Annotated in this window: 45 protein-coding genes and 1 tRNA gene; 18 read left to right on the top strand and 28 right to left on the bottom strand. The window is 34.2% G+C overall.

All coding sequences use genetic code 11. The features are described from left to right. From C3L50_RS15450 to C3L50_RS15435, 4 genes are all read left to right on the top strand, one after another. On the top strand, positions 1 to 659 hold a 659-nt coding region (locus C3L50_RS15450), incomplete at its 5' end, for a T9SS type A sorting domain-containing protein (RefSeq protein ID WP_133158901.1). Between the two features lie 98 nt (positions 660 to 757). Beyond that, complete coding sequence (rmuC, locus tag C3L50_RS15445) at positions 758 to 2,116, top strand: DNA recombination protein RmuC (protein WP_103807084.1); 1,359 nt, start codon at positions 758 to 760, stop codon at positions 2,114 to 2,116. 12 nt (positions 2,117 to 2,128) lie between these two features. Then, complete coding sequence (locus C3L50_RS15440) at positions 2,129 to 2,494, top strand: 6-phosphogluconate dehydrogenase (RefSeq protein WP_103807083.1); 366 nt, start codon at positions 2,129 to 2,131, stop codon at positions 2,492 to 2,494. A 70-nt stretch (positions 2,495 to 2,564) separates the two neighbouring features. After that, positions 2,565 to 3,128, top strand: coding sequence for a YceI family protein (locus C3L50_RS15435; protein WP_103807082.1), 564 nt, complete (start codon positions 2,565 to 2,567; stop codon positions 3,126 to 3,128). Here C3L50_RS15435 and C3L50_RS15430 read toward each other — a convergent pair. Then, on the bottom strand, positions 3,106 to 4,020 hold the full coding sequence (locus C3L50_RS15430; protein WP_103807081.1) for a TIGR01777 family oxidoreductase: 915 nt from the start codon (positions 4,018 to 4,020) through the stop codon (positions 3,106 to 3,108). The two genes, C3L50_RS15435 and C3L50_RS15430, sit on opposite strands and share 23 nt — an antisense overlap. 121 nt (positions 4,021 to 4,141) lie before the next feature. Here C3L50_RS15430 and C3L50_RS15425 point away from each other — a divergent pair, with 121 nt between their 5' ends. The 5 genes from C3L50_RS15425 to folE are packed head-to-tail and all read left to right on the top strand — an operon-like array spanning position 4,142 to position 7,699. Further along, on the top strand, positions 4,142 to 4,801 hold the full coding sequence (locus tag C3L50_RS15425) for a TetR family transcriptional regulator C-terminal domain-containing protein (RefSeq protein ID WP_103807080.1): 660 nt from the start codon (positions 4,142 to 4,144) through the stop codon (positions 4,799 to 4,801). After that, a complete protein-coding gene (locus tag C3L50_RS15420; RefSeq protein ID WP_103807079.1) occupies positions 4,802 to 6,106 on the top strand; it encodes an ABC1 kinase family protein in 1,305 nt (434 codons plus the stop codon). Beyond that, on the top strand, positions 6,103 to 6,381 hold the full coding sequence (locus C3L50_RS15415; protein ID WP_262496710.1) for a TIGR03643 family protein: 279 nt from the start codon (positions 6,103 to 6,105) through the stop codon (positions 6,379 to 6,381). The genes C3L50_RS15420 and C3L50_RS15415 overlap by 4 nt, the downstream gene beginning before the upstream one ends. 3 nt (positions 6,382 to 6,384) lie before the next feature. After that, a complete protein-coding gene (locus C3L50_RS15410) occupies positions 6,385 to 7,068 on the top strand; it encodes an SDR family NAD(P)-dependent oxidoreductase (RefSeq protein ID WP_103807078.1) in 684 nt (227 codons plus the stop codon). 16 nt (positions 7,069 to 7,084) lie between these two features. Next, positions 7,085 to 7,699, top strand: a complete 615-nt coding sequence (gene folE, locus C3L50_RS15405; RefSeq protein ID WP_103807077.1) for a GTP cyclohydrolase I FolE — start codon at positions 7,085 to 7,087, stop codon at positions 7,697 to 7,699. Between the two features lie 46 nt (positions 7,700 to 7,745). On the opposite strand, the gene C3L50_RS15400 is transcribed toward folE, so the two are convergent. The 8 genes from C3L50_RS15400 to C3L50_RS15365 all read right to left on the bottom strand — a co-directional run bounded on the left by C3L50_RS15400 (position 7,746) and on the right by C3L50_RS15365 (position 15,037). Continuing rightward, a complete protein-coding gene (locus C3L50_RS15400; RefSeq protein ID WP_103807076.1) occupies positions 7,746 to 9,041 on the bottom strand; it encodes a cryptochrome/photolyase family protein in 1,296 nt (431 codons plus the stop codon). After that, entirely contained in the window at positions 9,041 to 9,502 is a 462-nt protein-coding gene (locus tag C3L50_RS15395; RefSeq protein ID WP_103807075.1) for an SRPBCC family protein, read from the bottom strand. The genes C3L50_RS15400 and C3L50_RS15395 overlap by 1 nt, the downstream gene beginning before the upstream one ends. A gap of 4 nt (positions 9,503 to 9,506) precedes the next feature. Next, positions 9,507 to 10,232 (bottom strand): lycopene cyclase domain-containing protein, encoded by a 726-nt coding sequence (locus C3L50_RS15390; protein ID WP_103807074.1) that lies wholly within the window; start codon positions 10,230 to 10,232, stop codon positions 9,507 to 9,509. 64 nt (positions 10,233 to 10,296) lie between these two features. Next, on the bottom strand, positions 10,297 to 10,737 hold the full coding sequence (locus C3L50_RS15385; protein ID WP_103807073.1) for a sterol desaturase family protein: 441 nt from the start codon (positions 10,735 to 10,737) through the stop codon (positions 10,297 to 10,299). 28 nt (positions 10,738 to 10,765) lie between these two features. Continuing rightward, positions 10,766 to 11,605 carry a phytoene/squalene synthase family protein gene (locus C3L50_RS15380; protein WP_103807072.1) on the bottom strand — a complete coding sequence of 280 codons (840 nt, stop codon included), beginning with the start codon at positions 11,603 to 11,605 and terminating at the stop codon, positions 10,766 to 10,768. An 11-nt stretch (positions 11,606 to 11,616) separates the two neighbouring features. Continuing rightward, positions 11,617 to 13,077 carry a phytoene desaturase family protein gene (locus C3L50_RS15375; RefSeq protein ID WP_103807071.1) on the bottom strand — a complete coding sequence of 487 codons (1,461 nt, stop codon included), beginning with the start codon at positions 13,075 to 13,077 and terminating at the stop codon, positions 11,617 to 11,619. Positions 13,078 to 13,132: 55 nt separating this feature from the next. Then, positions 13,133 to 14,032, bottom strand: a complete 900-nt coding sequence (locus C3L50_RS15370; protein WP_394338034.1) for a MerR family transcriptional regulator — start codon at positions 14,030 to 14,032, stop codon at positions 13,133 to 13,135. A gap of 45 nt (positions 14,033 to 14,077) precedes the next feature. Further along, positions 14,078 to 15,037, bottom strand: coding sequence for an ion channel (locus tag C3L50_RS15365; protein WP_103807070.1), 960 nt, complete (start codon positions 15,035 to 15,037; stop codon positions 14,078 to 14,080). Between the two features lie 154 nt (positions 15,038 to 15,191). Between C3L50_RS15365 and C3L50_RS15360 the strand changes: the two genes are divergently transcribed. Beyond that, a complete protein-coding gene (locus C3L50_RS15360; RefSeq protein WP_103807086.1) occupies positions 15,192 to 16,085 on the top strand; it encodes a dienelactone hydrolase family protein in 894 nt (297 codons plus the stop codon). A gap of 105 nt (positions 16,086 to 16,190) precedes the next feature. After that, positions 16,191 to 17,249, top strand: a complete 1,059-nt coding sequence (locus C3L50_RS15350; protein ID WP_133158900.1) for a hypothetical protein — start codon at positions 16,191 to 16,193, stop codon at positions 17,247 to 17,249. A gap of 60 nt (positions 17,250 to 17,309) precedes the next feature. Here C3L50_RS15350 and carB read toward each other — a convergent pair whose 3' ends face one another. After that, a complete protein-coding gene (gene carB / locus C3L50_RS15345) occupies positions 17,310 to 20,165 on the bottom strand; it encodes a carbamoyl-phosphate synthase large subunit (RefSeq protein WP_103807067.1) in 2,856 nt (951 codons plus the stop codon). 153 nt (positions 20,166 to 20,318) lie between these two features. Then, positions 20,319 to 20,480 (bottom strand): 50S ribosomal protein L34, encoded by a 162-nt coding sequence (gene rpmH, locus C3L50_RS15340; RefSeq protein WP_008464848.1) that lies wholly within the window; start codon positions 20,478 to 20,480, stop codon positions 20,319 to 20,321. 164 nt (positions 20,481 to 20,644) lie between these two features. Between rpmH and C3L50_RS15335 the strand changes: the two genes are divergently transcribed. Beyond that, positions 20,645 to 21,160 carry a hypothetical protein gene (locus C3L50_RS15335; RefSeq protein ID WP_103807085.1) on the top strand — a complete coding sequence of 172 codons (516 nt, stop codon included), beginning with the start codon at positions 20,645 to 20,647 and terminating at the stop codon, positions 21,158 to 21,160. A 69-nt stretch (positions 21,161 to 21,229) separates the two neighbouring features. Here the strand turns inward: C3L50_RS15335 and C3L50_RS15330 are convergent, their stop codons facing one another. Together C3L50_RS15330 and C3L50_RS15325 are read right to left on the bottom strand one after the other, a co-directional pair. Next, positions 21,230 to 21,886 (bottom strand): alpha/beta hydrolase, encoded by a 657-nt coding sequence (locus tag C3L50_RS15330; protein ID WP_103807066.1) that lies wholly within the window; start codon positions 21,884 to 21,886, stop codon positions 21,230 to 21,232. A 285-nt stretch (positions 21,887 to 22,171) separates the two neighbouring features. Beyond that, positions 22,172 to 23,332, bottom strand: coding sequence for a hypothetical protein (locus C3L50_RS15325; protein ID WP_103807065.1), 1,161 nt, complete (start codon positions 23,330 to 23,332; stop codon positions 22,172 to 22,174). A 270-nt stretch (positions 23,333 to 23,602) separates the two neighbouring features. On the opposite strand from C3L50_RS15325, the gene C3L50_RS15320 reads away from it, so the two are divergent. Continuing rightward, the gene (locus tag C3L50_RS15320; RefSeq protein ID WP_103807064.1) at positions 23,603 to 24,103 is read left to right on the top strand and encodes a YybH family protein; all 501 of its coding nucleotides are present in this window, start codon (positions 23,603 to 23,605) and stop codon (positions 24,101 to 24,103) included. Between the two features lie 81 nt (positions 24,104 to 24,184). On the opposite strand, the gene C3L50_RS15315 is transcribed toward C3L50_RS15320, so the two are convergent. From C3L50_RS15315 to C3L50_RS15255, 13 genes are all read right to left on the bottom strand, one after another. Beyond that, the gene (locus C3L50_RS15315) at positions 24,185 to 25,819 is read right to left on the bottom strand and encodes an ABC-F family ATP-binding cassette domain-containing protein (RefSeq protein ID WP_103807063.1); all 1,635 of its coding nucleotides are present in this window, start codon (positions 25,817 to 25,819) and stop codon (positions 24,185 to 24,187) included. 129 nt (positions 25,820 to 25,948) lie between these two features. Continuing rightward, positions 25,949 to 26,650 (bottom strand): alpha/beta hydrolase, encoded by a 702-nt coding sequence (locus C3L50_RS15310; RefSeq protein ID WP_243400399.1) that lies wholly within the window; start codon positions 26,648 to 26,650, stop codon positions 25,949 to 25,951. 111 nt (positions 26,651 to 26,761) lie between these two features. After that, positions 26,762 to 27,565, bottom strand: a complete 804-nt coding sequence (locus tag C3L50_RS15305) for a Cof-type HAD-IIB family hydrolase (protein WP_103807061.1) — start codon at positions 27,563 to 27,565, stop codon at positions 26,762 to 26,764. Between the two features lie 68 nt (positions 27,566 to 27,633). Then, a complete protein-coding gene (locus C3L50_RS15300; RefSeq protein ID WP_103807060.1) occupies positions 27,634 to 27,942 on the bottom strand; it encodes a type II toxin-antitoxin system RelE/ParE family toxin in 309 nt (102 codons plus the stop codon). Then, positions 27,942 to 28,157 (bottom strand): addiction module protein, encoded by a 216-nt coding sequence (locus C3L50_RS15295; protein ID WP_103807059.1) that lies wholly within the window; start codon positions 28,155 to 28,157, stop codon positions 27,942 to 27,944. The genes C3L50_RS15300 and C3L50_RS15295 overlap by 1 nt, the downstream gene beginning before the upstream one ends. A gap of 109 nt (positions 28,158 to 28,266) precedes the next feature. Continuing rightward, complete coding sequence (locus tag C3L50_RS15290) at positions 28,267 to 28,485, bottom strand: putative signal transducing protein (protein ID WP_103807058.1); 219 nt, start codon at positions 28,483 to 28,485, stop codon at positions 28,267 to 28,269. A 52-nt stretch (positions 28,486 to 28,537) separates the two neighbouring features. Then, the gene (locus C3L50_RS15285; protein ID WP_103807057.1) at positions 28,538 to 29,200 is read right to left on the bottom strand and encodes a DEAD/DEAH box helicase; all 663 of its coding nucleotides are present in this window, start codon (positions 29,198 to 29,200) and stop codon (positions 28,538 to 28,540) included. Between the two features lie 115 nt (positions 29,201 to 29,315). Next, entirely contained in the window at positions 29,316 to 30,479 is a 1,164-nt protein-coding gene (locus C3L50_RS15280; RefSeq protein WP_103807056.1) for a sigma-54-dependent transcriptional regulator, read from the bottom strand. A 114-nt stretch (positions 30,480 to 30,593) separates the two neighbouring features. Further along, the gene (locus C3L50_RS15275; RefSeq protein ID WP_103807055.1) at positions 30,594 to 31,910 is read right to left on the bottom strand and encodes an ABC transporter permease; all 1,317 of its coding nucleotides are present in this window, start codon (positions 31,908 to 31,910) and stop codon (positions 30,594 to 30,596) included. Positions 31,911 to 31,940: 30 nt separating this feature from the next. Further along, positions 31,941 to 32,873 (bottom strand): ABC transporter ATP-binding protein, encoded by a 933-nt coding sequence (locus C3L50_RS15270; protein ID WP_103807054.1) that lies wholly within the window; start codon positions 32,871 to 32,873, stop codon positions 31,941 to 31,943. 143 nt (positions 32,874 to 33,016) lie between these two features. Next, positions 33,017 to 34,129: a molecular chaperone DnaJ gene (gene dnaJ, locus C3L50_RS15265; protein ID WP_103807053.1), complete on the bottom strand. Its 1,113-nt coding sequence runs from the start codon at positions 34,127 to 34,129 to the stop codon at positions 33,017 to 33,019. A 75-nt stretch (positions 34,130 to 34,204) separates the two neighbouring features. Further along, complete coding sequence (locus C3L50_RS15260) at positions 34,205 to 34,804, bottom strand: nucleotide exchange factor GrpE (protein WP_103807052.1); 600 nt, start codon at positions 34,802 to 34,804, stop codon at positions 34,205 to 34,207. 316 nt (positions 34,805 to 35,120) lie between these two features. Continuing rightward, positions 35,121 to 35,573: a DUF4442 domain-containing protein gene (locus C3L50_RS15255; protein ID WP_103807051.1), complete on the bottom strand. Its 453-nt coding sequence runs from the start codon at positions 35,571 to 35,573 to the stop codon at positions 35,121 to 35,123. A 234-nt stretch (positions 35,574 to 35,807) separates the two neighbouring features. Here C3L50_RS15255 and C3L50_RS15250 point away from each other — a divergent pair, with 234 nt between their 5' ends. From C3L50_RS15250 to C3L50_RS15235, 4 genes are all read left to right on the top strand, one after another. Beyond that, positions 35,808 to 36,263 (top strand): DUF4870 domain-containing protein, encoded by a 456-nt coding sequence (locus C3L50_RS15250; protein ID WP_103807050.1) that lies wholly within the window; start codon positions 35,808 to 35,810, stop codon positions 36,261 to 36,263. A gap of 61 nt (positions 36,264 to 36,324) precedes the next feature. Continuing rightward, positions 36,325 to 36,657, top strand: coding sequence for a PadR family transcriptional regulator (locus C3L50_RS15245; RefSeq protein ID WP_103807049.1), 333 nt, complete (start codon positions 36,325 to 36,327; stop codon positions 36,655 to 36,657). Between the two features lie 2 nt (positions 36,658 to 36,659). Continuing rightward, on the top strand, positions 36,660 to 38,384 hold the full coding sequence (locus tag C3L50_RS15240) for a PspC domain-containing protein (RefSeq protein ID WP_103807048.1): 1,725 nt from the start codon (positions 36,660 to 36,662) through the stop codon (positions 38,382 to 38,384). A gap of 2 nt (positions 38,385 to 38,386) precedes the next feature. Further along, on the top strand, positions 38,387 to 39,124 hold the full coding sequence (locus tag C3L50_RS15235) for a head GIN domain-containing protein (protein WP_103807047.1): 738 nt from the start codon (positions 38,387 to 38,389) through the stop codon (positions 39,122 to 39,124). A gap of 228 nt (positions 39,125 to 39,352) precedes the next feature. On the opposite strand, the gene trxB is transcribed toward C3L50_RS15235, so the two are convergent. Both trxB and C3L50_RS15225 read right to left on the bottom strand, forming a co-directional pair. Next, the gene (gene trxB / locus C3L50_RS15230; protein WP_103807046.1) at positions 39,353 to 40,300 is read right to left on the bottom strand and encodes a thioredoxin-disulfide reductase; all 948 of its coding nucleotides are present in this window, start codon (positions 40,298 to 40,300) and stop codon (positions 39,353 to 39,355) included. A 125-nt stretch (positions 40,301 to 40,425) separates the two neighbouring features. After that, positions 40,426 to 40,503, bottom strand: a tRNA-Pro gene (locus C3L50_RS15225). Positions 40,504 to 41,012: 509 nt separating this feature from the next. On the opposite strand from C3L50_RS15225, the gene C3L50_RS15220 reads away from it, so the two are divergent. Further along, positions 41,013 to 45,503, top strand: a complete 4,491-nt coding sequence (locus C3L50_RS15220; RefSeq protein ID WP_103807045.1) for a LamG domain-containing protein — start codon at positions 41,013 to 41,015, stop codon at positions 45,501 to 45,503. Positions 45,504 to 45,567: the final 64 nt, after the last annotated feature.

The following is a 45,567-nucleotide window of genomic DNA, read 5'->3' as shown; positions in this document are numbered from 1 at the left end:
CAGGAAATACTTTCACTTACAGTTTAGTAGCTGGAACAGGTAGTACAGATAATGCAGCTTTCAATATTTCTGGAAGTAGTTTAAGAATCACGGCTAGTCCTGATTTTGAAACTAAAAACTCTTATTCTATAAGAATAAGAACAACGGATCAGGGAGGATTATCTTTCGAAAAAGCAGTTACTATTACTGTCAATGATGTATGTGAATTAGTTGATACAGTGACACGGTCATCAGGTGTTTTAACAGCGGATCAGCCTGGCGCAACTTACCAATGGATTCAATGTCCTGCAACTATATTAATTGGTGAGAATGGGCAATCATTCACTCCAACAGCTGTTGGTTCTTATGCAGTTGTGGTAACCATCGGAACATGTAGTGTAATATCAACATGCATAAATGTAACTACATTAGGCAATCCCGATTTTGAACAAAAATCTAAGTTTGCAATCTATCCAAATCCAAGTAAAGGAACTATCAACATTGAGTCAGATTCAAATGGCGATTTTCAAATTATTAACCAATTGGGACAAACTGTAAAAATGTTTAATGCCAAAGCCAATGTTGTCAATTCTATAAATGTCGAAACCCTTACTGACGGTATTTATTTTGTAAAAGATTCTAATAAAAACAAATCGTACAAACTGATAATCAAGAAATAGATTTGAATGACAAAAATGAAAAACTGCCCAAGAAGTAATTTTGGGCAGTTTTTTTATTATAAAATAATTACTTTTACTTTCTAAAAAATCTCTTTTTTATGTCAGATATGCTCCCGTTTTTATTAGTATTTGTTGTAGCACTCGCTATTGGCATTTTCATTGGTAAACTTATTTTTTCTGCCAGATTTCAATCGGATAAAATAAGTTTGGAAGAAAAATTAATTGCTCTAAACACCCAATTAGATCAACATAAAGAACAATATTTGGTCGAAAAATCAGCTTTAGAAAAACAATTACACCAAGCCATTCAAGAAAAAGAAAGCATTCGCAACGAGAAAGAAGCCATCAACATTCAGCTAACAAAAAAAGAAGTAGATTTCGAAAATCTTTGGGAACGCAACAAAGAACAAAAAGAGGAAGTTGAAAAACTACAAGAAAAATTCACCAAAGAATTTGAGAATTTAGCCAATAAAATCTTAGACGAAAAGTCGAATAAATTTACAGAACAGAATAAAGAAAATATAAAAAACATCTTGTCACCTCTACAAGATAAAATTCAATTGTTCGAGAAGAAAGTCGAAGACACTCATAAAGAAAGCATTGATTATCACGCAGCTTTGCGCCAACAAATTCTAGGTTTAAAAGAAATGAACCTTCAAATGAGCAAAGAAACCTTGAACTTGACCAAAGCACTAAAAGGCGACAGCAAAATGCAAGGAAACTGGGGAGAACTCATTCTGGAAAGAGTTTTAGAAAAATCAGGATTAGAAAAAGACCGAGAATATTTTGTGCAACAATCCCACACCAATGCAGAAGGAAATAGAGTTTTTCCAGACGTTGTCATCAATCTTCCCGATGGCAAAAAGATGATTGTCGATTCGAAAGTTTCCTTAACCGCTTATGAAAAATATATCAACGAGGAAGACGATGACTTGAAAAATGGCTTTTTGAAAGAACACGTCAATTCGATCAAACGCCACGTTGAGCAATTGGGGGATAAAAATTATCAGGATTTATACCAAATAGAAAGTCCCGATTTCGTCTTGCTTTTTATCCCGATGGAGCCGGCTTTTGCTTTGGCATTGAATGAAGATACGACTTTATACAACAAGGCTTTCGAGAAAAATATTGTGATTGTAACGCCTTCTACCCTATTGGCAACTTTACGAACTATTGACAGTATGTGGACTAATCAAAAACAACAAGAAAATGCTTTTGAAATTGCCCGTCAAGCTGGTGCATTGTATGATAAATTTGAAGGGTTTGTGGCCGATTTAATCAAAATTGGAAAGAAGATTGACGAAAGCAAAGTCGAATACCAAGGTGCTATGAACAAATTGGTAGATGGCAGCGGAAACTTGATAAAAAGGGTTGAAAATTTAAAAAAAATGGGGGCTAAAACTCAAAAATCACTTCCAGCAAACATATTAACCAGAGCCGATAAAGACGAAATTTAAACCAAAAACAAAATGAAAAAAATTTTAATCATTATTACTGCTATTTTAACATTAGTACTAATTTGCTATTTTGCCTTTTTATACAATGCAACTTACAGCGAAGGTGTTCGTTCAGGCGAATTGATAAAATTTAGCAGCAAGGGAATCATTTTCAAAACCTATGAAGGTGAACTAAGCCAAGGAATTTCGGGAGCACAAATTTTTAGTTTTTCGGTGTTGGATAGCGAAGAAAAAGTAATTTCTGATTTGAAAGAACTGGAAGGTCATTACGTAAAACTGACTTACATTGAACGCTACAAAACTTTTCCTTGGTGGGGAGATTCAAAGTATTTTATCATCGGAGTTCAAAAAGAAGAATCCCCATTTAAAATAAAATAAAAAACTACACAATCTACATGAAATTGTCTGATTAATTTTGTAAATTTAGATAATTCTTTACACAGTCAAAATGAAAAAAATACTTTTCATAGTGTTTCTTTTTGTAGTTAAAAATTCTTTTGCTCAAAAAGAAATAGCAACCACTATGGGATTAGTTTATTTTGAGGCTTCTGTACCACTTTTCGAAGAAGTTGCTGCTACCAACAAAACGGTTTCTTGTGTTCTTAATCTAAAAACAGGTGAAATAACCAGTGTTGTTAAAATGAATGAATTCAGATTCAAACTTTCTTTGATGGAAGAGCATTTTAACCAAAAATATTTGGAAACAAATTACTTTCCAAATGCCACTTTAAAAGGTAAAATCGAAGGATTTAACATCAATATCATTGATGAAAATTCCAAAGAATTCAAGCTAAATGGAGTACTGAAAATTCACGGAAAATCAAAAAAAATAAGCATCTTAGTCAAGGTAAAAAATCTAAACAAAACAATTGAAATTAGCTCCAATTTCAACCTTTCTGTTAAAGATTTCGATATCAAAATACCTGAAATTTTAAGTATGAAAGTGGCAGAAGTAGCGAAAATACAAACACTTTTTGTGTTTGAAAAACCTATTTTAGCACACAATCCCTGAGTGCTTCTTCTAAAGAAGTATGTTGAAATTTGAAACCTGAACTTTCAATTTTATTTGAAGAAACTCTTTGTCCTGTCAATACAATTTGAGCCATTTCTCCCAAAATCAATTGCATTATAAAAGCAGGAACATTAGGCAACCACATCGAATAACCGAATAGTTTTGCTAAGGTTTTTGAGAAAACGGTGTTAGTTGTGTTATCCAAAACGGCTGCATTGTAAGCACCTTTAATTTCTGAATTGTTTAATGATTTGAGATAAATTCCACACAAATCGTCAATATGAATCCAAGGCATGTATTGCTTACCTGAACCTAAAGCCGAACCCAATTTCAATTTAAAAACAGGAACCAGTTGTTTCAAAAACCCTTCGTTTTTTCCTAAAACCAATCCAGTTCGAATTTTCACAGTTCGAATGCCTAAACTCGCAATGGTATCAGAAGCTGCTTCCCATTTTTGACAAGTCGTTCCCAAAAAATCATTGGCAAACGAACTGTTTTCTGTGCAAATTTCAGAACCATTTTTAGCTCCGTATATTCCAACTCCTGAAGCTGAAACGAAGGCTTCTGGTTTTTTATTATTATTTTTCAAAACGTTATAAATCAAATGAATAGATTTTTCTCGACTCTTGACAATTGCTTCTTTTCGTTTTGTTGTCCATCTTTTATCGGCAATACCTTCTCCAGCCAAATGAATGATATAATCAGCTTTCAATACCGCATTTTCATCTATGAAATTAGCATCAACATCCCATTGATAATAATTTACTTGTTCGGTATTTTGTTTCTGACTTCTACTTAAAATCGAAACCGAATAACCATTAGCAAGCAACAAATCAGTCAAATGTTTGCCTACAAAACCCGAACCTCCACTTATTAGTACGTTTTTTTTCATAACTGTACAAATCTAAACATTTTTATTTAAAAATAAACATTAACAAATATTTTTGTTTAACTTTAATTAAAAATAGTTAAACATTATGTATCTTTATACCCTAATTTAAAATTACAAAAAAATGGCTACTAAAAAATCAGAAATTACAAGAGACAAAATTGTTTCAATGTATATGAAACACAAATTGGAAAATGCTGAGAAGCCAAAATCAGTATATCAATTTGCAAAGGAAAATGACTTTGAAGAAAAACAATTCTATTCTTTTTTTGGAACCTTAGAAAGTATTGAAAAAGAAATTTATAAACTCTTTTTTGAAAATACGGTTCAGTTGATTCAAAAAGACGCCAACTACAATACGTATGATATGAAAAGTAAAATGTTGAGTTTTTACTTTACCTTTTTTGAAATTCTGTCTGCCAATAGAAGTTATGTTGTAATGAGTTTAAAGGAAGACAAAAACCAACTCAAAAATTTAATACAATTGTCAAGTCTTCGCAGTGAGTTTAAGAAATATGTTGCCGAGATTATTACAGATGAAGAGCGAATACAATTCGAAAAACTGCAAAATTTTCAAGAAAAAGCCATTCAGGAATCGGCTTGGATTCAATTGTTAGTAACCTTGAAGTTTTGGTTAGAAGATAAATCCCCTGCTTTCGAAAAGACAGATATTTTTATTGAAAAATCAGTAAAATTATCCTTCGAATTGATGAATACCACACCATTAGACAGCCTAATCGATTTTGGAAAATTCCTTTTCAAAGAAAAGACACAAAAAAACTAGATGAAAACTATAGACTATATACCGACCTCCAAAATAGAAAGAGCTACAAAATTGGTACAAACTGGTGCCAAAGTAGGCGTCAATTATTTGAAATATTACGGCGAAAAAATGGTCAATTCAGACTTAACTCGTGATAAATTGAACGAAGACAATGCCGAAGATATTTATGATGGATTGAAAAACCTCAAAGGAAGCGCGTTGAAAGTTGCTCAAATGTTGAGTATGGACAAAAGTTTTTTGCCACAGGCTTATGTCGAGAAATTTTCATTATCCCAATTCTCGGTTCCTCCTCTTTCTGCGCCTTTGGTCTTGAAAACATTTAAAAATAATTTTGGAAAAACTCCTCATGAAATTTTTGATGAATTCAATGCCAATTCTGTAAATGCAGCCAGTATTGGTCAGGTACATTTGGCTGTGAAAAATGGTAAAAAATTGGCGGTAAAAATTCAGTATCCGGGCGTTGCCAATAGCATTTCGACGGATTTGGCTTTGGTAAAACCCATTGCCATTCGAATGTTCAACCTTCAAGGGAAAGATTCCGATAAATATTTCAAAGAAGTAGAAGACAAATTGATTGAAGAAACCAATTATTTATTGGAATTGAAACAAAGTCAGGAAGTTGTAAAGGCTTGCTATAAAATAGAAAACTTAGTTTTTCCGAATTATTATCCTGACTATTCATCCGATAAAATCATCACGATGGACTGGATGACGGGCGTTCATTTGGCAGAATTCAAGAACACCAATCAGGAAGTTGCGGATAAAATTGGTCAAGCTTTGTGGGATTTCTATATGTATCAAATTCATATTTTGAAAAAAGTACACGCTGATCCGCATCCTGGGAATTTCTTAGTAAGTTCAAATAACCAATTGATTGCTCTGGATTTTGGTTGTATGAAGCAAATACCAAACGAATTTTATGTTCCTTATTTCGAATTGATTGATAAAAAAGTAATTGATAACAAACAGCTTTTTAGTGATAAATTATTCGAGTTGGAAATTCTTCGAACGGATGATTCAGCCGAAGAAATTGAATATTTCACGCAAATGTTTTATGATTTATTGTCACTTTTCACCCAACCTTTTCAATCAGAAACTTTCGATTTTTCGAACGAAGTGTTTTTTCAAAACATTGCTCAATTAGGCGAACGCTTTTCGAAAGATACCAATCTCAAAAAAATGAACGGCAATCGAGGTTCGAAACATTTTATTTATATGAACCGAACATTCTTTGGATTGTACAATTTGATGTTCGATTTGAAAGCAAAGATTGTGGTCAATGAATTTAAAAAATACCAAGATTGAAAAAAGAATTAACCGATTTAGACAAAGACCGAATCATAGAAATGGCTTGGGAAGACCGAACCACTTTTGACTCTATTCTATTGCAATTTGGATTGAAAGAACAAGAAGTGATCGAACTGATGCGTATGGAAATGAAACCTTCTAGCTTCAGAATGTGGCGCGAAAGAGTGCAGGGTCGAAAAACAAAACACGAAAAATTAAGAAGTTTTGAAAAAGGTAGATTCAAATGCAGCCGACAAAGACAAATCAACAACAACAAAATTTCTAAGAGATAATATATGAAAAACATTGTAATCATTGGCGGCAGCAAAGGAATTGGAAATGCCATTGTCCTGCAACAATTAGAAAAGAACAAAGTAATAAATATTAGCAGAAATGCACCCGAAATTTCGCATCCCAACCTAACACATTATTCGTTAAATGTTTTGCAAGATACGCTTCCAGACATCGAAAATATTGATATTTTGATTTATTGTCCGGGTTCAATTAATTTGAAACCCATTAGCAGTTTGAGCATCGATGATTTTAGAACCGATTTCGAAATTAATGTGATTGGGGCAGTAAAAGCGATTCAGAAATATTTACCAGTTTTGAAAAAAGGCAACAATCCATCCATCGTTTTATTCAGTACCGTAGCAGCGAAATTGGGAATGCCGTTTCACGCCAGTATCGCTACGGCAAAAGCGGGAGTCGAAGGTTTGGTAAAATCATTGGGAGCTGAATTGGCTTCTTCAATACGAATCAATGCCATAGCACCAACTATTACTGAAACTACGCTTGCAGCAGGAATTCTTCGCAACGATCGAATGAAAGAAAATATGATGGAACGCCATCCAATGAAAAATTATCTGAAACCCGAAGAAGTGGCCGAAATGGCGAATTACCTGATTTCAGACCACGCCAAATCTATTTCGGGACAGGTTTTTGAAATGGATTATGGAATTGTAACTTTTAAAATATAAACCAAACAGAAATAGAATGATAGCAAACAAAGTAAAAAGCTACGAAAAAATAGAAGAATACGATACCGAAATCACAGCCATTTTAGCCGAAAATTACCGTTCCATAATTGAGAATTTAGGCGAAGATATTAACCGAGAAGGTCTATTAAAAACACCCGAGAGAGCAGCAAAAGCAATGCAATATCTAACTCACGGTTACGGGTTGAATCCGCTTGAGATACTAAAATCAGCACTTTTTACCGAAGATCATAAACAGATGATTGTCGTAAAAGACATTGAAGTCTATTCGATGTGTGAACATCATATGTTGCCCTTTTTTGGAAAAGCACATATTGCGTATATTCCGAACGGAAAGATTGTGGGTTTGAGTAAAATTCCAAGGATTGTAGATGCTTTTGCCAGAAGAATGCAAGTTCAAGAACGACTGACTGACGAAATCAAAAATTGTATTCAGAGTGCGTTAAATCCATTGGGGGTTGCCGTCGTTATTGAAGCGCAGCATATGTGTATGTGTATGCGTGGCATTCAAAAACAAAATTCGGTTACGACAACATCTTCTTTTAATGGGGCGTTCGAAAAAAATAAAACCAGAAAAGAATTTATTAGTTTGATTACCAATAAATTATCATAGAGACGCGATGCATCGCGTCTCTACGAACAAACAAACAAAAACAATGTCATTTCAAAATTCCCGCCTTGTACGTGGCAATCGCCCGATCTCTGGCAAAGGCGTGTTCGACCATTGGTTCTCCATAGCCCAAATCGAATTCGGGAATCCATTTTCGAATGTAGATTCCTTTTTCGTCGAATTTTTTTAATTGAATTTCGGGATTGAAAACCCTAAAATAAGGCGCAGCATCACAACCTGTTCCTGCCGCCCATTGCCAGTTTCCGACATTGGCTGCCAATTCATAATCCAATAATTTTTGAGCAAAATAAGCTTCGCCCCATTGCCAAGGTAATAATAAATGTTTGCAGAGAAAACTCGCCACCACCATTCGAACTCGGTTGTGCATATAACCGGTTTGGTTCAATTCTCGCATTCCGGCATCAACCATTGGGTAACCTGTAGTTCCCGAACACCAACGCTTGAAATCTTCCTCGTCATTGCGCCATTGAATACCATCGTAAGCCGATTTGAAATTGTTGGTCACCACTTTGGGAAAACTGTACAGAATTTGCATAAAAAATTCTCTCCAAATCAATTCACTCAAAAAAACATCATTTTTTCGAACTGCCCAATTCACTAATTTTCGAATGCTAACGGTGCCAAAACGCAAATGTGGCGATAGATAAGTCGTCGTGTTCAAGGCCGGAAAATCTCGGGTTTCGTGGTAGGTGGCGACATTTTTTAGGTTGTGTGGAATTACCTTTATGGGGTTTTCTACAAATCCAATTTCGTTTAAAGATGGAAAAGCAAAATCATTTTTATGGAAATTAGAAAATTTATTCGTGGCATCATATTCAGGAACTGGTGCAATAGAATGGTATTTTTCCAACCATTTGTTTTTATAAGGTGTGTAAACTGTGTAAGGTAATCCGTCCGCTTTTGCGATTTCTTTTTCTTCAAAAATCACTTGATCTTTGAAAGAGTAATGACTTATTTTATTGTCCTGTAAAAACTTGCAAATTGTTGCATCTCGCTTGATAGCAAAAGGTTCGTAATCTTTATTGAAAAACACTTCCTTGACATCAAATTCTTGAATAAGCTGTTGCCAAACGTTTTGAGTCTTTCCTTTTTTGACCATAAGAGAACTCCCTATAGCTTCTAATTTCTGATTGATTTTCGAAAGTGATTCGTGAATAAAACTTACTCTGGCATCATTTTTTGGTAAACTATCCAAAATAGCTTCATCAAAAATAAATATTGGAATGACTGGATATTGTGATTGCAAAGCGTGACACAAACCCACATTATCTTCTAATCGCAAATCTCTGCGAAACCAAAAAAGAGTTACTTCTTGCTTAGCCATTATTTAGAATTGAAAATTTCATTCACGGCTTTCACTCGGTAATCAAAGATTTCTTTCAACTTATTTTTGACTACCAACGCATTCATAATTTGACCAATGAATCCCAAAGGCAAGGCATAATGAACGACATCGGTCATTTTTACACCGTTTTCTGTTGGTTCAAAAAAATGCTTGTGATGCCAAAGCGCATAAGGGCCAAAACGTTGTTCATCGATAAAATACTCTTTGTCTTTTACAATAGTAATTTCAGTCGTCCATCGCAATTTTAAACCCAAAAGTGGAGATACTTTGTATTGAATGATTTGTCCAGCATACATATTCTTTCCGTCAAAATCGGTGATGTTAAAACCCATTGTGTCGGGCGTAATTTTCTGCAAATTTCGTGGACTGGAGAAAAAAGCCCAACAATCGTCGATAGATGCATTGATGTACTGAACGGTTTCTTTTTTATATACTTTCATTTATTTATTTTTTTAATTCAACCCTGTCAGGGTTTAAAACCTTGATAGGGATAAAATTATTTTCTATTTTTTTAATCAAAACCAAACTCATCAACAGCATCGAAAAAGCATAGGCTACATCTTCAACAGGAATTGTCCCGATTCGGATGCAGAGGTTTTCGGAATTATTATAAATCACCACAGGTTCGTCAATAAAGCTACCCGTTAGAATTCCGTTTACAATCAAAAATGGAATTAGAATGATTAGAAATGTGATGAAAAAAGTATTCAGTACATTCGGTATTTTGAAAACGGTCAGAGTCAAAATGCCAATAAAAACACTATAATTTACGGCAGTGTACCATTTATCTAAATTGAAAAACAAGATAGGAATGGTAATCAACATCAATATCCAATAAATCAATTTTACGGTGCGGTCTGTCAAGGAAACTTTGGGACAAAAATGATGAAACGCAAAATGTATAAATAGACTTGCGTAAGGAATACAAATAAAAAACAACCATTCTTCGATGGGTAAATCAAAAAATTCGATTCCTGAATGATAACGAGGATTGAAACTCCAAATGCCTATTTTAGTAAAAAAAACATCCCAAATAATGAAGAAAGTAGCTGTGATTAAAATGGCCGAAAAAACAGCTTTCCACCGTTTGATATAGCGCATTTTATTCTCAAAACTGTATAGAAACGGAATTATAAAGGAAGCTATATTTAGGAATAAGTATAATGACATTTGTTTTTTCTTGTAGATTTAATCTTTGTCAAAGTTTAAAACTTTGACAAAGATTTCGAACGTATTAAATTTTGAAATATTTAAATGGAACGAACAACATCCCAAAACATTCGCCTTCTTCTTTTCCTAAATGTTTGTGGTGTACTTTATGACCTTTTCTAAGGGCAATTAAATATTTATTTTTGGTGTTTTTAAACAACTTCAAACGTTGATGAATAATTATGTCGTGGACAATAAAATAGCTCAATCCATAAGCAAAAATTCCCAAGCCAATGAAGAATCGGTAATCAAAACCGGCATCAGCTCCGAAGTAAAACAAAAGAATACTCGGAATGGCAAAAATCACAAAAAACAAATCATTACATTCGAAAATATGGGCATATTTGGGTTGGTGGTGATCTTCGTGCAAATACCATAAAAAACCGTGCATTACATATTTGTGCGTGAGCCAAGTCACACATTCCATCAACAAATAAGTGGTCAAAAAAATAAAAAAAGACATCATTCTCGAAAGTTTTAAAAGGTAAAAATAGTTAAACCAAATTCAATTTGTAAGATACGAAAGAATTAGCAAACAACAGTCCTTTAGTGTAATTGGAAACTCGAATTCTTTCGGTTCCAATTTTGTGGCTCGGTGTTTTTTCTAGCTTTCGCAACAATTTTTTATAGTAAACATAAGCAGTATAAACCCCGAATTTGGCTTCCAAAGGCAATTTTTTGATTCCTTGTAAAGCCACTCGAAAATCTTCTTCAATTTCGTTGACAATCATAATTTTTGATTTTTCATCAAAAGAATTTAAATCGACTCCCGGAAAATAATTTCGATTTAAAACCAAATTATCATCTTTTAAATCCCGCAAGAAATTCACTTTTTGGAAAGCCGAACCCAAACGCATCGCTTCGTCTTTGAGTTCTTCATATTTTTGGTTATCGCCTTTCACGAAAACCTTCAAACACATCAAACCCACTACATCAGCCGAGCCATAAATGTATTCGTCATATTCTTGCTTGGTGTGGTAATCTGATTTGACCAAATCCATTTTCATACTTTTCAGAAACGATTGCACCAAATCATCATGAATGTTGTACTTTTTTACCGTTTGCTGAAACGAGTTGAGAATAGGATTCAAACTAATGCCCATTTTCTGAGTTTTATAATATTCGATTTCAAAGTCGTTAATCAAAGTTTCTTTATCGTAACCGTGAAAAGAATCGACAATTTCGTCAGCAAAACGAACGAAACCATAAATACTATAAATCGCTTCTCGAATACTTGGCGCCAACATTTTAACAGCCAAAGAAAATGAGGTGCTGTAACTTTTGGTCACCAACACGCTACATTTAAACGATACTTCGTCAAATAAATTCTTCATATTTTTGGGTATTAAAATTGTTTTTTAATTAAATCAGATACTATTTTTCCAGAAATAATAGATGGTGGAACTCCTGGTCCTGGAACAGTTAATTGTCCTGTGAAAAATAAATTTTTGACTTTTTTGCTAATGATTTTAGGTCTTAAAAAAGCGGTTTGAGTTAGAATATTCGCCAATCCATAAGCATTTCCTTTGTATGAATTGTAATCTTTGACAAAATCTTTGACACAAAAACTTTCTTTAAAGATAATGTTTTCTGAAATAGTTTGATTAGTCAATTGCTCAAAACGTTCGATAATGCTTTTGAAATAGTGTTCTCTAATTTCGGGAGTATCTTCAATTCCGGGCGCAATTGGAATCAAAAATATTCCAGCTTCATTTCCGTTTGGCGCAACCGTTTCGTCTGTTTTACTGGGAAAACTGGCATAGAAAAGGGGTTTTTCGGGCCATTTTGGAGTGTCATAAATATCCTTGGCGTGGACATCAAATTCGGTATCAAAGAACAAAGTATGATGCGAAACATTCTCAATTTTCTTGTCGAAACCTACGTAAAACAATAAGGAGGAAGGAGCAAAAACTTTGCTATCCCAATATTTTTCAGAATAACCTCTGTTTTTTTGGTCCAACAAGGTTTCGGTATGATGATAATCAGCTCCGCTTAAAACCACATCTGATTCGATTGTGATTCCGTTAGAAACCACGCTTTTTACCACGCCATTTTCGACATTGATTTTCTCAACATTTTGGTCGGTTTCAATTTTTACACCTAATTCTAGTGCCAAAGTAACCATTGCTTTGACCACTTCATACATTCCGCCTTTGGGATGCCAAGTACCCAAACCAAAATCGGCATAATTCATAAAACTATAAAAAGAAGGCGTATTGGATGGTTTGGCCCCGAGGAACAAAACTGGAAATTCCATTATTTGCTGTAGGCGATTGTTTTTGATTTTTTTGCGAACCGAAGTACGAATCGTGCTAAAAAACTGATTCACTTTTTTGATGGTAACAGGCGTAATCAATTCGGTTATGGAAATTCCAGGACGATAGACCAAATCTTTGATGGCTACATCATAATTGTGTTTAGCATTATCCAAAAATGATTCCAAATGCTTGGCACTTCCTTTTTCTTCCTTTTCGAAAATATTGAAAATATCAGGTAAATTATCTGGAATTTGCACCGAATCGGCTTTACCAAAATAGACTTCGTAAGCCGGATTGAGTTTATCTAAATGGTAATAATCCGAGGGGATTTTACCAAAATCAGCAAAAAATTTCTCGAACACATCGGGCATCCAATACCAAGTGGGACCAATATCAAAAGTAAAACCTTGTTTTGAAAGTTGACGAGCTCTGCCACCAACTGTGTTATTTTTTTCAAGAATAGTAACATCAAAACCATCCTTGGCCAAATAGCAAGAAGCCGCTAAAGCCGAAAATCCTGAACCGATTATTGTAATTGTTTTTCTCATTTGTTCAACAAAAGTAATAAAAGATTAAACAAAAACAAATCTTCTTAACAATAAATTACAATTCCTTAACCAAGTCAGGAATGGAATTAAAGACAGAAACCGCTTTTGGAAGTTTACTAAGATCAATACACTCGGTCATTCTGCCTAATAACCAAACTTGAGAATCGGCAGTCATTATTTCTGTAGCAATTTCTTGTAAATATGTATTCACTTCATCTTTGGTGGGCTGAACGGTCAGATAAGCAACATAAACAATGTTGTCATAATACTGCTTCATATCTTTTAAACTTTCGATAGGAACGCTTTCACCCAAATAAATGGTTTTATAGCCATTGAGCAAAATTTCATAATTAAGATACATCAAACCCAATTCGTGAATTTCGTTTTCTGGAAGGTATAAAACAAAAACTTTATCGTTTCGAGTAGGCTCTAAAACTTGAATTTTCTCGATATTGACCAACAATTTTTGCTTGATTAAATAGGATATAAAATGCTCTTGCGCAGGTGTTATGGTGCCTGATTGCCACAACAACCCAATTTCATTCATCAAAGGAATAAAGACTTCATAAAAAACCTCACGGAACGATTTTTCGGAAAGCAAATTGGAATAGGTTTTGAAAAACAACACTTGATCAAAATTCATCATTGCCATTTTAAAAGCATTGATAGCGTGGTTTTTGGTGCTTTTTTCTGAAATTATTTCTCGTACCAACAGTTCTATTTTCTCAGAGGAATGTTCTGCAATTCGAGAAATTTTATACCCGTAATTGTGCAACAAAACAATGTTGAGGAGTTTTTGTAGATTATGGGTATCGTAATTTCTTATATTGGTATTGGAACGCATCGGTTCGAGAATGTTGTATCTTTTTTCCCAAATTCGGATGGTGTGTGCTTTGATTCCCGAAAGGTTTTCGAGGTCTTTGATGCTGAAAACAGATTTTATATTGTTTATCATTTTATACAAATTAATAAACAAATATAATGAAATATTTTTTAATCTTTACAAAACAACTTCTTCATAATGATTTAATTTATCGAGATACAAAACCGTTTTGGTATTAGAACTATTTCGAGAATACATCGGCAGGAACTTGGCTCCATAAACCACTTCGTCAAAAGTATAAGAAGTTCGGATGGCAACCGTATTACTGAACATATCATCAAAAGTTTTGATGAATACCAAAATTTCGCCGTTGATGGTTTTAAAATCTTCTTTGGTAAAATGATACAAAGGACTATCCTCTGTAATGGGATGCACTAAAGTCCAACTCAAAGTTAGCGCATTGATTTTATCCAATTCAAGATCCAAGGAGTAGAATTTATTGCTCACAATACCCGCTTCTTCTACACTCATTCCTAACATTATTTTAGCTTCGGCATCGGTAAAATTGGTGTTTTTAAAAGGCGTTAATCGAAGCATCAATGCTGTTCCATCACGATAAGGAGCAATAATAGCGTTGTGAGAAAATTTTATAAACGCAACTGGTTTGCTGAAGCGACCGAAGAATAAACCCGTAGCAATGGCAAAACTCAACAAACCAATCAAGGCTTCTAAAGCCGAAACACTACTGGCTAAAAACCCAGAAGGACTCACGTGGCCATAACCTACTGTAGTAAAAGTTTGTGCGCTAAAAAAATAGGTCTCTCCAAACTTGACCCATTCTGATGCTGAAGTATCAATTCCATTTAGATATTCGATACCAATTGCAAAATAAATTAAAGCAAAAACAAGATTGATACCAACATAAAAAGACAAAAGAATGGACATAAATTTCCAAGCAGGCATCTCAATCATCGTGTGATACCAACTGATGCGATGCAGGAAATGCATTCCCTGTTTTTCGACATTGGCCTTCCCGTTTTTATTGAAAAAACGTCCTCCGTAACTACTTGTGTTGACCCCAAATCCCGAACTTAAATAGGATTTTGCCTTTTCGTTTATTCGTTTTAATAATGCCATTGTGGAGTTGTTTCGTGCAAGGTAAAATTAGTTAAAAAAAATGTTCTGATACAACTTACCAATCAAAGGCTTTCAAAAATGCAGAAACTGAATTGCAAAAAAAAATGAGGTAATTCGTTTTTTTACTAACTTGGTTGCTCCAAAAACTTTCATTATGAAAAAACTAACCAAAGAAGATATCAGTCAAGAAGTATTTGACCTATACGATGATTACGCACACAATAAAATCGAAAGAAGACAATTCATCGAAAAGCTGTCCATTTTTGCAGTAGGAAGCCTTACACTGCCGTCGTTGCTAAGTTTTATGACACCCAATTACGTGGACACCATCACCATTAAAGCGGACGATCCAAGGTTGAAATCAGAATTCATTACCTACGAATCACCCAAAGGCGGCGGAAGCATCAAAGGACTTCTTTCACAACCCACTGATACCAAAAAAAAACTCCCAGGAATTATTGTCGTTCACGAAAACCGTGGACTGAATCCCTATATTGAAGACGTGGGAAGAAGAGCAGCTGTAGAAGGTTTTATCACCTTAGCCCCTGATGCTTTGTCACCATTGGGCGGTTATCCCGGAAATGATGATGCAGGAAGAGAATTGCAAAAAAAGCGTACTCGCGAAGAAATGCTAGAAGACTTTATTGCCGCCTACGAATATCTAAAATCACACAAAGATTGCAATGGATATGTAGGCGTGGTAGGATTTTGTTTTGGTGGTTGGATTTCGAATATGATGGCGGTAAAAATCTCAACTTTGGCAGCCGCAGTTCCTTATTATGGAGGACAACCCACTGCCGAAGATGCCGAAAAAATCAAGACTCCTTTATTATTAAATTACGCCAGTTTAGATACCAGAGTTAACGAAGGCTGGCCTGCTTTTGAAAGCATCCTCAAAAAAAACAAAGTGGAACACACCGCTTATTTTTATGAAGGTGTGAATCACGGTTTTCACAACAATACCACTCCGCAATACGACGAAAAATCCGCAACTCTCTCTTGGACTAGGACTATTGATTTTTTTAAGGAGAAATTGAAGAAGAAATAGTTTTTAAAGAAAATACTGTGAAATAAAAAAATAAGTTATATTTGAATTGATAATTTTTTTTATATGAAACAGACAATAAATTAATTAAAACAAAGTCATAATTAAATGAAATTAAACATAATATTACTTTTTTTATTGTTTTCAAACCTTTGGCTTTATTCTCAAAAAAAACCAATTGAAAATAATAGCAATAGTAAAGAGTTTCTACCTATAGATTTTGATGGTTCCGTAAAAAGCATTGCGATAAAAAGTTATTCTTATAATAAAAAGAAAGAAACTATTGACACTACTGCTTTATACTATAAAATATTCTTCGCAAAAAATGGAAATATTACAAAACACATATATTTTGACAAATCATTTACTAATGAAAGGAAGATTATCGAATATGATGAATTAGAAAGAATTAAAACTATCAAAATCAATGATGATGGAAAAATATGGATAGCTTCAGAGCAATTTTTCAATAATTTCTCCAATTACCCTGATTCCACTAATATTTATTATTACGGAAACAAGTATAAAGAAAAATACATTAACCTGTTCGATAAAAAAAACCTCATCAAACAAGAATTTTACTCTCAAGACACCTTAAGACATTACAATACTTATATTTACGATAAAAAAAACAGATTAATAAAAGATTATTTTACTAACACACAAAATGGTTTTGGCATAACTTTAGGAAAAAGTATAACAGGAGATAAGGATGAAAAAACACTATGGCCAAACGATTCTACAATTTATGACTACAAAAAAATAAAAGACACTTTAATAACTATAAAACTTGAACAAAAAGGTTGGAAAGAGATTAAAAAAGAGTTAAAATCCAATATTTTCACATTAGAAAAATTAGAAAAATATAATCGTGATTTTTTAGAAAATTCTAGATATACATACAAATCGAAAGATTCGATTTTTGATTGCACGTATTATTATAATGAGAAAAGAGAAATTCGCAGTTTTTACAAAACAATTACAACTCCAAAAAGCATAGTTTCCAATTGGAAATCTGATGGATTTTATAACAATGAAGCAAGAACGGAAACAACTTATATCGAGATTGAATTTGATGCCTACAATAATTGGATAGAGAAGAAATATTCTAAAGACAATGCCACTATTTCTCTAATTACAAGAGAAATAGAATATTATTATCATTGACATTTTATGAAACCACAAAAAAAGCCCCAAACGGGGCTTTTTCAATATATAAAACTAAGTTTATTTACTCAAATACATTTTTCTTCGAGAATACAATTCGTAGAATTGGTCGTCTTTCAAATCGTCAATAAACAAGATGCTTTCTCCCGTCGATTTCATTTCTGGTCCTAATGCTTTGTTCACGTTTTGGAATTTGCTGAAAGAGAAAACCGGCTGCTTGATGGCATACCCATTCAATTGCGGGTTGAAATCAAAATCGGTAACTTTTTTCTCGCCCAACATTACTTTTGTAGCATAGTTTACGTAAGGTTCCCCGTAAGCTTTTGCAATAAACGGCACCGTACGAGAGGCTCTAGGATTGGCTTCGATGATGTAAACGATATCGTCTTTTATGGCAAACTGGATATTGATCAAGCCTACTGTTTTCAATGCTTTTGCAATTTTAAACGTATGGTCTTTGATTTGTTGCATTACAAATTCCCCTAAGTTAAATGGAGGTAAAGTAGCATTAGAATCCCCAGAGTGAACTCCACAAGGTTCGATATGCTCCATAATTCCTATGATGTACACATTACCGTCAGCATCGCAAATCGCATCGGCTTCGGCTTCGATTGCTCCTGCCAAATAATGATCTAACAACAATTTATTCCCAGGAATCGATTTTAATAAGTTGATAACGTGCTCTTCTAATTCTTTTTTGTTGATGACAATTTTCATTCCTTGACCACCCAACACATAAGAAGGACGAATCAATAAAGGAAAGTCTAACTTATCCGCCAAAGCAGAAGCTTCGTCAGCCGTTTCAGCAATTCCGAATTGCGGGAAAGGAATTTTCAAGTCGGTTAACAAATCAGAGAAACGTCCTCTGTCTTCGGCTAAATCTAAAGCATCAAAGCTAGTTCCAATGATTTTCACTCCGTACTTGGACAATTTTTCAGCCAATTTCAAGGCAGTTTGTCCACCCAATTGCACGATGACACCTTCTGGTTTTTCGTGTTGAATGATGTCGTAAATATGTTCCCAAAATACAGGCTCGAAATACAATTTATCGGCCGTGTCAAAATCAGTCGAAACCGTTTCAGGGTTACAGTTGATCATAATGGTTTCATAACCACATTCTTTGGCTGCCAAAACTCCGTGAACACAAGAATAATCAAACTCGATTCCTTGTCCAATTCTATTAGGTCCTGAACCTAAAACTACAATTTTCTTTTTATCGGTTACGATACTTTCGTTGTGAACGTAACGCTCTCCGTTTGCTTTTTCGATTTCAGCTTCGAAAGTCGAGTAATAGTAAGGTGTTTTTGCGGTAAACTCTGCCGCACAAGTATCTACTAATTTAAACACACGGTTGATGTTCATAGTCATACGCAAAGTATGCACTTCACTTTCTTTGCAATTCATCATATGCGCAATTTGTCTGTCGGCAAAACCTTTTTGTTTGGCTTCCAACAACAATTCTTTTGGCAAATTAGCAACAGTATAAGTAGAAATTTCTTTCTCTAAAATATAAAGTTGTTCGTATTGTTTCAAGAACCACATATCAATTTTAGTGATTTCGTGAATACGGCTCAATGGAATTCCCATTGCAATAGCATCATAAATCACGAAAACACGATCCCAACTCGCAAAAGTCAATTTCTCGATAATCTGCTCGTAATTGGTATATCCTTTTCCGTCAGCACCCAAACCATTTCTTTTGATTTCCAATGATTGAGTAGCTTTGTGCAAGGCTTCTTGGAACGAACGTCCAATTCCCATTACTTCCCCAACCGATTTCATTTGAAGTCCCAAAGTCCTGTCGGCTCCTTCAAATTTGTCGAAGTTCCAACGTGGTATTTTTACAATTACATAATCCAAAGTCGGCTCGAATAAAGCAGAAGTAGATTTTGTAATTTGGTTTTGCAATTCATCTAAATTGTATCCTAAAGCTAGTTTAGAAGCAATTTTTGCAATTGGATAACCTGTAGCTTTTGATGCCAAGGCTGAGGAACGAGACACACGAGGATTGATTTCAATCGCCACGATATCTTCTTTTTCGTCTGGCGAAACGGCGAATTGCACGTTACAACCCCCAGCAAAATTTCCGATGCTGCGCATCATCAAAATGGCCATATCTCTCAATTTTTGGAAAGTCGTGTCAGACAAAGTCATCGCTGGCGCAACAGTAATCGAATCTCCGGTATGAATTCCCATTGGATCCATATTTTCGATCGAACAGATAATCACAACGTTGTCGTTTTTATCTCTCAATAGCTCTAATTCGTATTCTTTCCAACCAATCAAAGCTTTGTCAATCAACACTTCGTGGATGGGTGACATTTCCAATCCGTAAGTCAGTTTTTCGTCAAATTCTTCTTTAGTATGTACAAAAGCCGCTCCAGTTCCTCCTAATGTAAATGAAGGACGAATTACTAACGGGAAACCAAATTCCTGTGCAATTTCTTTTCCTTCCAAGAAAGAAGTAGCTGTTTTTGCTGGTGCGGTAGGAACATTTATTTTTTGAAGCAATTGTTTAAACTGCTCTCTATCTTCAGTAATATTGATAGCATTTACATCAACACCTATCATTTTCACTCCGAAATCTTGCCAAATTCCTTTTTCATCTGCTTCCAAACACAAGTTCAAAGCCGTTTGTCCACCCATTGTTGGTAAAACCGCATCAATCTGTGGATGTGCTTTTAGGATTTCAATAATGGATTTGGTAGTCAAAGGTTTCAAATAAATATGATCGGCCATAGATGGGTCGGTCATAATTGTTGCAGGATTCGAGTTAATCAAGATCACCTCAATTCCTTCTTCACGAATAGAACGTGCCGATTGGGAACCTGCATAATCAAATTCGCAAGCTTGCCCAATTACGATTGGACCTGAACCTATAATTAAAACCGATTTTATGGAGTTGTCTTTTGGCATTGTGTTGTTTTTGGTGTTTATTTTTACATTAAAGTGTAGGATTTTAAGTCGGTTGAACTAGTAAAATCTTATACTTCAAACATTTTTAATGACAAGGTATAAAAAAAGGCGATACTAATAACAGTAACGCCTTTATGTATGTTTATAAAAACATTATTTTTTATGTCTAGGTTCGCTAGATACAGTCAATTTGTGTCTTCCTTTGGCTCTACGACGAGCTAGGACTTTTCTTCCATTAGCAGAAGCCATTCTGTCCATAAATCCGTGCTTATTTCTTCTTTTTCTTTTCGATGGTTGAAACGTTCTCTTGCTCATTGCTTTGTATCTTTAAAAAATGTATTTATGTGTCTTTGGTAGTTTTGAATTCCGTTATTCTAAAACCGAGTGCAAATATACAAAGACTTTTATTTCTGGCAAGTGGTTTTATAATTTTTTTTTTAATTCCTTTTGTTATCTTTGCTGATATAAATTTACACATTATGTTTCACAAAAATATCAAACTTATTATTACTGTACTTCTTGTAGTTACAGCCATTTGGCAATTTACAGAATCGAATATTGGAAACGGAATCTTCCTTATATTATTGACTGCATTTCCAATTTTTCTTTACTTCAAAAACGAATTTATCTTATTGGCCTTCCTAAAATTAAGAAAACAAGATTTCGAAGGCGCCAAAAAATGGTTAGACTACATCAAAAATCCCGAAGGAGCATTGGTTAGAAAACAACAAGGTTATTTTAATTATTTGCACGGAATAATGCTTTCACAAACCAACATCAATCAAGCTGAAAAATATTTCAAGAAAGCTATTGAGTTAGGTTTGTCGATGGATATGGATTTGGCTGTTGCCAAACTAAATTTGGCTGGAATTGCAATGTCAAGAAGAAGAAAACTCGAAGCAACCAACTTATTGAACGAAGCAAAAAAATTAGACAAACAAAATATGCTAACCGATCAGATAAAAATGATGAAAGAGCAAATGAAGAAACTATAATCCCTCACCCCAGCCCTCTGAGTTAAAAAGATAAAAAGGCGATTAGAACAAACTCTAATCGCTTTTTTTTTATTCCAATATTATTCGAGGCAAGTTTTCGTTCAGCCATTTGTACTTTGTTAATATCATAATATGGGTTCCTCCTTTGACCACTCTACAATTGTGAATATTTTTTATAGGAAAAACATCATCGGCATCGCCGTGAATATGAACCACATTTTCGTCAGCGATAGTTCTTTGCCACAAAATTATTTGCTCGATAGCCCAATCGAGATAACGCTTGTCGCGAACGCAAAGAAATTTTTCATACAATTTAAGTCGTTGATTTATTGTTTTTCCAAAAGAAAACGTCGACAAACTTTCGATATTGGCCACTAAAGTGGTTGGAATCAATTTATAGGCTTTAGCTGTTTTGGCCATTTTCATTCTTTTAGGGAATTCTATATTCGTTTTGACACTCGAAATGATGATTACTTTTCTTGTATCAGCATATTTTGCCATTTCCTGAACTAGAATACCTCCAAAAGAAACCCCAATCAATACTGGATTGGGATGCGTTATTTTCTGAGTAATTCGTTTGGCATAGTCCGCTAAAGATTCATTATCTAAAGGTATTTCCCATTCTAAAAGAATAGTTTCAAAAACGTCTTCTGGAAGTTTAATCCTTTCAAAGATGGAAGAACTTGCGGCCAAACCAGGCATAAAATAAACTGGAATTTTACTCATTATTATAGTTTAACTATATCCAAACCGTATTCCGATTTACAAATACATATTTTGCATAAAATTAATTCTTTTATTGAAAAATTTAAAGTTTACCTCAATTTTATCTTTGAAATAAAACCAATTCATAAATATGATTTTAGCTTCAACATTAAACCAATCGAAATGAATCTAAACTAATATTCCTGTTACTTCTACTCGGAATTCGATTATAAAAAAAGAGGCTATTTCGTTATAGAATAGCCTCTTTTTTTTAATTATTTTTTTAAACGAATTCTATTTATCACTCTATCTTCTAGCGCCACGCATTCCGCCACCGCTTCTTCCTCCTCCACCAAAGTTACTGCCACTACTTCGATTACTAGCTCCTCCTCTATTGAATGAGCTATTAGAAGTCGATGGTCGAGAAAAATTATTGGATGCTCCTGATTGACGAGTTGTTGGACTTGTAGGTCGCGTAGATGGTGATATTGATGGTCTGTTCGATGGACTTGTTGGTCTCACTGAAGGAGAAGTAGGTCTTATTGATGGACTTGTTGGTCTCGTAGATGGAGAGGTAGGTCTTGTTGATGGACTTGTTGGCCTAGTCGAAGGTCTATTCCCATTATTAGTTGAAGGCCTATTATTATTTATATTCCCTGTAGATCTATTGCCATTATTTTTATAGCGACCTTCTCTGTTGTAATTATTTACTGTATTTGATCTATTTCTAGTATTTCTATTATAATTATTATAATGATTTGAATTATTGATATTGATATTTACCGATCCGTGATACCCTCCATAATAACCTCCGTGATAATGATAATGATTTGACCAATAAACACCATACATTATTGGAACCCAAGGGCGGAAATAAGGCGGATAAAATCCGAAATAGAAAGGCGAATAATATGGCATATATGCAGGCGAATACACATATTGTACAATTGGTGGTGACTGAACTACAACCGTAGTAGTGGTAGTAGTTCCTGTTGGAAGATTCATTGTTTCTCCTCCTGAATATCCTGGATTCACAGTACTAGAAGACCCTGTTCCTTTAGGTTCGATCACATAATTTTTACCATATAAATCTTCATCACCCACAATTTGTATTGCAGCATTTTTTGAAACAAAAATAACCGCAACATCTTGATTCTCAGTTTTACTCACTGCAACCTGAAGGACGAAAGAAAATGAATCTCCATCTTTATCGGTGATTACTTTAATAAAATCGACTTTGTTATCATTATTCAAATCTAAATTATTAATACCCTCTTTATCCGCATTTAAAGTTTTTTCAAAATCTTCTATAGTTTTTGACTTTTGAAAAACTTCCATTACTGCGTAAAGATCAAGGTTGTCTCCTGGTAATCCTAACGACACTGGTTTGTCTTTTGTTTGTGAAAAAACAGGTAAGCTTAATAGACCTGCTAGCACTATCGCAATTGCTAAAAAACTATTTTTCATATTTTTGATTTAAAAATTTAAACAATATTAGTTCAATACTAACATGCTAAATTACAAATAAATATTTTTTACATCACAAATTTCTTAAAATTTTTATTTTTAAATACTTCACGAATTATTTTCATTTTTTCAAAAAACTAAAACATGTAGTAACCCTCACTATTCTTATACCAACTTTGAAAAAAAATTAAAAAAACTAATTATTAAATAATATTGGATTAAATTTGTTAAAATAAACGGATATTAAATAATTTTAAAATTACTATAATTATGAAAAACAAGATTTTAACTTTAGGATTAGTGACTGTTTTTGCCACTTTATCAATTTCTTGCAATAAAAAAACGGAAGAAGCTACTGTAACTCCAACAATTGATAAAGAACAAATAAAATTAGAAATTCAAGCCCTCGAAAATACTTTTGCAGAACATTTCAATTCAAAAAATGCGGATAGCATAACCTATTATGCTGACGATGCTAAAAGTTTTTTCATAGGACGAAATCCAATTACCAGCAAAGACTCAATAATCGAATTCTTAAAAAAAGATATAGCTAATTTAGAAAAAGGAGTTAAATTTTCATTTACTACCAATGAAGTCCATGTTTCAAATGATGGAATTAATGTTACAGAAATCGGAGAATTCAAATTAGTTGATTCTACTGGTGTAAAAATAGAAAGCGGAAACTATTTTAGTGTATTCGAAAAAAGGAACGGCAAATATGTTTGTATTAGAGACATTGCTGCTTCAAATATACCTCAAAAAGAGAAATAACACTAAATAATCATATACCAAAAAAACCGCCTTTTTATTAGTAAAAGGCGGTTTTTTTTAAATTTATTTACTGCAAATTTATTACTTCTCGATTTCTCTCAAATGCTCCATTTTTTTATGAGCCAAAAATCCGGCAATATCTTCAAAATGCTCTTTTACTCTTTTGTTTCCAAATTCGAATACTTTCGTGGCTAATCCATCCAAGAAATCCCTGTCGTGCGAAACTAGAATTAAGGTTCCGTCAAAATCACGCAACGCATCCTTGATAATATCTTTGGTTTTCATATCCAAATGGTTCGAAGGCTCATCGAGAATCAATAAATTAACAGGTTCCAATAATAATTTAATCATAGCCAAACGGGTTTTCTCACCACCCGAAAGTACTTTGACTTTCTTAGTAATATCGTCTCCGTGAAACATAAATGCACCTAAAATATTCTTGATTTGAGTTCTCACATCACCCACGGCAATACTGTCAATGGTTTCGAAAATAGTGGCATTTTCATCCAACAAAGCCGCTTGGTTTTGAGCAAAATATCCGATTTGTGCATTGTGACCCACTTCTACCGAACCACTATCAACGCCAATTTCTTTCATAATGGCTTTGATCATCGTCGATTTTCCTTCCCCGTTTTTACCCACAAAAGCTACTTTTTGTCCTCTTTCAATCACGATATTCGCATCTTTGAAAACCACGTGATCGCCATAAGATTTCGACATTTCTTTGACAATCACTGGATATTGTCCTGAACGAGCTGCTGGTGGAAATTTCAATTTCAAAGCTGATGTATCCACCTCATCTACTTCAACAATTTCCAATTTTTCAAGCATTTTCACGCGAGACTGAACGGCATCGGTTTTCGAAAAAGTACCTCGAAATCTATCAATAAATGCTTGATTGTCTGCAATGAATTTTTGTTGCTCATCATAAGCTTTTTGCTGGTGAACACGACGGTCTTTTCTGAGTTCCAAATAATGGGAATATTTGGCTTTGTAGTCATAAATTCGCCCCATCGTCACTTCGATAGTACGATTGGTAATATTATCGACAAAAGCTCTGTCGTGAGAAATCACCACAACGGCTTTGGCAGCATTAATCAAGAAATCCTCCAACCATTGAATACTTTCGATATCCATATGGTTCGTTGGTTCATCCAGCAAAATCAAGTCTGGTTTTCGCAAAAGGATTTTGGCCAATTCAATACGCATTCTCCAACCGCCTGAAAACTCAGAGGTTTGACGAGAGAAATCTTCACGCTCGAAACCCAAACCAGTCAAGATTTTCTCGACTTCGGCTTCGTAATTCACTTCTTCGATGGCATAAAATTTCTCGCTCAAGTCCGAAACTCTTTCGATTAATTTCATATAAGCATCGCTTTCATAATCCGTACGAACGGTCAGTTGCTCGTTGATTTCATCGATTTCGGCTTTCATTGCAAAGATTTCTCCAAAAGCTTTAGAAGCTTCTTCCATAACCGTTGCGCCATCGGTAGTCAATAAATGCTGGGGCAAATAAGCAATCACGGCTTCTTTTGGTGCCGAAATATTTCCTGTTGAGGGTTTGCTTTGCCCTGCAATAATCTTCAAAAGCGTTGATTTTCCCGCACCATTTTTACCCATAAGGGCAATTTTGTCATTTTCGTTGATAGCAAAAGAAACATCACTAAATAAAGTGGTTCCGCCAAATTGAACGGAGATATCGTTAACTGTAATCATTTTTCGAAGTTTGAAGTTGGGAGTTTGAAGTTTGAAGATTCAAAGTCCTAAAAATTAAAAGTGGCAAAGATAGCTTAAATAAGGAATTGGGCAATTTTTAGGAATGTAGAATTAATTTCAAAAAATTAATTACTCTAAAATCCTTTTCAATTCGTCTTGAAAATCAGAATTTTCATTTATGCCTAAATGGTCTTGATTGTCCAAAATAAAAACTTTATCAGTCGGCTTCAGAAGTTTTTGCAATCGAATGGAATTTTCACAAGAAATCACCTGATCTTTGTTTCCGTGAAAAATATAAATGGGGGATTTTACTTTTGCAATGTATTTGTCGGTTTCAAATTTAAACTTCTTCAAAAAATCTGGAACAAAAGGAACTCTGCCGCTTGAAAATTCAATAAAATTATAATAAGGAGCTTGTAGAATTAGTTTTTCAGGTTTTTCAACTGATGCTAAATAGGTTGCCAATCCAGTTCCGATGGAATATCCAATTATCACGACTTTATTCCTGTCATATTTCGTTATCAGCTTGTTATACGCAAAAGTTAAATCCTTGAAAACTTGGTCTTGGCTCTCGATTTCTCCTTCACTTTTCCCAAAACCTCTATAATCCAAAATAAAAATATCGTATCCTAAATCGGTATAATTCTCGGCGATACTTCCCCAAGTGTCGAGCGAACCTGCATTTCCGTGAAGATAAAACACTAATCCTTTTGGGTTTGGCGTTTTGAACAATAGTCCATTTAATTTTTTGTTATCAAATGAAGAAATATTCAATTCTTCGAAATCTTGCTTAAATTCAAACTTATAATCATTTGGCAATTTATTTGCCATAAAAATCAGTTCTCCCTGATTACAATAAACATAACCAACGTAAAGCAAATAAATCCCTCCGAAAAGAGTTAAAAGCGATAGAATTATAAACCGGACAGTTTGCATAATTTTTTAACCCAAAATAAATCTCCTCACCACTTCGGCAACTCCGTGGTCATTGTTGGAAGCCACGACAACATCACCAAATTCTCTTAATTCATCATCGACATTGTCAACCCAAACGCCCAATCCGGCATATTGCACCATAGTCAAATCGTTTCCAGCATTTCCTATGGCGATGATTTCACTTTGATGAATATTGAGTTTCTCGGCCAAAATTTGGATGGCAGCTCCTTTGTCAACGCCATTCGGTGCGGCTTCCAGAAAGAACGGTTTTGACATACAAACACTTAAATCGGGCATCGCTGTTTTAAGTAATGGCTCAACTGTTTTCAGATAACTGGGTTCTTCAAGCAACAAACATTTTACCGCAGAGGTGGTCACAAAATCTTTAAAACTTGGCACAATTATATGTTCTAAACCCGTAATGGTACTTTCGACATCAATATATTCTGAACTCGTTTCACTAATTATTTTTCCGTCTAAATACGTGATGATGTGTGTATTATTTTCTTGACTAAAATCGTAAATAGAATGAATTTGCTCTTTGGTCAAAGAGTGTTCAAAAAGAATTTTGTCTTCTTTTAAATCAGTGATAGTAGAACCGTTATAGGAAATCATATAGGAATTATTGACATCGCATTGCAATTCTTTGGCATATTCAATCATCGCCGATGTGGGTCTGCCCGAAGCCAAAATCACATAAACTCCCAATTCCTGTGCCTTGAGAAGCATTTCTTTATTTTCGTTTGATATTTCGTGATCGTCGGTCAACAAAGTGTCGTCCATATCTACCACTAGCATTTTGTATTTCATTTCTTGATTTTCTAAATTTACTTCAACACTATTTCAGCAAAAAACCGCTCTTTTGAAGCGGTCGTTTTCTATTCTTTTAATCGTTTTTTAATTCTGTCAAAACTTTGCTTTTGGGCTAAAACTCCCACTACAACAACTATTTTCAATTCTTCTTCAATTAAATAATAAATGGTATAAGGAAATCGCCCCACTATTGCTTGTCTTAATTCTTTGTACCTTTTTTGGTAATGCTTTGGATATTGCTTAATATAATCCAATTCTTCGTTTACTTTTAACTTAAAATCTTCGCCTAATGCTGCATTTATTTCTAAATACCATTTTTTTGCTTTTCTTAAATCTTGATAAACAATTGGCAATAATTTTAATTTGTATTTCATTACCAATCCTTCCTTATGTCATCCCAATCCAACAAATCTTGAGGATTTTCTTTATAAGATTCTAATCGGTTGTCCAACTCCTCTTTATGTTCCGAAGGCACACCAATTTTATTCAACTTTTCTTTTTTCAAAACCTTTTCCAGTTTCTCAAAAGTAGCCTCTTCTACCTTGAAAATCTCCTCAATAAAACTATATTTTCTAGCCGATAAATCCATAATACCGCTTTTTTTATTATACAAATATACGAATTCCCATTAATACTTTTGTTTTTATTATATGGAACAAGAATTGAACAAATACCACTTAAACCTTTATAATTCCGATTTATATACTCATCCTAAACTCCTCAATAACAGGATTCGCCTTTGCAAAATCGGTTTCTTGAATGAATAATTCAACGGCTTGATCGCTTGTCCCAAAACCTGCCATTTTAGCCGATTGGATGTTGTTTTTCAATACGGTATCGACTCCCACTTCTTCTATTTTTTCTTGCAAAGCCAAAGCCAAAATTTCGCTTCCCGAAAACACTTTCATTAATCCCATATTATTGTTTATTGTTTGTTGTTGATAGTTTATTGTTACTCATAAACAGTAATTATTCTTCTTCTGAATCGATTTCTTCGTCTTCAAAATCCTCATCGTCATATTCTTCGAAATCAAATTCAAAAGGTTCTATTAACATTTTGTATGCCAGAATTTCTATTCTTTCTGTGAGAGCATCTGTAAAAACAATGCGTTGTGTTTTGGCAATACCATCCGAAATACGCATAATTTTAGTTTCGTGGCGTAATTTCAAAATAGCATCGGCATCATCAACGATAAACATTTTTAGTCTATTTACGTTATATCCAGCTCCACTAAACATATCACTCAATTTTTTGGGTGTTCCTACCAAAATATCTACTCCTGTTGAAATGTAGTTTTTATCATAATCAGTATCTCCTTTGTCGTGAATTCCGTATATTTCAAGATTAGTCCCTTTGGCATATTTGTTAAACAAATCGACCATTTCAAGCACCTTTTCTTTAGTTTCTACAAATACCAAAGCGCGTGGCGATTCTTCAATTTGACCAACCAATTTCTGAATGACATTGATTACGATTGTCGTAGTTTTTCCGCTTCCTTTTGGAGCAATAACAATACAATCGGCACCACTTTTTAGGGTCGAAAAAGTTTCTGATTGCATTTCATTGGCCTCGGTTAAACCATTAGCAATTAGATTGTCTTGCAGAATTTTGTTTATTTTTTTTAGTTTCATTTTATTGTTTTTTACACAAAGATTCTCAAAGTAAAAAAGAAGATTCACGAAGGTTTAAATTAAAAAAACTTTGTGCTTCTTTGCGCCAACTTTGTGAATCTTTGTGAAATAGTATTTATTTTGATGCGAACAATTGTACATCCGTTTCCGAAATTTCGTTTCCGCCCAATATTATCAAGCGTTCCACTACATTTCGCAATTCTCGGATATTTCCTGTCCAATCGTATTCTTGCAATAATTTGACAGCTGCTGCTGAAAAATGCTTCACTGCATTTCCTTGTTCAGAAGCGATTTTTTCGGTGAAATGGGAAATCAATAACGGAATGTCATCTCGCCTATCATTTAACGATGGAACACTAATTAAAATCACTGCCAATCGATGGTACAAATCCTCACGGAAACGACCTTCAGCAATTTCTTTTTTCAAATCTTTATTCGTTGCAGCAATGACACGAACATCGACTTTGATGTCTTTGTCGGCTCCTACTCTGGTAATCATATTCTCTTGTAAAGCGCGTAATACTTTGGCTTGAGCTGAAAGACTCATGTCGCCAATTTCATCCAAAAAAATAGTTCCTTTGTCGGCTGCTTCAAATTTCCCTGCTCTATCTTTGACTGCTGATGTAAAAGCGCCTTTGACGTGACCAAACAATTCGCTTTCTATTAATTCGCTAGGAATTGCGGCACAATTGACTTCAATTAAAGGAAAACTGGCTCTTTGGCTTTTCTCGTGCAATTGATGGGCAACGAGTTCTTTTCCAGTCCCATTTGGTCCAGTAACTAAAACTCTAGCTTCGGTTTCTGCTACTTTTTCAATCATCAATTTGATGCGATTGATGGGTTCGCTTTCGCCGATCATTTCGTAGTTCTTGCTGACTTTTTTCTTCAGGATTTTATTCTCAACCACGAGTTGTTTTCTGTCTAAAGCATTTCGAACCGTGTTCAATAATCGGTTTAAATCGGGCGGTTTTGAAATATAATCAAAAGCGCCCAAACGCATCGTTTGAATAGCCGTTTCCATATCGCCGTGACCAGAAATCATCACCATCGGAATTTCGGGTTTTATTTTTTTAACCGCTTCCAAAACCTCAACGCCATCCATTTTGGGCATTTTGATGTCGCACAAAACGAGATCGTAGTCGTTGTTTTTTATTTTTTCCAAGCCTTGGATTCCATCTTCAGCATCTTCTACACTATAAGTATCGCTTTCTTCCGAAAGTATTTTGGTTAATACTCTTCGGATAGCGGCTTCGTCTTCTATGATTAGTATTTTACTCATTTTTTTAAGGTTCTGAGATTCTTAGATGCTAAGGTTCTAAGTTTAGTGTTTTCTTAAATCATCCGAAACTAAAAACTTAGTCTCTCAGAATCTTAGCAACTTAGGTACTCTAAATTAATATTTCAACCATTTATACATTTCTTTCCAAGTTGTTTTTTTACCGTACATTAAAATTCCTACTCGGTATATTTTTGCTGCAAACCAAACCACAAAAAAGAATGTTCCAAAAAGGATTGTTACTGAAATAGCGATTTGCCACCAAGGTACGCCAAACGGAATTCGCATCAACATTACGATGGGCGAAGTGAGCGGAATCATCGAAAATACAGTAGCGATTGTTCCGTGAGGATTATTGATTACGGTAAAAAAGCCAATATAAACTGCTAGAACCAAAGGCATAATAATGGGCAAAAGAAATTGTTGAGAGTCGGTTTCGCTATCTACCGCAGCGCCAATAGAAGCGTAAAAGGAACTGTACAAAAAGTAACCCCCAATGAAATAAATCACAAAACTAAACAGGATTGTAAAAATAGGTAAACCCCATAATTCCCGAACATACATTTGCGCCATTCCCCCAAATTCTTGGTGAACTTCTTTTATTACTGAAGGAGGTATTTTTGCTGTTGGACTAGCATCAATACCCAAAAAAGTCGAAGCAACAATCATTAATACAAATCCAAGAATGGCCCAAATAAAGAATTGCAGCAATCCTGCCAATGAAGTTCCTATTATTTTTCCCATCATCAATTGAAATGGTTTTACTGATGAGATAATAATTTCGACAATACGATTGGTTTTTTCTTCTATAACACTGCGCATCACCATATTACCATAAATAATAATAAACATCATAATAAGATATCCGAATGCACCTCCAATGGCTATTTTAATTTCATTAAGTCCTTTTACACTTTTTTCACCAGAAGCTTTGGCTAAATTAACCACTACTTTGGATTCAGCATTTTTTATGGCTAGAGTGTCTAAATGTGCCTTATTGAAATTTTCCTTAGTGAGTTTTCTTCCTATAATATCTTGAACATTTTCTATAAAAGACAAACTGGGACTTTCGTTGGAGATGAATTGAATTTTGTTTTCCAAATCCTTGTTATTAGACACTTTAGGAATATAAATCAAGCCTTCATAATTTTCTTTTGTGATGCTATCTTTTAGAAAATTGATATCGATTAAGGTTAAATCAGAATACCGATATTCGGTATCTTCTTTATTTAATGATAGAAATTCATTGGCAAACAAACCCGTTTCGTCGTGAATAGCTATTGGTTTAGTATCGGCCTTCATAGTACTTAAATATCCTACAAAAGCTGCTATACCTACAAAAAGCAAGGGGCTCAAAAAAGTCATTACTATGAATGATTTATTGCGCACTTTGGCAATGAATTCTCTTTTTATTATTAGCGATATAATACTCATTTCAAGATTTTTACTTTTAGAGTTATGATATTAAATTTTGGAATTTTCGGTAACAGACTGAATGAAAATATCAGCTACACTTGGAATTTTTTCCATAAAATGAGTTACTTGTCCTCTTTGAACCAAGACGTTTAGCAATTCATTTGGCGTGGCATTTCCAAGTTGGATTTCGAGTTTCAATTCGTTATTTAGGGATTTAAAATTGGTTTGTCCCACTTTGAATTTTTGGGTGATGTCATACATCAAACCTTCTACATTGTCTGATAGAATTCCAACTTCAAAACTATTAGTTCTAAACTGACGTTTTACATCGTCTAGTTTACCTTCAATTAATTTATTGGATTTGTGAATTAAAGCAATATGGTCGCACAATTCCTCCACGCTTTCCATTCGATGGGTCGAGAAAATGATAGTGGAACCATGTTTTTGCAATTCTAATATTTCATCTTTAATGACATTAGCATTTACGGGATCGAAACCTGAAAATGGCTCGTCAAAAATTAACAATTTGGGTTTGTGCAAAACACAGACTACAAACTGAACTTTTTGTGCCATTCCTTTTGAAAGTTCTTGAATTTTCTTGTTCCACCAACCTTGAATTCCTAATCTTTCGAACCAATATTCTAATTGTTCTTTGGCTTCGGCTTTCGAAAGTCCTTTCATTTGAGCTAAATACAAGCATTGCTCACCCACTTTCATCGTTTTATACAAACCACGTTCTTCGGGCAAATAGCCAATATTTTGAATGTGTTTTGGACTTAGTTTCTCGCCATCTAGTATAATTTCGCCACTATCAGGCATTGTAATTTGGTTAATAATCCGAATAAGTGATGTTTTACCAGCACCATTTGGTCCTAAAAGACCGTAAATACTTCCCTTGGGAACGGTTAAAGAAACTTCATTCAGGGCAACGAAATCGCCATATTTTTTAACAACTTTGTTTACTTCAAGTATAGTACTCATAAAGGTATTTTGATTATTTTAGCTATTTAACCCTTTGGCGTTGGGTGTGTAAAAGTAGAAAAATAGTGCTAATAAGGTGTTAAATAAAACAAAAAAACCCACCCTTGTCATACAAGGATGGGAAAAATTGACATAATTAAAAATTATGAAAACATATCTTTTACCTTTTCAAAAAAGGATTTATCACTTTTTTCAGGATTTGGAATAAAATTTTCATTTTCGAGATTGCTTTCAAAAAACTGTTTTTGTTCCTTATTGAGTGTTTTTGGCGTCCATACATTAACGTGAACTAACAAATCTCCTGAACCATAACCATTGATATTCGGGATTCCTTTTCCTTTCAATCGCAAGATTTTACCAGATTGAATGCCTTCGTCTAATTTTATTCTCACTTTTCCGTTTACAGCCGAAATATCTTTTGAAATTCCAAGAACTGCTTCTGAAAAACTGATATATAAATCAAAATGCAAATTCTCTCCTTCACGTTTTAGGAATTCGTGCTCAATTTCTTCGATTGCCACGATTAAATCTCCTGGAACGCTGTTTCCTGGTGCATCATTTCCTTTGTTTGAAACTTTTAGTTGCATGCCATCAACAACTCCAGCAGGAATTTTTATAGTAACCGTTTCGTCTTCAACAACCATTCCTTGAGAATCAGCTTCGGATGGTTTTTTGTCTAAAATTTGACCTGAACCACCACAAGTTGGGCAAGTAGATGCTGATTGCATTCTTCCCAAAATAGTGTTGGTCACACGCATTACTTGACCTTGACCGTTACAAGTAGAACAGGTTTTATAAGAAACTCCTTTTGCCTGAACTTTTCGTTTTACTTTTACTTTTTTCTCAACTCCGTTTGCAATTTCTTCAAGAGTTAGCTTTACTTTTATACGAAGGTTAGTTCCTTTTGCACGACGAACACCGCCTCCACCTCCGAAACCACCTCCGAAACCACCACCAAAAATATCTCCAAATTGACTGAAAATATCATCCATATTCATACTGCCGTGACCTCCGCCACCAAAACCTCCTGAGCCATCAAAAGCTTGATGACCATATTGATCGTATTTGGCTTTTTTCTGAGGATCACTCAATACTTCATAAGCTTCGGCAGCTGCTTTGAAACTTTCTTCGGCCGCAGCATTGCCTGGGTTTTTGTCAGGGTGAAATTCGAGTGCTTTTTTTCTATATGCCTTTTTAATTTCGGCAGCATCGGCATTTTTGGAAATGCCTAGTATTTCGTAAAAATCTTTTTTCATAATTAAAATAAGTTCCAAATTTTAAAAGTCTAAATACCAATTGCTTGGTCGATTTAGATTTATGATTTGATTTTTTTAGTTGCCAATTACTACTTTTGGAAAACGAATAATTTTGTCTCCCAATTTGTATCCTTTTTCGATTACATCTACAATTTTTCCTTTCAACTTAGGTGATGGCGCAGGAATTTGAGTGATAGCCTCAGCAAAATCAGCATCAAAAGCATCGCCAGCCTGAAGCTCTACTTGCTCTAATCCTTTAGAAACCAATGTGTTTTTTAATTTTTCTTGAATCAATTCAACACCTTGAATCAAAATATTATCGTCCGTTTTTTTGATTTCGGCCAATGCTCTATCAAAATCGTCTAAAACAGGTAACATTGCAAGTAATACATCTTGATTGGCAGTTTTAAACAACTCTATACGCTCTTTTGCTGTTCTGCGTTTGTAGTTTTCAAATTCAGCAAATAAGCGCAAGAATTTATCTTTTTCAGATGCTAAATCTTGTGACAATTGTTCTTCTTTGGATATTTCCTCTACTCTTTCTTCAATTGAAGCATCTAAAGCATCTGTATTATTTTCATTGTTTTCAATTGGAGTTTGATCAACAATTTCATCGTTTACCTTATTTTCAGTCGCCATTCTTGTATTGTTTTTAAATATATTCTTAAACTTCATTTTTTATTCTTTTCTGTTGATTGCAAAAGTACTGCCAAATCTTCTAAAATGTCAAATTGTCATTAATTAATTATTATATGATGAATGGCTCTATAATTATAGGCTGAAAATGATTCTTTTGATTGCCAAAAAATTTAATATAATTTTAAGACTATCACGATTTAGTTTCTTTAAATTTGTGAAGATTCTAAATAAAAACAAACACAAGGTTAGCTCTTTTTTGGGCTTTAAATTATTATTAATTCACTAGTTATTATAGTTAAAAAAAGCTTCGTCCTGCAGACGAAGCTTTTTTTTATGCAATCAAAAAACGAATTTATTTAGACTTTACACTCCACTCAAAATCCATTTCTGAGACTTGCTCTCCATTTTCGTTTGTTCCTATAGATTTCATCCAAAACGTTTTCCCTTCTCCAGATACTATTGCATCTTGAATACTTTTTTCTGCCAAATCTCCATCAAGACATTCAAAAGTGATTCTTCCGGTAGCTTTTTTAGTAAAGTTGCTTTTGTTATTGGCCACCAACATCGATATTTTTTTTCCACTATTTTGAACATGATTCATTACCAAAGCTCCTGTAGAAAGTTCTGCAGCCATAGCTTGTACAGCAAAATACATTGAATTAAAAGGATTTTGATTTATCCAACGGTGTTTTACAGTAACTACACACTTATTTGCTTCTATTTGCTTGACTCGAACTCCAGAAATGTATGCCGATGGCAACTTGAAAAACAGAAATTTATTAAGATTTGATACCGTGAATTTCATTTTATTTTTTTTAGTTCTTGTAAAAATAACAAAAATTGACTACACATTTAGGTTCTTACTTTATTTTATAAAAATCCGTATTAGCACCCGTATTTTAAGAAGTTAACCTTTAATTGATTTAATTTTTTCTAATCCCGATATGTTAATATTTTGTTAATATACACTACTATGTGATACAAGATACTGTCTTTTGGATATATATTTGCATTAGAAATTACTATATACTTTTACATTATGGAAACAACCAATAATAAAAACCTAGCAGCATTTACTCATTTGAGTACTTTGACCCAATATTGTATTCCTTTTGGAAATTACATTTTTCCGATATTAATTTGGAGTTCCAATAAAAGCAAATCTGAATTCATAGACTTCAATGGCAAACAAGTTCTTAACTTTCAACTGAGTATGTTTTTGTATTCTTTAATTCTTGCCGTCATTGCTATTCCAATTTTAATCATTACATTTTTCAACAATGTTCCTTTACACACCCTTATCGACGAAGAGGTGTTTATGAGAAATCATTTCAGCGTAGAAAACATTACAGGAATCGCAATTGTAGCCATTGTTGCCATTCTTTTGTTTGTAGGCTTGAAAGTCGCAGAGTTTTTCTTAATTATTTATGCTTCGGTCAAAGCATCGAATGGAGAAAAATTTGAGTATCCGCTCACAATACCCTTTCTAAAATAATCATCAATAATCAATCAAAAAATGAACAGTTCAATCCAATCAAAAAACAAAAAAGAGAGTTATGAACATTGAAAACACAAAAGCCCAAATGCGCAAAGGTGTTCTTGAGTTTTGCATCTTGTCAGTATTAAAAGACAAAGAAGCATATACCTCAGAAATATTAGATACTTTGAAAAACGCAAAATTACTGGTTGTGGAGGGAACGGTTTATCCGTTGCTTACCCGATTGAAAAACGACGGTTTACTTAGCTATCGTTGGGAAGAATCGTTGTCAGGTCCACCAAGAAAATATTATGGACTGACCGAAATTGGACACACCTTTTTAAACGAATTGAATGGCACCTGGACGGAATTATCAGATGCTGTAAACCTAATCACAACCAAAAAACAATAGCCATGAACAAAACTGTAAACATAAATCTAGGCGGAATGTTCTTCCATATTGATGAAGACGCATACCAAAAACTAACGCGATATTTTGATGCCATAAAACGTTCTTTATCGAATTCATCTGGTCAGGACGAAATCATAAAAGACATCGAAATGCGTGTTTCGGAATTATTGACCGAAAAACAAAAAACCGAAAAACACGTTGTAGGCCTTAAAGATGTTGACGAAGTTATTGCGGTAATGGGTCAGCCAGAAGATTATAGAATTGACGAAGAAGAAATTGGATATACTGCTACCTCTTTTTCATCTAATTCTTCAACAGGAGTTCGAAAACTGTATCGTGACAAAGATAACGGAATGGTGGGTGGTGTTCTTGCCGGTTTAGGCCACTATTTTGGAATCGACAAAGTTTGGTTGCGAGTAATTCTTCTAATATTGTTTTTTGCTTGGGGAATAGGATTAATGGCTTATATTATCCTTTGGATCGTTATGCCTGAAGCCAAAACAACTGCCGAAAAACTGGAAATGACTGGTGAGCCTGTAAATATTTCGAACATCGAAAAAAAAGTGCGTGAAGAATTTGAAAATGTTTCCGATAAATTCAAAAATGCCAATTATGATGAAATGGGAAACCGTGTAAAAACCGGAGCCGAAAAAATTGGAAGTTCCTTTGGAGATTTTATAATCGCCGTTCTAAGAGTTTTCTCAAAATTTTTAGGGGTGATATTGATAATTACAGGGCTTTTTATTTTAGCAGCTTTATTTATTGGAATTTTTGTTTTGGGTAGCACTTCATTTTTCCATTATCCTTGGTCAAATTTCATTGAAGCTGGCAACTTTACAGAATACCCCGTTTGGATATTTGGTGCAATTATGTTTTTGTCCGTTGGAATTCCATTCTTTTTCTTGTCATTATTAGGTTTCAAATTATTATCACCCAACTTGAAATCTATTGGAAATATTGCAAAATATACCTTGCTTGCCGTGTGGCTAATAGCAGTTTCATTAGCAATCGCCATTGGAATAAAACAAGCATCTGCGTTTGCAATTGATGGAAGAGTGGTGGCAAAAGAAAACATCAATCTGAAACCAACAGATACTCTTTTATTGAAATTCAAACACAATGATTATTTTGCCAAAAATCTTTATGACAATGATAATTTTAAAATTACTTTAGATTCAACTGGCAACAATATCTTGTATTCTAATAACGTAAGTTTCAAAATTGCGCAATCAGATACACAATCTGCCTACATCCAAATTGAAAAAGAAGCCAAAGGCGAAAACTTATTTGAAGCAAAACAAAGAGCGGAGAAAATAAAATACAATTATAAAGTCATTGGCAATCAAATAGTTTTTGACAACTATTTATTAACCGACGTAAAAGAAAAGTTCCGTGATCAAGAAATAGAAATAACTTTATTCTTACCTTTAGGCACTTTATTGAAAATGGACGAATCCATGAGGAATTACGACCAAACTGATGACGACTATTTTTTGTGGAATCCAGAAAATAAAAATGAAGTTTACAAAGTAGAAAGTGATAAAATAAAGTGTCAAAACTGCTTTAATGAGGGCGACGAAAATGTCACAATAGATACGAAACAAGAAGCTGATAGCGTTGTTACTACAACAGTAACTGTAAACGGAGAAGTTGTTAAAGTTAAAGAAACAACTACAAAAAAAGGGTTGTCTGTTGATAAAGACGGTGTAATAGTTAAAAACAAATAGTCATGATTAAAATTATCACAATAATTACAAAATTTATAATTGCCGCTTTAATGGCCTTATTATTTTCGTCCTGCAATCCCTCCTTTAATTTGGGGAATGGAATAAAAGGAAGTGGTAATTTAACCACCGAAACAAGAGTAGCTGACCAAGATTTCAAAAGTATTGAAGTAAGTAGCGGTATTAAAGTTTTTGTGGAGCAAGCCGACATCAAATCGATTACGGTTGAAACTGATGATAACTTGCAAGAACACATTATCACCAAAATTGAAAATGGAGTTTTGAAAATTGAAGCCAACAAAGGATACAATTCAACAATACCAATGGTTCGAGTAAAAATGCCCATTATCAATGGATTAAGTGCTAGTAGCGGTTCAAAAATAAATAGTTCTTATACCCTAACATCCAACAATATAAAAGCAAATTCAAGCAGTGGAAGCCTCATAAATATTGATATTGAAGCTGACGCAATCACACTAGAAAGCTCCAGCGGAAGCGAGATTGAGGCTCGAGGCAAAGCATTAAAACTAGAAACGAATTCCTCAAGCGGAAGTCATATTAATGCAAAAGCTCTTATGGCAAACGAAGTCTTTTCGCAATCCTCAAGCGGAAGTAGCACCTCGGTCTATCCTATTCTCAAACTAGACGCAAAGGTATCTAGCGGGAGTTCTATTGATTACTATAAAGTTCCAAAAACGCTTTCAAAAGACATCTCTTCTGGCGGAAGCATTGACGAAAAATAAATCCTTTTTACCTAAAAATCATCCATCAAAAATGGGTGATTTTTTTTGTTTAATAGTCAAAAAAGTTGGTAAAAATACTGTAAGACACTATAAAATATAATGTTCCCGAAAGTTTATTAAAATTCGTTTGACAACAATTTAGTTCCAAAAAAAATACCCCCAAATAGTCTTAAACTTTTTGGAGGTAATTCAATTTTTTAGCACCATTCAATTAAACATCGCGTTAAATTATTCTAAAGTTGCCAAATATCTTTCGGCATCCAAAGCAGCCATACATCCTGTTCCCGCAGCAGTAATTGCTTGACGATATACGTGATCGGCAGCATCCCCGGCAACAAAAACTCCCGCAACATTCGTTTTTGATGTTCCTGGAATGTTAACGATATAACCTGTTTCATCGAGCGTTAGATAGTTTGCAAAAATATCAGTATTGGGTTTGTGACCAATGGCAGCAAAGAACCCTGTAGCAGGAATATCAAAAATATCACCCGTAGTTTTATTTTTTGCTTTTACACCAGTTACCACTTGACCATCTCCCAAAATTTCGACAGTATCATGGTTCATTAAAATAGAAATATTTTCGGTTTTGCGAACACGTTCTTCCATAATTTTTGAAGCTCTAAATTTATCACTTCTCACCAACATAGTCACTTTCGAACACAATTTTGACAAATAATGAGCTTCTTCGCAAGCAGAATCACCTGCTCCAACAATAACTACTTCTTGATTTCTATAGAAAAAGCCATCACAAACTGCACAAGCCGAAACACCACCACCCATTTTTAGATAATGTTGCTCGGATTCTAAACCTAAATATTTAGCAGAAGCTCCTGTTGAAATAATTACGGTTTGACAATGTAATTCGATTGTATCGTTGATCCAAACTTTATGAATACCATCACTAAAATCAACTTTTGTGGCCCAACCATCACGAATATCAGCACCAAAACGTTGTGCTTGTGCTTGCAATTGAATCATCATTTCAGGACCAGTTACTCCATCAACATAACCTGGAAAATTTTCCACTTCGTTAGTTGTAGTCAATTGTCCTCCGGGTTGCATTCCTTGGTACAAAACTGGATTCATATTGGCTCTTGCAGCATAAATAGCTGCTGTATAACCCGCTGGGCCAGAACCTATAATAAGGCATTTAATTTTTTCGATAGTATCAGACATAATTAGGATTGATTTTTTTAACGACACAAAAATAAGTTATAAAAGCTAGATTATGGAAATAGAATAATCATTTTTTGCTATTCAACAATAAAAAAATCCCTTCTGAAAGTCAGAAAGGATTTAAGTGGTCGGGGTGGCAGGATTCGAACCTGCGGCCTCCTGCTCCCAAAGCAGGCGCGATAACCGAGCTACGCTACACCCCGAAAGCGGTGGCAAATATATAACTATTTTTGGCTTCTGCAAAACAATTTCCAAAATAAGAAATAAATTTTATTTGGGTTAAAAGCGTATGTAATTATAAAGCTAAAACTTTTGAAATACAAACGTTTTTTTGAGTGATTCTAATCAAAATGATATAAGATTATACAACTTACAGACTTAACTATACTCTCTAAAATACATTAAAAATAAACGAATATGATCTGCCTCAAATTATAGGATGCTAATTGATAAAAATAAATAGAAAATTTCATGTTTGATATCTGTATGAAAAGATCATTCAATAATTTAATCATCTCTCAAATTAAAATAATGTTTTTCTTATGTAACAAATACAAACAAGCATTTCATCGATAAAATTTGTTTTTTTATCGAAAAATAATTGATTTATCACTAAATTTATATGTGTTTTTAAATGAGTCTATCTAACTGTAATCATAGACTTTAAAAAAAACAGAACGAAAATAATTCATTCCTTTTTGCATTAAAGGTCATGAAAAAAAGTTTAAATAACATAATAATTTATTTTATACAAAACACCTACTTATTGTTCCTGTTACTATTTCCTATTGCTCCAATTAATGCGCAAACTTTGACATCTCCTCAAGTAAATTTTTCGCAAAGAACTTCGGCTAGCTCACCTTCACAAACTATTTATAATATCAAGGGAGATTTCACCATGTTAGGCAACACAAACCTCACCCTTCAAAATTATACAACCACTACAGACAATCAAAGTAACATTATGAAATATGTAGATATTGATGGTGATGCTAACACTTTAAATTCATCAATGGCAACACTTGAACTTTCTAATTCTGGAGAAAATAGCGCTGAACAAAATTGCTCTACTGTCATTTTTGCTGGGCTTTATTGGACAGGAAAATCAGATGATGCTAACGAGACATTTACCATTAACAATACAAATGCTTACCATAACTCTCAAATAAATAATACCAGTTATATTATGACAGTAACTAGAGGAGGTAGTTCAAATAATTACTATCCTATTTATACTTTCACTGCTAATGGAAACTCTTATGTTTTTAGTTTCACCAATGCTGCTGTTTCTGGTACTTCTACAGTAACACTGAAGTTAAATGGAGTTGATCAACCTTCAATTGACGTCACTTACGCCTCAGGAAAAGCAACATTTACTACACCTTTCACGTCAAATCCAGCATTCGGAACCTCATTTACAATTAATAGTTTAACCCGAAACACGAATAAAACTAGAACTGAAGCTCAATATCAAGTTGATAGTTATGCTACCTATGCTACTTCAAAAAATTTAGACAAAAAAGTAATTTCTATAAAAGGGCCTGGAGCAAGCACATATACCGCAATAACAGCAAAACCTAATGGGGCAATTTCTGATATCCGTTTTCCTGGAGCACTTAATAGTGGAATTTTTATTGGTTACCAAGAAATAACCGATTATGTAAAAACCTATGGCCCTGGAGCATACACTGTTGCCGATATTGCTTTAACCGAAGGAACAAATTCTAATCCTGGTTTATCTGGTGGTTGGATAATGGTCGTTATTTATCAAAATCCAATAATGAAAAGCCGTGCTGTGACTCTCTTTGATGGATATGCTTATGTTAACGGACAACTTGCAGGCGGTGGCGAATATGGAAATATTCCTATCTCAGGATTCACCACTGCAGGCTCTGGTGATGTAAATATGAAACTTGGGGTAATGGCAGCTGAAGGTGATATTGGATTAACAGGAGATTATCTTGCAGTGCAAAAACTAACCGCCGATCCTAACAAAGCCTATAATAGTACTAATTATTTGACATTAAACCATTCAGGAAATTTGACTACTAATTTCTTCAATTCTTCTTTATTCCCTCTTCCAACAGGTGCTAATAGTAATCCCAACTTGCAAAATAATACAGGTATTGATTGCAGTATGTTTACCGTACCTAACGCCTCGAATTTAGTCATAGGCAACAATCAAACAGCTACTACTTTTAGATTTGGATCAACTTCTGACGTATTTACCATATTTGGATTTGCGATGTCAGTAGATGCTTATATTCCTGAACCAAACGGATTAATAAGCGTAAATTCAATAAACAATGTTACAAATCCTACTGTATTAAACGCTTTGCCGGGCCAAACGATTAATTATTCCCTAAACCTTACAAATGAAGGAACCGAAGCCACTAATAACACTCTAATTACTATTCCTATTCCTCCAACTGCCATTTTTAATGTAGGTGGAATTATTTCATATCATACTTACAATGGTTTTTCAACTGGCAACGTTCCTTATTATGATTCAGGAACAAATAAAATAATTTGGAATTTAGGCACATTACCTATAACCGCTGGTCATCCTGAATATATTTATGCCGACTTAAGCTTTGATCTTAATGTTACCGATAATTGTAGTATTATTTTAAACGAAGGCTGTACTCCAGAAGTTACTCTAGAAACAGGAACAATAACAGGTTCTGGTGCTGTATCAGGTTCTTCCTTTACTAAATATTTTTTTCAAGGATATGACAATACTTCATGCCATTTGCCAATAGACGGATCTATTGTAGTAGCCATTGATTCCAGCACTTGTTTGTCAACAATGGCAGGGGACGATTTATCTCCTTTATGCGGTTTAGAATCTGTACAATTAGCAGCTACGGCTGGAACAACAGGAATCTGGTCAATTGTTAGTGGTCCTTCTGGTGGTGGAGAAATATTTTCTGATTCAACAAATCCTTTTTCGGAATTTTACAGTCCCAATACTGGCATTTATACACTCAGATGGACAATTCCTGCTAATGGAAGTTGTCCTGAAATTAGCGATGATGTTCAAATTAGCATTGGTCTCTGCAATTCATTGGATTTTGATGGGATTGATGATCATGTGAATTTTAATACTAATTTCAATTTAGACAGCGGCTCTTTTAGCATTGAAACTTGGATTAAACCAGGTGTTGCAAACGCAACTATTCAAACTATTTTTTCTAAACGAAATTCTATTGCTTTAAGCGATGGTTATGATTTAAGATTAGTCAATAATATAATTTCGTTTCATTGGAACAATGGAAATTCAATCACATCTGATTTTCCTATTTCTACAGAAAGATGGTATCATATTGTGGTTACATTTGACGGAACATCTTATAGACTTTATATAGATGGAATAAGTGTTCAAGACGCTGTTACAGGTACAAATCCAACTTCAAATGTTGGTGCCAAATGTATTTTAGGCGCAATGATTCAAAGCACTGCCTATCCTTATCTTCCAACAAATTATTTTAACGGTTGGATGCAAGAATTACGTATTTGGAATATAGCTTTGACTGAGGATCAAGCGCATCAAATGATGAACCAAAAAATTGAAAATAACTCTGACAATGTTTATGGCTCAATAGTTCCGTTAATTGTTCCGGGATTGACTTGGACAAATTTATCTGCTTATTATCAAATGGCACAACCTAGCGATATAGTTAATGGCTATTTAATTGACAAAACAAATAACGCAAACAATGGAAGGTTAATAGGAATTATTACAACACAACCCGAAACAGCTCCATTGCCATATACCTCTGATAAAAATCAAGATTGGTCACAAGATAATACTTGGACCAATTATCCAGTATGGGATGTTCCAAATAGTATTGGCATTGACAACTTGACTAGAATAGATTGGAATATTGTAGAAACCTCAAATAACATTACCTCAAATACTAATAAAACTGTTTTAGGATTATTAGTAATCGACAATACGCTTAGCGCAATAAATGACACTAAAATCGAAGTTTCTCACTATCTCAAATTAGACGGAAAACTAGATTTAGTTGGAAAATCACAATTGGTTCAAACCGATGGAAGTATTTTAGATGCAAACAGTTCTGGATCATTAGAAAGAGACCAACAAGGGCAAACTAATTTGTATAATTACAATTATTGGAGTTCACCAGTTAGCGCCATAAACACAGAAACAAATAACAAAGACTACTCTATAAATGAAGTCATGAAGGACGGAACCTATGCAATTCCAAAAGATATTGCATGGATAGGTGGATATGACGGATTGCCTTCAAACCCTATTAGTATAGCGAGATATTGGCTTTGTAAATTTGATAATTACGCAAATGAATACTACAATTGGGCTAAAATAGCCGAAACTGATTTAGTACAAGTTGGACTAGGTTATACAATGAAAGGAAGTGGTGCCGAGGGAACTATACAAAACTATACTTTTGTTGGAAAACCAAATAACGGAACCATAACCAAAACCGTTGGAGACGATCAACTACTGTTAACCGGAAATCCATATCCATCCGCAATAGATGCAACTGAGTTTATTACTGATAATTTAGCCTCAAATACAATTGATGGTACTTTATATTTTTGGGAACATTATCCTTCAAACGACACCCATATTTTACGTGAATATCAAGGCGGTTATGCCGAAAGAAATTTGACTGGTGGTTTGCCCCCTGTTGCACCATCGCTCATCAGCGGATTAGGCTCCAGCACTAGAGTTCCTGGACAATTCATTCCTGTGGGACAAGGTTTTTTTGTGAATGGCAAACCAGGTGCTGGCGGTACTTTAATCTACAAAAATAGTCAAAGAGGTTTCCACAAAGAAGACGAGATTGGAATTTCCAACCCTATGTTTAAAACTAAAGCAAATACTAAAACAGCCCATAATGCCAACGACCCAATTGCGATTGATACTTTGGCTAAAATTCGAATCGGATTCAATTTTAACAACTACCACCGCCAAGTTTTGTTAGGATTTATGAACGAAAAAGCAACAAGTGGTATCGACTATGGGTACGATGCCATTACTATTGATGACTACCCAAACGATATGTACTTTTTGAATGGTGAAAATCAATTAGTCATTCAAGGTGACGGCTTTTTTGATCCAAATGCTAGCTTTCCTATTGGCGTTAAAACCACTGTGCTTGTTGCACAACACAACAAATATATCAAAAAAAACTTGCAAAAAAGCAAATAAAATAGTATTTTTAGCTATGCAAGGAAGAAAAGAACTCACGCCAAAAATGCTCTATCAAGTTTAT

The sequence above is a fragment of the Flavobacterium alvei genome (genome assembly GCF_002920895.1).
Lineage (GTDB): Bacteria > Bacteroidota > Bacteroidia > Flavobacteriales > Flavobacteriaceae > Flavobacterium > Flavobacterium alvei.
Note: the sequence above shows the minus strand (reverse complement) of the source record. Positions and strands in the feature narration are given on the sequence as shown.

Coding starts and splice junctions, on each gene's coding strand:
- rmuC (WP_103807084.1), top strand. CDS start 758: ATGTCAGATATGCTCCCGTTTTTATTAGTATTTGTTGTAGCACTCGCT.
- C3L50_RS15440 (WP_103807083.1), top strand. CDS start 2,129: ATGAAAAAAATTTTAATCATTATTACTGCTATTTTAACATTAGTACTA.
- C3L50_RS15435 (WP_103807082.1), top strand. CDS start 2,565: ATGAAAAAAATACTTTTCATAGTGTTTCTTTTTGTAGTTAAAAATTCT.
- C3L50_RS15430 (WP_103807081.1), bottom strand. CDS start 4,020: ATGAAAAAAAACGTACTAATAAGTGGAGGTTCGGGTTTTGTAGGCAAA.
- C3L50_RS15425 (WP_103807080.1), top strand. CDS start 4,142: ATGGCTACTAAAAAATCAGAAATTACAAGAGACAAAATTGTTTCAATG.
- C3L50_RS15420 (WP_103807079.1), top strand. CDS start 4,802: ATGAAAACTATAGACTATATACCGACCTCCAAAATAGAAAGAGCTACA.
- C3L50_RS15410 (WP_103807078.1), top strand. CDS start 6,385: ATGAAAAACATTGTAATCATTGGCGGCAGCAAAGGAATTGGAAATGCC.
- folE (WP_103807077.1), top strand. CDS start 7,085: ATGATAGCAAACAAAGTAAAAAGCTACGAAAAAATAGAAGAATACGAT.
- C3L50_RS15400 (WP_103807076.1), bottom strand. CDS start 9,041: ATGGCTAAGCAAGAAGTAACTCTTTTTTGGTTTCGCAGAGATTTGCGA.
- C3L50_RS15395 (WP_103807075.1), bottom strand. CDS start 9,502: ATGAAAGTATATAAAAAAGAAACCGTTCAGTACATCAATGCATCTATC.
- C3L50_RS15390 (WP_103807074.1), bottom strand. CDS start 10,232: ATGTCATTATACTTATTCCTAAATATAGCTTCCTTTATAATTCCGTTT.
- C3L50_RS15385 (WP_103807073.1), bottom strand. CDS start 10,737: ATGATGTCTTTTTTTATTTTTTTGACCACTTATTTGTTGATGGAATGT.
- C3L50_RS15380 (WP_103807072.1), bottom strand. CDS start 11,605: ATGAAGAATTTATTTGACGAAGTATCGTTTAAATGTAGCGTGTTGGTG.
- C3L50_RS15375 (WP_103807071.1), bottom strand. CDS start 13,077: ATGAGAAAAACAATTACAATAATCGGTTCAGGATTTTCGGCTTTAGCG.
- C3L50_RS15370 (WP_394338034.1), bottom strand. CDS start 14,032: ATGATAAACAATATAAAATCTGTTTTCAGCATCAAAGACCTCGAAAAC.
- C3L50_RS15365 (WP_103807070.1), bottom strand. CDS start 15,037: ATGGCATTATTAAAACGAATAAACGAAAAGGCAAAATCCTATTTAAGT.
- C3L50_RS15360 (WP_103807086.1), top strand. CDS start 15,192: ATGAAAAAACTAACCAAAGAAGATATCAGTCAAGAAGTATTTGACCTA.
- C3L50_RS15350 (WP_133158900.1), top strand. CDS start 16,191: ATGAAATTAAACATAATATTACTTTTTTTATTGTTTTCAAACCTTTGG.
- carB (WP_103807067.1), bottom strand. CDS start 20,165: ATGCCAAAAGACAACTCCATAAAATCGGTTTTAATTATAGGTTCAGGT.
- rpmH (WP_008464848.1), bottom strand. CDS start 20,480: ATGAGCAAGAGAACGTTTCAACCATCGAAAAGAAAAAGAAGAAATAAG.
- C3L50_RS15335 (WP_103807085.1), top strand. CDS start 20,645: ATGTTTCACAAAAATATCAAACTTATTATTACTGTACTTCTTGTAGTT.
- C3L50_RS15330 (WP_103807066.1), bottom strand. CDS start 21,886: ATGAGTAAAATTCCAGTTTATTTTATGCCTGGTTTGGCCGCAAGTTCT.
- C3L50_RS15325 (WP_103807065.1), bottom strand. CDS start 23,332: ATGAAAAATAGTTTTTTAGCAATTGCGATAGTGCTAGCAGGTCTATTA.
- C3L50_RS15320 (WP_103807064.1), top strand. CDS start 23,603: ATGAAAAACAAGATTTTAACTTTAGGATTAGTGACTGTTTTTGCCACT.
- C3L50_RS15315 (WP_103807063.1), bottom strand. CDS start 25,819: ATGATTACAGTTAACGATATCTCCGTTCAATTTGGCGGAACCACTTTA.
- C3L50_RS15310 (WP_243400399.1), bottom strand. CDS start 26,650: ATGGCAAATAAATTGCCAAATGATTATAAGTTTGAATTTAAGCAAGAT.
- C3L50_RS15305 (WP_103807061.1), bottom strand. CDS start 27,565: ATGAAATACAAAATGCTAGTGGTAGATATGGACGACACTTTGTTGACC.
- C3L50_RS15300 (WP_103807060.1), bottom strand. CDS start 27,942: ATGAAATACAAATTAAAATTATTGCCAATTGTTTATCAAGATTTAAGA.
- C3L50_RS15295 (WP_103807059.1), bottom strand. CDS start 28,157: ATGGATTTATCGGCTAGAAAATATAGTTTTATTGAGGAGATTTTCAAG.
- C3L50_RS15290 (WP_103807058.1), bottom strand. CDS start 28,485: ATGGGATTAATGAAAGTGTTTTCGGGAAGCGAAATTTTGGCTTTGGCT.
- C3L50_RS15285 (WP_103807057.1), bottom strand. CDS start 29,200: ATGAAACTAAAAAAAATAAACAAAATTCTGCAAGACAATCTAATTGCT.
- C3L50_RS15280 (WP_103807056.1), bottom strand. CDS start 30,479: ATGAGTAAAATACTAATCATAGAAGACGAAGCCGCTATCCGAAGAGTA.
- C3L50_RS15275 (WP_103807055.1), bottom strand. CDS start 31,910: ATGAGTATTATATCGCTAATAATAAAAAGAGAATTCATTGCCAAAGTG.
- C3L50_RS15270 (WP_103807054.1), bottom strand. CDS start 32,873: ATGAGTACTATACTTGAAGTAAACAAAGTTGTTAAAAAATATGGCGAT.
- dnaJ (WP_103807053.1), bottom strand. CDS start 34,129: ATGAAAAAAGATTTTTACGAAATACTAGGCATTTCCAAAAATGCCGAT.
- C3L50_RS15260 (WP_103807052.1), bottom strand. CDS start 34,804: ATGAAGTTTAAGAATATATTTAAAAACAATACAAGAATGGCGACTGAA.
- C3L50_RS15255 (WP_103807051.1), bottom strand. CDS start 35,573: ATGAAATTCACGGTATCAAATCTTAATAAATTTCTGTTTTTCAAGTTG.
- C3L50_RS15250 (WP_103807050.1), top strand. CDS start 35,808: ATGGAAACAACCAATAATAAAAACCTAGCAGCATTTACTCATTTGAGT.
- C3L50_RS15245 (WP_103807049.1), top strand. CDS start 36,325: ATGAACATTGAAAACACAAAAGCCCAAATGCGCAAAGGTGTTCTTGAG.
- C3L50_RS15240 (WP_103807048.1), top strand. CDS start 36,660: ATGAACAAAACTGTAAACATAAATCTAGGCGGAATGTTCTTCCATATT.
- C3L50_RS15235 (WP_103807047.1), top strand. CDS start 38,387: ATGATTAAAATTATCACAATAATTACAAAATTTATAATTGCCGCTTTA.
- trxB (WP_103807046.1), bottom strand. CDS start 40,300: ATGTCTGATACTATCGAAAAAATTAAATGCCTTATTATAGGTTCTGGC.
- C3L50_RS15220 (WP_103807045.1), top strand. CDS start 41,013: ATGAAAAAAAGTTTAAATAACATAATAATTTATTTTATACAAAACACC.